The sequence below is a fragment of the Planococcus sp. YIM B11945 genome (assembly GCF_050864155.1).
Lineage (GTDB): Bacteria > Bacillota > Bacilli > Bacillales_A > Planococcaceae > Planococcus.
Map to the genome: position 1 here is coordinate 57,672 of NZ_JBOZWR010000007.1, position 56,260 is coordinate 113,931.

The following is a 56,260-nucleotide window of genomic DNA, read 5'->3' on the forward strand; positions in this document are numbered from 1 at the left end:
AAGCGCAATTTTTTCCCTTTCGGCGAAGTCCAATCGAAGCTCCGAGTCAAATGGGCCGTCTTTAAGTTTAACTGGCGTATGTAATTTTCAGTGTTCCCAATTTCTAAGCTAAACCGCTCACCGTCTACTTGGATGTCAATTCGGGTAACATCCGCTATATTGGGCAGCTCCGTCACTTCATTAATTTGAGCTTTATTAAATGTTCCATTCACAAACAAATTTCGTTGTTCTTTTATGTAAGGTTCTTCAGTAGCTGACCGCACGCCCATATACCCGTTGCCAAGAGACATTATCGCTTCGCACTTCCCTAAATGATCAGAAGAAAACGACGTTTCCGATACGATCCAATCTTTGAACTCTCCAGAACCTTGTTGATAATCCATCATTTTTGAGAGTCCCCTTTCCTGAAAAAAGCTTCAAAACTTTTTACGAAAACGTTTTTGTAAAAAGTAAAAATATATATGCTTTGTTTAAAACGGCTTTTAGAGGCGTTCAACAAAACACATAAAACAGCAGTAAGTAAAGCGCTTTCATTGGCAAGTATACGACTATCTTATTAAATAGTCAATAATTTTTCCACTAAAAGAACCAGAAGGATGCCCCACTCGCCGTTCATTTCTTTTCTAATTTCATGGAGAAAGCCACATAACCAATTATATTCACTGGTAATGGAATAAAGTCTTTAAAACCGAAAAAGAATGATTACTGCCAATAAAAAACGACCAAATGATTCTCATCATCTGACCGTTTCTATTGTGCTCCTTGCGGATAAGTTCCGCGGGGGGATACAGGAGCAATTTGTATTCCTTAGCCTGATGCTTCATTTATGGGGTAATGAAACAGCAGGATTAAAAGGGGCAAGACATTCGAGGGGATTTTGATGAAGGGCACATATAAACTATTTCCCGCTCGTTTTCATAAACCCATTTCTCTTAAGGGGTCCTCTGGAAGAATTAAATTTCATTTCTCCCATGTTTTCATTTACCATTGTTATGCTTATGCTAATTTTCTTGAGCGATTGGTTTTGTAAATTGGTGTGATGAAGTAAAGTTCTTGGTGGCAAATGCCCGATAGCCTTTCAAGCTCTTGAAAAACAGCTGCCGATACCGAATAAATTTGCACACTGTCGGGCAGGGCCTTCATTTTTTCAGTTGCCTGCTCCCATTTCACTTGTTCGATCTCGACCCAAATGCTTTTAGAGTCCCAGTCATTCTCTATTGTCAAACGTCCAAAAAAAGTAATGCGGCGCTGGCCATCTTCTTCGTGCGTGTCTTTGATTCGAGTGAAATAATAAGAAGCATTATCAAAAAATAAGGGCTGGTTTCTCTGCATATGACTCATTCCCTCCTATATTTACACCCGAAGGCAATTAATCGTTGAATAAAAAAAGCCGAAAAGAATCCAACGGATTCTTTTCGGCTTTGCTGTCAGCGCTAAAGTCTACAACATTTTACCGTGATATAAAGTTAATTGAGCAGCGATTAAAAACTTTTCTTTTAAGTAATTTTATATTATAAAAATAGCGGCATTAAGTAAAGCAATTTGCCTGCTTTATTCAGAGAAATATTTCTATACATTTATTTACTTTAAACTGAACCCTCCTTTACTTTTCAGATTATTGAAACTATAATGTATATATTAAAAAGATATATATCTTAAAGATATAGGAAGTGGTTTTTATTGCTAAAGAAAATCATACACAGTTTGCAATTCTCGGACTCTTGACTGTCGGGTGTACGACCGGCTATTCGATGAAACAAATGATTGACGGCAGCTTGAATCATTTTTGGAAAATCAGCTATGGCCAAATTTATCCGACTTTAAAACTTTTGGCCGAACAAGGTTTTGTCACTGTCGAGGATTTGGCTCAAGAAGGAAAACCAGACAAAAAAGAATACCAAATCACCCTTTCCGGAAAACAGGCGTTAAAAAACTGGCTGGAACAGCCTATTGTGGAATTGCCGGCGGAAAAAAATGAATTGCTGCTTAAAGTGTTTTTCAGCCGCCACCAAGAACCGAAAACGATTCAACGCCACTTAAAAAGCTACCAAGAAAAATTATCGGCTCGCCTGCTCACTTACCGAGGAATAAAAGAAATGATTTCTACGCAACTATTTAATGAGGAAGATGCGCCCTATTGGATCATTACATTGGATTATGGATTGTCTACGACCCAAGCTGCCATTGACTGGTGCAAAGAAACCCAAAAACTTTTACTCAAAAAGGAGGAACAGTGATGAGCGCACAAGTCTACCCAGGCCGGTATACGGCAGAAACCCCTGAGGGCTTTGTCGTTTTTCTCATCGGTACACGCATCAACAAATGGTGGGCCATCCATAAATGGTGGCCGGTCTTTATGGCCATGCCTCCCATGATTAAAGAGCTCTACAGCCATAAAGAGCTGGGCTGCCTCTCCATGGAAAACTTTTTCGGGCTGCGGACAACGCTAATGATTCAATATTGGCGCTCGGAAGAAGAATTGATGGCATATGCCAAAGGCCAAAAGCATTTAAGCGCCTGGAAGAACTTCAATAAAAAAGTTGGCAATAACGATGCAGTCGGCATTTATCACGAAACATATGTAATCAATTCCGGCCAGTCGGAATCGATTTACGGCAATATGGCAAAGTTCGGCTTATCAAAAGCATTCGGCTTAGAAGCCCTCACTCCTGCGACAAGCTCTGCACACAAAAGGCTAAGAAAAGAACGCGCTCTTTCGTAAACCATTGCTAAAAAATCCGACCTCATATGAAGGTCGGATTTTTCGTTCACTTATAGGCGTTCCTTTACATCGATATCCCCGTCTTCTCGGTCGTGAGTATAAATCGGGTATTGTTCCCGGTAGAGAACAAGATCTCCCTCTTTTAAAAACACATCTGGGAAATGTTCCATCATCCGTTTAAGCATTTCCTGATGCACGTGCACTGCTGCACCCTCTTCATATCCATCTAACGCTGAATCTACTGATTCAATATCGGCTGTCGCCAGCAACTGATCTTCATTCATATTATAGCCTCCTTTAAAACTCTGTATAGTTTTATTCTACCCTAAGCTTTTAGGTTAAAACGTTGATACTGATTTGTCGGCACGCTGAAAAAGATGGATTATAGAGTTCTATGCTATTTGAGACTTATTCCCCGGGCTTTTTCTAGATTTTGTAGAAAAAATCTTTGTATAACGTTTTTTTTAAAAAAAGGGTAATATTATCTACTATAATTTTTATTTTTTCGAGCTATGTGCTTTAATTAAATTACTATCTATTATTTTAAAATTTTATTATAGAGGAGCAAGCTAAATGACACATCCATTGCAAAATGCAGAAGAAATCAAAAAGTTTTTCCACAAATACCAAGAAGCATTCGAGGAAAAATTATTAGCAGAAGCCGTTAACGTAAAAGACAAAATTGATGAAATTCTGGCCATTGGAAATATTGACCTTGTGACTAATGCCCATACAGTAGTCGGTTATATAATCGAAGGGCAAGAAGAAGAACTTATACAATTCGCGAAAAAAGAAGGCATCGCTTGGGCGACGCACTCCATTGAACTTTCCTTTAAGTTGGAATGGGTTCAAGCCATTCGCCGCACCATTTGGACGTTCCTCCAACAATACAATGATGCGACTCTTAATAAAGTAGCGTTCGACTTTTTCAGCATGGAAAAAGACATCAACACGCGCGTTGATGCGTTTTTAAACACATTTTTCATCAGCTATTCTACATACAAAGACTCCTTGATTCTAGCGCACCGTCAAATGGTTGAAAATCTTTCAGTTCCAATCATTCCAATAAATACATCTGTTTCGATCTTACCGTTGATCGGCTCTATGGATTCTTTCCGTACATCTGTTATTGAAGAAAAAGTTTTGACCGAAGTCGGCATATCCCGCATTCATACACTAATTATGGACTTGTCGGGAATTGCCGATATGGAACCTGAAGTCATCCATCGCTTGATGAAAATCATTGATGGGACAGGCATGATGGGATGCAAGACCGTCATTACTGGATTAAGAGCAGAAGTAGTGAGAAAAATGATCCACTTAGGTTTGTCTTTCGACCCTAAAACAAAAACGCTCGGCACTTTACAGCAAGCATTAAAAGAATACTTGATTTCTTAAGAGATGAAAAACAGCGGAGCGATTCCGCTGTTTTTTTGTTGAAAAATTTTAATGATAAACAGATTGCTATTCCGGAAATAAAAAAGGAAGCTTATCACAGTTTGTAAACAAAGAAGGAGTTTATAATTCGGGCATCGAATTATTTCACTACTAATCCGTTTATCTATTTTAGAATGGAGGGAATCGCGATGACTGAACAGGACGCTTCGTTGAACAGCGATTTTCCAGCAGGCATAGGAAAACCTGCTCGCCAAGCCCTTTTTGCTGTCGGAATTTACCGGCTCGAGCAGTTGACGGAAATGAGCGAGAAAGAAGTGTTGAAAATGCATGGCGTGGGACCGAAAGCGTTTGGAATTCTGCGTGAAGCCCTTCTTGCCAAAGACATGAAGTTTAAAGGGAATTCCTGATATTCTTACGGCCTCGTTCTTTTAATGAAGTGGAAGAGGCTTCTCTCCCGCTTTTTTCTTCCTCTGTCCGCTTTTATGTTCCTTCTTTTTTTATTACACTACTTCAAAGGAGGATGAGCAGCTGTGGATCCTTTAGATATTCTTGAAAATTTACATAAAGTCCAACCGGTTTTTCAGCCCGTAATCAGCGCGGTCAAACATACGATCATCGGCTATGAGCTGCTGGGGCGATATCATTTTGAAGACGAATGGATCAGCCTCGGTGATTTTTTTCATGATACAGATGTGCCCGATGAGTATAAAATTGAAGTCGACCACTATATTTTGCAGTTAGCCATAGAAAAAATGCTGGAAGAAGAAAATAAGTGCACACTGTTTATCAACCGCAATGCCAAGCAATTGCTTGTAAATAGTGGAGAAGACTTTTTGCAAACCTTGAAAGGGTTCGAGAAAAAAGGATTTGCCATGACCCGCATCGTCTTGGAAATAACGGAGCACGATTTTGATGAAGACTTTGAAGTGCTCGAACACTTGCTCATGTATTACAAAACGTACGGCATCCAAGTAGCCGTTGACAATGTCGGCGCCAAAAGTTCCAATATTGACCGGATCCGGCAGCTTCGCCCGCATATTTTAAAAATCGATGCGGGCATTTTCCGGAAGCACAGCCCGGATGTGTTTCAAGACATCATTTCATCGCTCGCTGTATTGGCTCGAAGAATCGGCGCCAAACTGGCGTATGAAAACATTGAGGACAACCACCAATTGTATTTTGCTTGGAAGCATGGCGGGCATTATTACCAAGGATTTTATTTGGCAAAACCAGACTTTAACTTTTTGACGACGGATGCTTTGTCTGTTGATATGGGGGAAAAGGTGAAGGATTTTGTGCAGCGCGAAAAAGCGAGGATTGAGGCAAGGTTCGCCTTTATCCTTTCGTGTGAAGAAAAAGTGAAAAAATTATTGCCGCAATGGCATGGCCCGGATCAAGCAGACGCTTTTATCAAAGCTGTAAAAGATTCTTTCCATAAAGAAAGTTTCCGCTTGTATATTTGCGACAGCAATGGCCAACAAGTTTCCTCCAATTTCAGAAAACGCCATACCATCTGGGAAGTTGAAGGCAGTCAAAAAGGTTCGCATTGGGCTTTTCGCCCTTATTTCCTGGAAAATATGATGCATATGAAAACGTGGCATCAAGGCATTTTGTCGGAAACTTATTCAGATATCGAAACCGGCGAAATGGTCCGGACGTTCAGCTATCCGTTGTCCAATCAATTCTTTTTGTTTGTCGACATCAGCTACTCGTATATTTTTGAAAATGACCACTTGTTTTTCCAATAGTAAAACTCTTCAACAGGCGGAAAAATTTTTCCTGTTTGCTATTCCGCAAACCAGCTGCGCTTGCCGCGGGCTCGCGCCGAACTAACTCGGGCTGACGCCCGAGTGGATTTCGGCACTTCGCTATCCCGCAGGCGTCTCCGCTGGTTTGCTCCATAGCTTACTAGAAATAGCTTCTCGGTATCAAAAGGGCTAGCAAAAGCAGAAAACTTCACCTGTGCTAGCCTTTGTTTATTTTTTATTATTGGAAACATTTCAAGTGAGCTTTCTCTTCGAATGAAGCGGAAGGCGGCGACTCCTGCGGACAAGACGTGAGCCTGAGACCCCGCAAGACGTGAAGCGGCTGAGGAGGCTTAGGCTGCGTCCCGCGGAAAGCGTCCGCCTGAAGTGCAGTGAGAAGACTATACCAACTTTCTCGACAACCCATTCAGAGTTCTGAACGGGCTGTTTTCGCTGCGCTTATTTATCCGCAAAATTATAGACATCTTGCTCGGAATGAAACCCATCTGCAATCACCGTTTCTTTTACGTTTCGGACATCAACTGCAAATGGAGACAGCAAAACAGAAGGCACTTCAATTTTTCCGTTGTTAATTTTTTGTCCCGCTGCGATGCTTTCCCCTTTAGCCAGCTTCACTGCCAGTTCTGCCGCTTCTGCCGACAGCAGTTTGATTGGTTTGTATACAGTCATCGTTTGGGTGCCTTCGATAATCCGCTGAATTCCCGCCAGTTCTGCGTCTTGTCCCGCAACCGGAATGTCTCCAGCAAGACCGGCTGCCTCGAGCGCTTCAATAACCCCGCCTGCAGTCGCATCGTTTGCCGCAATCACCGCATCTATCTTTTGGCCGTTTGCTTGAAGCGCCCTTTCCATATTGGCTTTGGCATTGGCAGGCGACCAATCTTCAGTCCACTGGTCATATGTGACTGTAATGTCGCCTTTATCGATATAAGGCTGGAGCACACTGAATACGCCTTCTTTCAACAAACGGGCATTATTATCCGTCTCGGCACCGCCAATATAGACATAATTTCCGGAAGGCACCAATTCCAAAATGGCTTTTGCTTGCAGCTCGCCAATTTTCACATTGTCAAACGATACATACAGATCGATTTCCGCGTTATTGATCAACCGGTCATAGGCAATCACTTTAATGCCGGCTTTGTGAGCTTTTTTCACAATCGCAGCGGTTGCTTCTGCATTATGGGGCACCACAACGAGAAGGTCAACGCCTTGGCTGATTAGCGTTTCTGCCTGGGAAATTTGCAGGGCATCGTCGCCGTTCGCTGCCAATATTTCCACTTCGCCGCCGAGCGCTTCAATGGCGCCTTTAAATAAATCCCGATCCTTCAGCCACCGCTCCTCAAGAAGCGTGTCCATTGAAAATCCGATTTTAACGGGATCGTCTATTCGCAAATCTTCACTGTTTCGGATTTCTGCCATTGCCGGCTTTTGGTGCTGCTCTGCAGGAACAGCTGCTTCTTCTTGGCAAGCTGAAACGCCGGCTATCAGCAGCGCTGCCAGAAGAGCAAGTTTAACCTGGATAACGAACCTTCCCATTGGCGATCTCCTTTCCGCCACTATTCAACAACCGCCAAACTTTTCTTGCCGAGCAGCGTTTTTCGGTATTCTTTCGGCGAGACTGATGCATTTTTTTTAAATACTTTGCTGAAGTAGTTGGGCTCATGATAACCCACTTCGAACGTAATTTCTTTAATGCTTTTCGAAGGGTCTGCGAGCAGTTTTTTCGCTTTTTCAATGCGGCATTCTGTTAAAAAGTCGATGTAATTGACCCCGAGTTTTTCTTTAAACATTTTACTGATGTAAATCGGGCTCAACCCCACTTTTTGGCCAAGCGCTTCAAGTGAAATGTCTTGATGCGAATGGTCGCTAATATACTGTTTGATTTGATGCATTGCATCCGCTTCCAGCTGCCCGTAATGCAGCAAATACGACTGTTTCATTTGGTCAAGCAAATGGCCGGTTTCCGCACGCAGCTGCCGGCTGTCCTGGGCTTGGAACGTATAAAAAGGCGTCTCTGCCTCGATGCCGATTTCGCTCATGACCCGTCTGGCAATCCACAACAATTCTAATACCCGCTGCTGAATCTGCAAAAGGTCCGCACCTTCGTTTTCGTAGCTTTGAATGATGTCCATTGCATATGTCCGGACTTGCTCCCATTGCCCAAGGCGAATTTGGTCAAACAACAGCTTTTCCCCTTGTTTGATGAGTTTGCCCCCTTGCCCTTCCCCGATATCCGGCACGTCCGCATAAAAACGGTATTTAACGGGCAAGCTTGAATCCATCGTAGCGATTAAAGATTCCTGATAGGATTGGCGAATTTCTTCCAACGACCCGCAGACATTGCCGACGCCAATAAACCACTCGGTTCCTTGCTCCAGTTTTGACACCGAAAGAATGTCCTTTGCAAGTGAAATTGCTTGGGAACGGAATGATTTTTCGGGCTCCCGAAATACAATAATGGGGAGCTGCCGGCCATACAACGCACCGACCCAGCCGCTCTTTGTTTTTCGCACTTTTTCTTTAATGGCCGAATAATAGCTCCCTGAACCTTCCGGCAATAAAACACTCATGACAAATTTTTCATTGGTTGAGCGGATATCAAGCATTTCGACCAGCATGTCCAAATGCACTTCATGGACATGATCGAACAGCAATTGCGTCACCACATCCGTTTCAACGAGCGTCAAGGCTTTTTGCAGCGAGTTTTGCTGGGCTTGGCTGGCCTCTAAAAACTTCCGCTCTTCTTCGTTTTGATTTAATACTTTTCCAACAGTCGCTACAATTTCACTAGCTTTGCTCGGTTTCAGCAAATAATCTTTGACCCCGAGTTTAATGGCTTGCCGCGCATAGTCAAACGTATCAAATGCCGTAATCATGACAAATTTGATTTCCGGATGCTCTGCACTTATCCGCTCCACCGCTTCCAGCCCGCTCATTCCCGGCATTTTAATGTCCATCATAATTAAATCCGGTTTGAATTCACTGGCCATTTCGACAGCAAGTTTACCGTTTTTTGATTGCTTAATGACCAGCTCTGGATAGGCTTTTTGCAAAATCGCTTGCAAACCATCCCGCTCGAGTTGTTCATCATCCACAATTAGGAGCTTCATCATGTTATTCAGCTCTCCTTATTTTCGGTATTTTTAACACGATTTTTGTGCCCATTCCTAAGCCGCTGTCAATTTCGATCACGTCTTCACAGCCGTAAAAAAGGCGCAGCCTTCTGACAACGTTGCTGAAACCGATTCCGGACGTATGCCCTTCTGTTTCCCCTTGGCGTTCTTCCAGCACGTGCTTGATTTTCTCTTCTTCCATTCCATTGCCATTGTCTTCAATTTCAATACGGACTTGGTCGACAGCATCGATAATGCGAAACCAGATTGCGCTGCCCTCTTCATTCGGCTCAATTGCATGGATAACCGCGTTTTCTATGATAGGCTGAAGTGTCAGTCCAGGTATTTGGACATTCAAGCACGATTCATCAATCTCCATCTCCAAATGCAGCCGGTCGGTAAATCGGGCTTTTTGAATATCCATATATTGCCGCAAGACAATTACTTCCTCACGAAGCGTAACGGGCTTTTCCAGGCGTTTCAAATTATAGCGCAAGATGCCTGCAACACTGACGAGCAAATCACTTGTTTCCTCAGCGCCTTCCAAATAGGCTTTTTTTGAAAGGATATTCAAGGTATTAAACAAAAAATGCGGATTGATTTGGCTTTGCAGGCTTCGCAGCTGGCTTTCCTGCAACAACAATTTGCTGCGCTGCAACTCGTGCTTGAGCTGCGCCTTTTCTTGGATTTCCACGATCAAATTATTCGTGTTGATGCGCATGCGTTCGAAGGTTTCCGCAAGAAACGAAATTTCGTCATTCGACTCCACTTTGATGGGCAGATCAAACCGGCCCTTGGCCAATTCGTTCGCCGAATGCGTCAGCTTTTGAACAGGCTTTGTGATGCTCATCGAAAACCAGTACGTCATGACCAATAATACAAATGTAATGAGCAGCAACAGCCATATCCCCAATTGCCTTAGTTCGGCCGATTGTTCCATGATGCCCCGGTAAAAGCGTTCGTACGTTTTCAGTTCGCTATCAATCAGCGTAAGCGTCGTTTCTGAAATGTAATTCGATATCCGGGTCGCTTCGGAAAATTCCCGGGCAGAAGCTTCGGTTTCCTGCTGCGCCCGATACATTTGCGCTCTTCCAGTCGTTTCCGTTAAGCTATCGATCAAGTTCATGTAATTCGTCAACGCAAAATTATTTTCTTCATTTTTCAAATCCCCGATTTCAGCTTTCACTTGTTGAACCTTTTTTTCGCTGCGCTGCAACTGGTCATATCTCTTAAGAGACGGTTCCAACATATAGTTGTTCAAATCGGTTATGACTTGTTGGCTGGAAACGGTAACTTCGTTCAAATTCAAGTAACGCTGCAGCACCGAGTTATATTGATCAAGTGTTTTCTGATTGTAATACGTAAGCGCGATCCAGATGATCGCCATGATAAACAAAACAACCAGAGTCAGCTTCCATATTTTCTTTTGGATGGTATTCATGGGGATTCCACCGCTTTCAGCATCTGAATATCGGTCAAATAACCTTCCATTTCCAGAGGCATGGTTTCATCATCCAGCCATTTCAAAATTAGTTCCACGCTGGTGCTGCCCATTTTTTCGGGCGATTGCTCAATTATGCCGTCAAGCTTGCCTTGACCCAACAGCGCCATCGAGTCGGGCCCATCATCAAATGAATAAATAAAAAACGGCTCCACTTGAAAGCGCTTTCCAATTTCTTGGATCATCACTCCGGAAAAATCGGCATTGATGGAAACAAACGCATCGGCATCCGGCATTTCGTTCAGCACCTGCTGAGTCGCTGAAATGATTTGTTCGCGTGTGTTCCCGGTTTTCGCTGTCAAAATCTTTACTCCCGGCTGTTTTTGCAAAATGTCTTTGATGCCTTGAAGGCGCTGCATTTGATAATGCTCTTGCTGGCTATCATTAAGCAACACAACATTTCCATTCGGCCCCATATCCATCAATAGCTGCTCAGCAATCATTTTGCCTGCCAAATACTGGTCAGACCCTACATAGGTTCTTCTCAAACTTTCTTCCATCGGCACGTCATTTGCGACCGTAATGATGGGTATCCCGTAAAAAGAAGCTTTTACTTTTGTCAGTTCGTTAAACTCTGCTGTATCCATTCCTTGGACAATAATGCCATCAACTTTCGAATAAATCGCTAGTTCAATTTTCTCTAAAAATTCCTTTTCATTATTGCCATAGCTTCCCCATACTTCAAGGCTCGCCCCTTTTTTCTGTGCTTGGTCCATCGCGCCTTTTGCAACTTGGTCCCAAAAAGGCGTTTTCATGTTTTTGGAAATCAGCACGAGACGCTGTTGCGGCCCTTGTAAATCCGTCGATGCCGGCAGTTGCCAATCAGAACGAAACACTTTTTCGGCTGATGTGAAGGTGAAATAAAAAAGAAGGGCGCATAAGAAACACAATAAAACTATGCCGGTTTTTCGCAAGGGAAGTGTCTCCTTTTTCGAATTGTGAATTATTTTTATCATACCATAGGTTCAACGGGGTTCAAGGTGCTGTTTCGGAGCTTAGAGTTTTAGTAACGACGTTGTTTTGTACTTATTGATATTCCGCAAAACAGCTGTGAAGACATTGGCCAAAGGAAGTTTGGCCGATGTCTTTGCGACGAGCTTGCGCAGGAGCACAAGGTTTTATCGCCGTGGGCTCGCGCCGAAGGAAGTTCGGTCGATGTCTTTGCGACGAAGTGCGCAGCACTGCAACGGTTTTTTGTTTCGAAGCTAGCGATGCGGTGCAGAGACAGGAGTGCTACTCGCTAAAATAAGAACCAGTAGAGCCATGTCCAAAGCGTCCGAAGCAGTTTTTAAAAATCTAATTCTTTAGTTCAATATAGTTTATTCTTTTATATAGAAGAAAAAAGAGAGACTGCTAGAGCCTCTCTTTTTTCCATATAGATTAACCCCGTTTTTTGCGGGTCATAACATCGAAAATTACAGCTGCGGCCAAAACGCCGCCGCGGATGATGTATTGATAGGAAATTCCGACACCCATCAAGTTCATGCCGCTTGTCAACGAAGCCATAACGATGGCCCCGATAATGGCGCCGGTTACTTTTCCGACACCGCCGGCAGAAGATACCCCGCCGACATATGCGGCAGCGATGGCATCAAGCTCGAACAGCGTACCGGCTGTCGTTGTTGCAGACTGAAGGCGGGAAGTGAACAAGATTCCTGACAATGCAGCAAGCATTCCCATAGAACCAAAAACAATGTACGTTACTTTTTTTACGTTGATGCCGCTTAAATGGGCAGCTTCCGGATTGCTTCCCACTGCATAAATGTGGCGGCCTAGAACCGTTTTGGTCGTCAGGAAATGATAGATGATGACAACGACCAGCATAATGACTACCGTCCATGAAAAACCGTTGTAACCCGCTAGAATATACGTGATATAGGCAATGACTGCCGAAACCAAGATAAGTTTCATGGCGAAAATGCCTTTTGAAACCACTTCAAATTGGTACTTGATTTTATTGCGGCGGGTTGAGAATTCACTGTAAATATAAAGGAGAATGCCGATCAAACCGATGATCAATGACAACAAATGCAAGCCGTTCACTTCTGCAAGCGACGGGATAAATCCGTTGCCGAGCGCATTGAATTTATCGTCATTGACGATTATCGTTCCGGTCCGTTCGGTTACGAGAAGCAGCGCCCCTCTGTAAATAAGCATCGCAGCAAGTGTTGCGACAAAAGCCGGAATGCCGAGCTGAGCGATTAAAAATCCGTTGAACAAGCCGGCAATGATGCCAAATACTAAAATAGCCGGAATTGTGATATACACCGACACGCCCATTTGCGTCAGGAAAATCGCCGCAATCGCACCGAGAAATCCAGCAGCGAATCCGACCGATAAATCAATGTGGCGTATCACAATAACGAGCGTCATCCCGACTGCCAATACGGCGATATACCCTGCTGAATCCAATAAATTACTGATATTTCGGGAAGACATGAACAACCCGTCTGTCAAAATCGAGAACGTTACCAAGATGATGAACAAGGCAATATACATCCCGTAATCACGTATATTTTCTTTGATTAGAAATTTCGCTTCATTAAAAAAAGTCACCGCTATTCCCCCCTATTGCGTCGCAAGCTCCATAATTTTTTCTTGGCTGGCTTCTTCTATTGCCAGCTCGCCTTTGATTTTTCCTTCACCCATCACGTAAATGCGATCGCTCATGCCGAGCACTTCGCCGAGTTCAGAAGAAATCATGATAATGCTTAACCCTTCGCTGATGAGCTTGTTCATGATCGTGTAAATTTCAAACTTCGCCCCTACGTCGATGCCCCGCGTCGGCTCATCCAAAATGAGCAATTTGGGCCCGACAAACAGCCATTTGCCGATCGATACTTTTTGCTGATTGCCGCCGCTCAAATTGCCGACGTTCTGCTCCAGCGAAGACGCTTTAATATTGATCGATTTTCTATATTCGCCTGCTACTTTGATTTCTTCGTTGTCGTTGATGATGCCATTTGATGAAATGCCTTTTAAATTCGCGGCGGTGACATTGTTTTTAATGTCTTGCAGCAAGAAAAGGCCATTGCCTTTACGGTCTTCGGTCACGTAAGCAATCCCTGCCTTAATGGCGTCTTGCGTATGAGGAAGTTTTTTCGGTTTGCCGTTCAATAAAAGCTCACCTTGCAATTTATACGCTTTCGGATTTCCGAAAACGCTGAGTGCCAGTTCCGTGCGTCCCGATCCCATCAAACCGGCAATGCCGACAATTTCCCCTTTTTTCACATGAAGGTTGACGTCTTTTACGACCTCGCGGCCAAGTTCGGCATCATACGCCGACCAGTTAAACAACTGAAGAATTTCTTCTCCTGATGTTTTGTGGACGCGTTTCGGATAAATGTCTTCAATTTCGCGGCCGACCATGTTTTTGATAATGACGGCTTCGGAAATCGGTTCGCTTGAAGCATCCAAGGTGCAAATGGTTTGGCCGTCGCGAAGCACGGTCGCCTTGTCTGCAATGGAAATCACTTCTTTTAATTTATGCGAAATCATGATGCAGCTGATGCCTTGCTGCTGCAAATCTTTCAACAGCTTTAATAAATTTTCGCTGTCATCTTCATTAAGTGCGGCCGTTGGTTCATCCAAAATCAGCAGCTTGACGTCTTTGCTCAACGCTTTTGCAATTTCCACCAACTGCTGCTTCCCGACGCTTAAATCTTTAACCAGCGTTTCGGGATTGACATTCAATTTCACTTTTTGCAGCAATTTCTTTGCTTGAACGATTGTTTCGTTCCAATCAAGAAATGCGCCGCGCTTCACTTCATTGCCGGCAAAAATATTTTCGTACACCGTTAAATCTGGAAATAACGCCAGTTCCTGGTGAATGATGACGATTCCGTCTTTGACGCTATCGTTTATATTGTTGAACTGCTGCACCTTGCCTTCATAAACGATGTCGCCTTGATATGTACCATAAGGATAAACGCCGCTCAGCACCTTCATCAACGTAGATTTTCCAGCCCCATTTTCGCCGATCAAACAGTGAATTTCGCCTTTTTCCACTTTGAAATTGACATTGCTGAGCGCTTTGACTCCTGTAAATTCCTTGGAAATCCCTTTCATCTCTAAAATAGCTTCGCTCATCGATATCCCTCCTTTAACAAAAAACAAAAGCAATGACGAAATAGTGATAGACGGATCCATCACTATTTCGCGTTTTGCTATAGTTATTTACTCCAACCCTGTGAACTCGCTTGCTTCATAGTAGCCGGAATCAATCAATTCAGCTTTAACGTTGTCTTTATTTACTGTAATTACATCTGTTTGTTTTGCTTTTACTTCTGTTACACCGTTGTCGTATGTCCCAGTAGTTTCTGGATCGCTGCCTTCAAGAACAGTTACAGCCATATCCATCGCATCTTTTACAAGTGTGCGGACATCTTTGAATACCGTCATCGATTGTTTCTCATCAATAATGTACTGAATAGAAGCTTTTTCAGCATCTTGCCCAGTGATTGTGTAGTTTGTTACTTCGCTGTCTGATGCGAATACGTCAGCGATTGAGCGCGCTGTGCCATCGTTTGGCGCCAAAATCGCAATGTCGCCTTTCATATCTGCGCCCACGCCAGTCAAATGCGTTTGTGCTTTGTTTTTCGCTTCATTTGGATCCCAGTTTGTTGTAACTTGGCCCAAAATTTTGCCCAGCTGATCACGTGAAAGTTCAGCAGTATCTTTCAATGCTTCCGCTTCGCTTGAGTTGGCAATTTTAAAGGTGCCATCTGCAATTTTTGGCTGAAGAACGCTCCATGCTCCTTGGAAGAACAAGAACGCATTGTTGTCAGAAGAAGCGCCCGCATACAAGTACAATGGCACGCCTGATCCTTCAGCATTGTCGATCAAGTATTGCGCTTGAGCTGCACCAACAGCCAAGCTGTCGAACGTTACGTAGTAATCTACTGCTTCAGTGTCAGTGATCAAACGGTCATAAGCAATAACCGTAACATCGTCTTTTTTAGCTGATTCTACTGCCGCTGCTGCCGCTGCTCCGTCGTGCGGCGCGATGATCAAAACTTTGATTCCTTTGTTCAGCAAAATATCCACGTTTTCTTTTTCTTTCGCAGAAGATCCTTGGCTGAATAAAATCTCAGTCGAATAGTCCGTTTCAGCTAACGCATCTTTAAAGCGCTGCTCATCTTGCACCCATCTTGGTTCATCTTTAGTTGGCAATACGATGCCGACGTCAACTTGACCGCCACCGCCGCCTCCCCCTTCACTGCCGCTGCCGCTTTCTCCTCCGCCGCCGCATGCTGCTGTGATTAATGCAACAATCATAAGCATGAGCAGAAGCGAGAACTTTTTGCTCGTTTTCTTCATATCCATTCCCCTCTCAAACTGTTTTGTCATTTCCTACAAATTTAATTATATCGGGGCAGAGCCGTTATGAAAGCGCTATCACTAGCAATCTTTTAGCATTGCCTATACTTTCTTAACATTCCATGATTTCATTTAACAAATTCTTTAAACGAATTGAAAAACCCAGCAATCCTCTGGTAATGGATTGCTGGGGTGCGTTGGATAGATCTTTTGTTTTCGTATAGATGATTCATTTTTGTTTTTCATAGATAAAAGTACCATAAGTGCATGCAGACTTCTGCAACTATTAATATAGCCCCGTTCCACTTAACTGCAGCAAGGTTTTGACAATGTATCTTTTAGCAAGCTCTTCTTCATCAAAGTACTTTTTATCAAAGATATGCCCTCTTTCCCTGAAAAAGGTATACCATTTTCCATCTTCCCTATAATAGTGAAAGCCTTCAACCAGCGCATCTTTGCTTGAAAACTCGTTTTGTGGGAGTCCATGGACAACTGTGTATTCATACACTTCTTCATTACTTACCGTAAAAACTTCAGAGTATTTATGTATCATCATATTGTTCACGCCTAAGGTTTTGCATGCAAAGTCCAAGGCGCTCCCATAAAGAAGGATTCGTATCTGTGTTTCTTTATCAACCAAGTCTCTCACCTCCTTTTCATTTTTTCATACAACTTCTTTAAAATTAGGGTATTTTTTCTCAAATAAGTCAACTTCTACTCTTTCCTTCAAACAGAAAATCAAGTATAATAAACGTACTTGGAAAACAGTAGCGTTTCCATCTTCGAATTAAACCGTACAAAAAAAGAACCATTTTAACTAAGGAATTTATAGGAACTAAAATAGAATCTGATATATGGTAATCTGTTGCAGACAGTAGCGCTGCTAATAAAGCCGAAAAACATCGTTATCGATGTTTTTCGGTTTTTTTCGTCCTTAATCTTAGTTCAAGGGAAGGAGTGCACACGAATGACTTACTTTGTTGATCACTTAAAAAAACAAATTCATCGCCGGATGTTTGCAGGGGATGCCTGTGGATTTATGTCTACACCGTTCGGCAAAAGAGAATTTACAGATTCTCATACGTATATTTATCAGTTAGAAGAAAAGGATGCTTATAGTGAATGCCCCAACTGCCAATCCTTTCAAGGTTTAACAGAACAGGTTTAAGGCAAGCTCAACCTTATTTGAGATAAAAAATTAAAAATGATCCGCCCCTCTTTAGTTGAAGTTATTTAACAATGGAGGGGCAGTTCTCATTTACAGGGAAGTTTAATCGAGGCTTTTCTTATTGCTTCGCTTCAAGCCCTTTCGGTTCCAATAAAAACACGATATAACCCACATCCGCCTCGAAGTTCCAGTCAAAGAAGGTTTCACTTACGCGCCGGTTTAATACGGCCTCTATCTGAACCTCGCCAAGCATTTGATGCTCCAGCGGACGCTTGCACAATTTCAATACTTCCTCATAACCGTTTTTGATCAATTCTTTTTCAATCTGCACCAAAATCTCAGAACGGCGGACCAGCAACACCCGGTCGCTTAGCCAATACGACTCAACACGGCCAGGCACTTTTTCTGCCTTTCGGCTCGCTTCTTCCATTTCTTTCTTAAAGGCCTGCTCCACTGCATCGTCTGTCCATTTCCCTGCTTCTAGTTCTTCTTCTAGGACCCCGATAATCATGCCCGTCTCTTTTATCAGGTCCCAATCGGCATAGAGTTCTTTCACCTCAACCGCTGCCACTTCCTTAATCCCTTCGATGATTTCCTGCTTCAGATCCACCATCATCAAATCCCTTGTTTCCAATACGCGTTTCAATTCATTCTGCTTAACCAGAAGTCGTTCTGGCGGTGCGAGGAGTCCGCGGAAATGGACGGTGACAAATGAACGGTTGATGGTGACATAGACCGATGTGGGGCCTTTACCAAAATGCTTGCGAAAGACACCGGAGATATAGCCTCCGATTTCAGCTTGGACTGTTTTTTCTTTTGACATTCAATCGCCCCCTTTTCTTTGAGTAAACGCTTTTAGCCGTGGGTTTCATTGGAGGAGAAGAAAAGTGGCCTGTATCGCCTAGTTTGTTTTCGCTCCCAAGATGAAGACCATATAGGCTTTGTCCTCAATGAAATTCCAGTCGACAAACAAGTCGTCGATTTCTTGATTCATTACAGGTTCCAATTTAAAGAATTTCATTACGCGGTGTTCGAGCGGCCGCTTGGCCAACCTCAATTCTTCAATCACCCCGTTTTTGATCAATTCTTTTTCAATATCAACCATGATGCCCCTCCGCTCAACCAAGACCGTGGTGTCATTCAACCAATAGCTCTTAATCGTTTCGGGTGCTTTTTGCGTGATTTTACTGATTCTGATGACGATCTCGTGCAGGGCTTCTTGATTTACGTCTTCCGGATAAATAAAAGACGCTGGGTCTGCTTCCACATCCAGCACCGCAATCAGCAGGCCGCTTTCCTTTTCAAAGTTCCAGTCAGCGTAGATTTCCTTCACGCTAAATCCTGCAAGCTTCGCCAGCTCTTGGAACAGTTCCGGTTTGACGGCGTTAAGCAAGAGATCCCTTGTCTGTCCAACCCGTTTGGCTTCCTTTCTTTTTAAGAGAATGTTTTCACCCGGAAGTGAAAAACCGATCAGGTGGATCGCAATAAAAGGATTTCGGATGGCTGCCTTCACAGAGTTTGGAGCTTCGCCGAATTGGCTCTGCAAAAAAGAAGAGATAAAGTCTTCGATTTTCGTTTGGACCGTTTTATCATTTGTCATAACTCAAGCTCCTTTTTGGCAAATTCTTTTATTTGTAGAGTCACGAAGGACAAGAGCTAGTTGATACGCAAGTACCGCCGATTCACCTTGCCTCTACTGCTGAACGTTTAGGTGATATAGGTTTATTACCCTTGCTTTCCCTTCGTGAATCCCATTTCTTTTATACTTACAGCAGATGGCCACTTTCCTTTGGCCATGCTTCCAACTATTCCATCTGTTTGTTTAAATAGTTCAAGAGTTTTTTGATTAAATGGCAAAGAACCGGGTAAAAAACTTATAAAAAGAACTGGCATCTCTTGGAGCTGAAAACACTACGTCACAGAAAGAAAGAACGCGATTGTTATGAAGTTGGAACACATTAAAAGTCTATTGCAGCTTTCGTGCACCTTCAATTTTTCTTCCATCAGTCATTCCTTCACAATTGGCGAGAAGGAAACGCTAACCGTGAAGTGCCTAAAAGATACGTACCTGCTAGAAGTTACCTCCAATGAAAAGCAGCAGGCCGAATATTACACGTCGATTGATCAAGCGGCTCAAGCCCTTTATATAAAAATTAACGCCAATAAAACGAACTGACTTTTTCAGAAAAGAAGTCAGTTCGTTTTTTTAGGATGGGAAAACATCAGAAAACGTTCGTAAATGAGCTAAAACACTTTACGAACGTTCATCGTTTTTTACCTCCTCCAATCATAAAATTGATTATTTACTGGGTAAGCTGCTAAAGAAATTTGAATCCTTCCACTAAAGCGCCAAGCTAAAAAGCCTGCCTGAAAATCAAATGATTTTCAAGCAGGCTTTCTAACTTATTACTCATTTTCCAAAATCTTGATTGCTTTATCCAGCTCTTCTTTTTCTTCTCCAGTAATTGCCGGGTATTGCGGATTGATTTTTTGCAGCAGTTCCGCCATAACTTCCGAAACAATGTACCGGGAATACCATTCATCATCTGCCGGCAGGACGTACCACGGGGCATATTCAGTCGACGTGTGGTTGAGCATGTCCTCGAATATGTGCTGATAGCCGTCCCAATGCTGTCGTTCTTTTACATCGTTAAATGAGAACTCCCAGTTTTTATCCGGGTTCTTCATGCGTTCAAGCAGCCTCTTTTTCTGTTCTTCCTTCGACATATTGAAAAAGAACTTGACGACTGGAAAGCCATTCTCCACTAAGTATTTTTCGAAATTATTGATTTGCCGGTAACGGATGTCCCATATGTTTTCATCGATCAGTTCATCCGGAAGCGGCGTCGATTCCAGCAAATTATGGACTCTCGGTGCAATGACTTCCTCGTAATAAGAACGGTTAAACACCCCGATTTCGCCTCTTGCCGGCAATCCTTTGTGGAATCTCCACAAATAATCATGTGCCAATTCTTCTTCCGTCGGCTTTTTAAACGATGTCACTTTCAGCCCTTGGGCGGTCAAATTAGAAAAGATATAGCTGATGGTTTCGTCTTTTCCCGCAGCGTCCATTGCCTGCAAAACAACAACAATGCCCTTTTCTTCTTCCGCTTGAAGTTTCAAATGCAGTTCTTTCAGTTTTTCTATGCTTTCAGGAATCAGTTTTTCACGTAATTCTTCTTCATTCAAACCATTTTGTTCCGAACTTGCGAATGTTTTAAGATCCACTTCTTGATCTTGTTTCACCAAATATTTGCTTGTGTCCATTTAGACCCTCCTCGCACTTTTAGTGTTGTTGTTCTTGTTATTGCCGGTGTGGGGAGAATAAAACCTACCATTTAGTCGATAAAATGGCTTTATTGTGAACCAAAAAAGAGCAGCGCCTTTGCAAAGACCCCACTCTTTTATTTCCTCTTCTTATTGTAAATTCAAGTACCCGTCCAAACGGTCGAATGTTTCGTCCATGCCTTCCACTACGCCCATATCCAAAACTCTTTGAAGTTCTTCTTTGGTTTCGAACAACGATCTGCTGATGATTTTTGTTCCGTTTCCTTCTTCAAAAAATTCAGAGATGACTTTGATAATGGGCATCCCATCCACATTGTTTCCTTTATCATCACTGAAAGAATCGGTATACACGAGCCGTTCCGGTTTGACGATTTCTTCATAGACCGCCTTGCCCCAAGCTTCCGTTCCATCTTCCTCGGAACGCATGCAATAATGCCAAACTCCGCCAGGCCGGATATCCATTTGATAATTAGTTGTCGTCCAGCCATGCGGCCCCCACCAATTGACAATATGCTCAGGATTTACAAACATGTCAAAGACCAACTCTCTTGGGGCAACAAAAAACCGTTCCATAATCAGTTCAAGCCCTTCGACTCTTGAAACAGAAGCGTTGGATTCGCGGTTAGTGGACATTGAAAATCCTCCTTGTTGGTTTAATCCCAAAAGCAAGCAGCAATTATGACTCTTCTCCCTCCTTTTCTTGTTTTTGTACGTCCTCTAAGTATTGCTCCAATTGGCTGAACCGGTCTTCAAAAAGGTGGTGATAACTTTCCACCCATTTTTGAAGCTCCATAAAAGGCTCGGGATTCAATTCATACACCCGGCGATTCGCCACTGGATGGACAACAACAATGCCGGCCTCACTCAACACACGGAGATGTTTGGATGCTTGCGGCTGCCGAAGATGCAGCCGTTCTGCTATTTCTCCCACGGTTAAGGGCCCTTGCTTTAACAGTTCAACGATATTTAAACGATTGGGTTCAGCTAATGAAGTCAACAGTGTTTTCATGCCTATAATATACGCCGAATTGAATATTCCTGTCAAGGAATATTATCTGAAATTTTGCTATATAAGTTGAACTAAAGAAGGTGCTTTTTATAAGCCGCTTCGGTCGCTTTGGGAAGAGCAAAGAATAGTGCTCCTGCGCAAGCTCGTTGCAAAGATATGACCCAAACTCCATTTGGTTCATATCTTTGCAGCTGTTTTGCGGAATATCGACAAGTCGAATACTTAGTTCAACTTATATAGTTCTGTTTTCTTGAGAAACCCGTCTAGGATATTCTCCTAAACGGGTTTATTGACCTGTATTTTCTCAACGGAACGAGGCCGTATCTGGCGCTTCTGTTGGTTTGGCTTTAGCCAGTATCCGGTTTGACAACATGATTCCAGCTGCTGCGGCAATCACCATGGTCACCAGTGAACCAATAAGCGGCAGTTTGACAGCCATTAAAAACAGAATGCCAACGACGAGCATTGCCATTGTAGAAACGGAAGTCCAAAGACCCCGGTCTCTCACTTTTCTCATCAATTCAGCAGAAGGAACCGTTTCGGTTTCAAACTCGGCAGCCTCTAGTATTCCTTTCAAACGGCGAAGATTGATGACCGGCCCTAAAAAACTGAGAACGAGAAGCACGGCCAGCGATACGTTGATCCAAGCGGTTCCCCATCCCCAAGCAGCAAACACCAAATACAGTCCTGGCAGAAGAATAATTAATGTGCTGAGTGGAAAAAGCGCATCGGTTTTTACAGCAAGGCTGGACCATTGCCGAATTGCTATTGTTTCTTTTGCCTGCAGCATTGAAAGCATTGCTACAGTAAGAATGGCCATAGCCATAAACATGGTTACCGCTCCTAAAATGTGAAGGAATAACACGACGTTGTAGAGCATAGAACTCTTCTCCTTCTTAAAGCCATTTATTCGCAAGTCCAATCAAGCCATGGCCACATAAGAAACAGCCGTTAGTGTTACTTCAATATTGTTTTTCATAGCTTTGGAATAGGGGCAGAGCAAATGCGCTTTGTCCGCTAAAAGTTGAACTTCTTCTTTTTCCAACCCTTGAATAGCTAACTCAATTTTTACCGCCAATTTAAAACCATTGTCGGATGGATCTGGGTGCAATTCAATGGTCGAGGCGACAATTGGTTCCCCAGTAATTCCTTGTTCTTTTAGAATTCTGGCTAATGTAAAATTGAAACTGGTGCTGTAGCCAAGCGCCAAAAATTGTCCTGGATTGTTGCCGTCTCCTTCGCCGCCCATTTCAATCGGGTGTGCCACACGCGCCGAAAAAGAACCATCTGCCAAAAAACTGACGCCACCTGGTCCGCCAACATTTTTAGCGGTTGTCTGAAAGATAAAACCGGAGCCAGCCATCTGTTCCATCTCCTTAATGTTTTTTAATATGCCTAATGCGCCAAGTTTCCAAAGGACTCAAAATTATTTCCCTAGTAATCGTCCCGTTTCTTCAATCACTCGTACGAGATCACTTAAAAACTGGGCAGCCGGTGCCCCGTCGATTGCCCGATGGTCAAATGTTAAACTTAATGGCAACCGCATCCTTTCTGCCATTATTCCATCACGCAGTTCAAGATGTGGCTCGATTTGCCCAATCCCCAGTATCGCTGCTTCCGGAGGATTGATAATGGGTGTAAAGAATTGGATGTGGTATTGCCCCAGGCTTGTAATTGTAAACGTACTGCCTGAGCTTTCATTGACCGATAGCTTTCCATTCCTTGTTTTTTCAGCAAGTTCCATCAAGGTTTTGTGCAAGTCAGCCGGCGTTTGTTTATTGGCATCTCGGACAACGGCCACTTGCAAGCCTTGGATCGTATCAATCGCAAATCCGAGATGAATGTATGATTTTGGCTGAACAGATGCCTCAAAAACATGTGCATTCAGCGCCATATGAGCGGGAAGTGTCTGGGCGACTGCCGCTCCAATCAATGCGGTCCACCCGATCACTTCATCAATTGCTGCTTTTTTTTCCTCAAGATCGGTTACATCTGCCCACGATGTAATCGTCAATTGTGCGCTGTCTTTTAGGCTTTCTGTCATCCTTCTAGCAATTACAGCACGTATGCCTTCAAATGGAATTCCTTCATTTAGATTGTTCGTCTGTATTTCGCTTTGTTCCAAGGAATTCCCAGCCGCCGCCCGGCGAATGTCTTCTTCTGTAATCTTTCCGTTTCTGCCTGTGCCGCCGACCATTGGCAATTGAACGGCCAGTTCTTTGGCGAGCCGCCGCAGTCCCGGAGCCACGCGCATATTGCTCTCTTCAACCGTCGGCGTTTCTTCTATGGCTGCCTGCGATTTTACTTGAGTTACGTTCTCTTTTTTATAGTCATCCTCTTCCTTTACACCGCCTGCAGGATCAATCGTTGCCAATACTTCACCTGCTTTAACAGATTCGCCTCTTTCGACGAGAATATCCCGGATGGTTCCGCTAATTTCCGCTTCGATTTCGGTAATGGCTTTTTCGGTCTGCACCTCCACAAGCCGGTCGCCTTCTTTCACTTTATCCCCTTCGGAAACGAACCAGATCACAATCAAGCTTTCATCGATGTCTTCCCTATATTGCGGCAGCCGGACTTCAAACATTCCCCCACCTCCAGTATTCCTCGCTATTCCTCATGCACCAGTTTTTTTACGTGTTCAAAGATTTTATTCGGTCCCGGAATGACGAAATCTTCGAGCGGCGCGCTGTAAGGAATTGGCACGTCGGGCACCGCAAGCCGGCCAATCGGCGCTTCTAAATCATAAAATGCTTCTTCGGCCACAATCGCGGCGATTTCAGCCGTCATGCCATAAGAGCGGTAATCTTCGTCAACGACAAACAATCGCCGCGTTTTCCGAACGGATTGAAGGATCGTTTCTTTGTCAATCGGCGCAACAGATCGCAAATCAATGACTTCCGCTTCGATGCCTTCTTCTTTTGCTAGGCGCTCCGCTGCTTGGACCGCATAATGCGTCATCATTTGAATTCCGACGATGGTTACGTCTTTGCCTTCCCGCACTACTTTCGCTTTATCGAGCGGCACCGTATAGGCTTCTTCTGGCACATGAGCCACTGATGCATCCAGCTGTTCCATCCAACCAAGCCCCTGAAGCGATTTGTGAAACATGAATAAAACCGGATTGTCGTCGCGGATCGCCGAAATCATCATGCCTTTTAAATCATAGGGATTCGATGGTGCGACCACTTTCAGGCCGGGCATATGGCCGAATGTGGCGTAAAGCGTTTGGGAATGCTGCGCCGCATCGTTATAGCCGCCTCCGACAGCGGTCATCAATACCATCGGCAAGCGGACATTTCCTCCTGACATATACGGGATCTTCGCCATGTGGTTGTAAATTTGATCCATGCAGACGCCGAAAAAGTCAACGAACATCAATTCTGCAATCGGCCGCATTCCTTCTGCCGCTGCTCCAATTGCAGCGCCGATAAAGGCGGTTTCTGAAATCGGTGTATCAAGTACCCGCTCTTTCCCAAAGCGATCAATCAATCCTTGAGTCGAACCGAAGATCCCCCCGTATTTCCCGACATCCTCTCCGAGTACGAACACATTCGGATCCCGTTCCATTTCAAGCGCTATTGCTTCAGCCATTGCTTTATTCCCTGTCAGTATTCTTTTTTTCGCTGTCTCCATTCCGGATTTGCCCCTTTCGTTTTTTAAGATGTGAACACATCGCGAAGTGCATCTTCAGGTTTCGGGAACTGGCTGTCCCGCGCAAATTGGTAAGCTTCATCGACTTCTTTTTTTGCACGCGTTTCAATTTCTTCGAGTTCCGCTTCGTTTATGCCTTCTGCTTCCATTAACTGCTTCCGCAATTTGAGAATCGGGTCCAACTGGCGAAGCCCCGGCACTTCCGCTTTGTCGCGGTACAATTCCGGATCTCCTTGGAAATGGCCTAAGAACCGGTATGTCTGAATTTCAATGATGGTGGGCCCTTGCCCGGTCCGTGCTCTGGCCACCGCTTCTTCTGCCGCTTTATACATTGCAATCGGATCGTTGTCTTTTACGTAAGCACCCGCAATGCCATATGCCGCTGCACGCAAATCATTTGAAGCAATCGCTGTCGAATCGGTTTTCGCTACGGAAATTCCGTAAGAATTGTCTTCCACCACAACGATCAACGGCAAATTCCACAGTGCTGCCAAGTTCAGCGATTCGTGGAAAGCACCAGCATTTGCAGCCCCTTCACCGATAAAGGCCACAGCCACCCAGTCATGCCCTTTCATTTTACTGGCCATAGCTGCACCGACAGCATGTGGAATACCAGCCGCGACAATGCCTCCGCACGAAAACTTGACGTTTGGGTCAAACAAATGCATATGGCCGCCTTTTCCTTTGCCAAGCCCGGTTTCTTTCCCAAAAATTTCAGCGGTCATTTTTTTCAGATCCACGCCTTTTGCAATGGCGTGATGATGCGGACGATGAGGTGCTGTGACCGTATCATCTTTAGTCAAATGCACACAAACGCCAACCGCTGCGGGTTCTTGGCCAGTCGCTAAATGCATCTCACCCGGCACAGTTCCGGCACCAATATTAAATACCGGCGTCTTCCCTTCACTGTAAGCATCCACCATCTGGTCTTCGTAATACCGAATCTTCACCATGTGTTCATACATCCATTTCAGCTTTTCCAGCGACACAGCAGGCTGTTTTTCCTCGAAAATCGTCAAGGCTTTTTCCTCCTTTTGGTTTGATATGCTTCATGAAGTTTCACATAAGCTTGCTACCTCCTATGATAATAATTTTCTTTAAATTGTCAATATTCTGTCTTTTAAGCATAAATCTTTAGTAATTTTTCAACAGCTAGAATGAAGGCTAAAATACCTAAAACAAAAAGCAATTTTAACTATATCTCTTCAAAAATAAGTAGTTTATTCATCGCTTTTAGATTAATCTAGTAGTAAGTTACGAGAAAAAAATTGTATTTTTGTACTTTTTTTATTTTATCTCATTATTTTTAGCACTGTTACTTTCTCACTGATTTTTCACGATAGGAGTGAAGCAATTGAAATTCACACAATTATCATATTTTCTTCTTCTGCTGATAAGCGGATCATTGCTGGCAGGGTGCGGTTCTCAAAACGCCACATTGGCTGAGGAAAAAGCAGAAGACCGCTTTGAATCAAGGCAAGCGCCAGTGAGTCTCCCTACCAAAAAATTTGTAAAAACCAGTACCGCTTCTCTCTCAGCTATCGGCGATGTCCTGATTCACACGCCTCTTTACAAAGACGCCGAAACCAAAAGCGGCTATGACTTTAATCCGATGTTTGCAAACGTGAAGCCTTATCTGGAAAAATCCGATATCACGGTCGCCAACTCCGAAAGCATTATCGGCGGCAGTGAAATCGGCTTGTCCTCTTACCCGTCTTTTAACAGTCCTTTTGAAGTAGGCGATGCCATGAAAGACGCCGGCATTGACGTTGTGTCCATGGCGAACAACCATACGCTCGACCGAGGAGAAAAAGCCATCGAAAACGCCATTCATCATTGGGATGAAATCGGCATCGTTCATACGGGTTCTGCCCTTTCCAAAGAAGACAGCGCGCGCATTGCAACGATGACCAAAAATGGCATTACGTTTTCGTTCTTATCCTATACATATGGCACCAATGGCATTGCGGCGCCTGCTGGAAAAGAGTTTCTCGTCAATCGAATCGATAAAGAAAAAATCAAACAAGATGTAGCAAAAGCAAAAAGCAAATCGGATGTCGTCGTGGTCAGCCTGCATTTTGGAAATGAATATGAACCATTGCCGACCGCTGAACAAAAAGACTTGGCCCATTTTACAGCTGAACAAGGAGCCGATATTATTTTGGGGCACCATCCCCATGTCTTGCAGCCTGCCGAATGGATCGAAACGGCAGACGGCAGAAAAAGTTTTGTGGTCTACTCGTTAGGAAATTTCCTGTCTGGACAAAACGAACTGGACCGGCAAATCGGAGCGATTCTTCACTTAACCGTCGAGAAAACCACCACCGCCGATTCAACGATGATTGCTATACAAGATCCTTCATTTACAACCACTTTCGTTAAACATTCCGGTTATCGAAATTTTGAAATCGAGTTATTAAAGAATGTAAATCCGCCCAAAAACACCTTAGTCAAAGCGCATATGTCTACATGGATAAACAACTTAACTTTTGACGAATAGGAATAGAAGAAAAAGATGAAGAATTCGGAGGGTACAGGATGAAATTACAACAAACGATTCTCGCTTCATTTCTGGTCATTATGGTTTTGCTTGTTGCCGGCTGCGCATCCCATCAGGGCAGTCCGGCAACTGACAGCCAAAACCGCAAGACGCCGGTCGCCACTGTCCCTGAAGAGCTTGTCAAAACGAGCACCGCTTCCCTTTCTGCGATTGGTGATGTCTTGATCCACGACTCGGTTTACTTGGACGCCGAAACGGAAAGCGGGTATGATTTTAATCCCATGTTTGAAAAAGTAAAACCCTACTTGGAACGATCGGATATCACCGTTGCCAATTCCGAAAGCATTATTGGCGGAAGCGATATCGGCGTGTCCACTTACCCTTCTTTCAATAGCCCATATGAAGTCGGGGACGCGTTGAAAAATGCGGGTATTGACGTAGTTTCGATGGCAAACAACCACACACTTGACCGGGGAGAAAAGGCGGTTAAAAACGCCATCAACTATTGGGACAAAATCGGAATCGCCCATTCCGGCGCTTCCCTTTCCGAGGAAGATCAATCTCAAATTACAACTCTTACTCGAAATGACATTACGTTCTCTTTTTTATCGTACACCTATGGAACAAATGGCATTGAATCGCCTGCCGGAAAAAGCTATTTAGTGAACCGGCTTGATAAAGAAAATCTTCAAAAAGAGATTGCCAAAGCAAAAGAACAGTCAGACGTTGTCGTGCTCAGCCTTCATTTTGGGACAGAATACGAAAGAATGCCAAATGCGGAACAAAAAGAAATGGCGCATTTTGCTGCTGAACAAGGAGCCGATATCATCTTGGGCCATCACCCTCATGTTCTTCAGCCTGCTGAATGGATCGAAACCGCAGATGGACGAAAAAGTTTCGTGGTTTATTCGCTCGGCAATTTCTTGTCCCACCAAGATGAATTGTACCGAAAAATTGGCGGCATTCTTCATCTCACCGTCGAAAAAACCACAGACACCGATTCGACCGTCATTTCCATTAAAGAACCGGCCTTCACAGCCACTTACGTAAAGAACACAAACTTAAGAGAATTTGAAATCGATTTGCTGGAAACGGTCGATCCTGAAAAAAACAAAGAAATTCAAGCGCATATGTCCACATGGATGGACGACTTGCAATTTGATGAATAACTGCAAAACTTCTTCTTCCATCGCGAAGAGGAAGTTTTTTATTTTCTCTCCATTATACCTTGACACTCGATATATCGACACCTATACTATGAGTAACGATATATCGGATAACGATATAAAAAGGGGTGATGGCATGCAGCCGCTTTCTGAGTCCACGTATTTGGTTTTATTGGCGCTGGCAAAAGGACCTTTGCACGGTTATGGCGTCATAAAAGAAATCGAACAGTACAGCGATGGCGAGATTGTGTTGGCTCCCGGAACGTTATACGGCGTGCTGACCAATTTGCAAAAGCAAAAACTCATTGAATTGGTCACCGTTGAAAAAGACAACCGCCAAAAGAAAATTTATCGCTTGACCAATGAAGGACAAAAAACGTTCGAAACGGAGTACAACCGCTTTAAAAAGATGATTGCCATCAGTGACGATCTATTGAAAGGAGTGGAAGAAAGTTGAAGACGTTAAAAAAGTTTAAACTCTTTCTTAGTGCCGATTTAGAAAAAGAAGCCGAGTGGCTGACCCAAATGTCGGAGAAGGGCTTTCATTTTGTGAAGCACAAAGGCGTTTTTTATTATTTTGAGGAAGACTCCACTAAATCTTATATTTATCAAACCGATTTCCAAGAACCGAATGACGAATACTTTCAATTATACGAACTGGCCGGATGGGAACATGTCCACACGGCTATCAGCCAATTCCATTATTTCCGCGCCGAAAAAGACAAAATTGGCGATCAACGAATTTATTCAGACGCATCTTCTATTAAAAACATGTACCAGCGGATGTTGTCGTTTTACTTGGTTCTCTTCCTTTGCGTCATTGTCGCTCAAACCGGTGTTTTTCTAACTTGGGAAGGCCATCTGTACCAAAAAATTGCCTTAGCGTTAGTTTTGATGGTTGTTGTGCTTTATGTCTTTTTGTTTGCAGAATTGCTGAGAAAAATGAAGAAACACAAAAACAGCAAGGGATGAAATCCAAAGATTTCATCCCTTGCTGTTTTCTTTTTACGGACCAACTTTATAGCGATAAGAGCGTTTCGCTTTGAATCGTGACGACTTTTTCTGTTTCGGCCGCCTCAATAATTCCCAGGATGACTTTTAATGATGCCAGTGCATCTTCCCCGGTGACAGATGGCGGCTGGTCCAAGCGAACGCTTTCGACAAATGCGTCAATAACGCCGCTTGGAGTTTGGTTGTCATTTGTTTGAATGGCTTCAAGTTCATAATGCACTTTTTCCCCATTTTTCGTCAGCACTTCTATCTGGTATTGTTCGCTTTGGTAAATTTTCAAAATTCCTTTTTCACAGTAGATAACGGTGCTATTGTCTTCTTCTCCGTAATAGGTCCACGAAAAAGAGGCGGTCCCGATCTTTCCTTTTTTTGTTTTCAAAGTGGCGACAATATTGTCGCACACTTCTATCGGATTGCCGTTTTCATCTTTTTTATGGAGAGCTCCTTGAAAGGCACTGACTTGCTCTATTTCGTCATCCAATAAATAATGCAGCAAATCCACTTTATGAATCCCCAAATCTCCTGCTACACCGTGCCCTGAACGTTCTTTCTTGAAGAACCACGTCGAATTGGTTTTATTGAATCCCCAGTCTTCCGGACCGGAATGTCCGAACGTCGTTTGAAAGGTTAATATGTTTCCCAATTCACCGCTTTGGAGAATTTCTTTTGCTTTTTGGTGCGCGCGCGTAAAGCGCTGATTGTGGTCCACCATTAATTTCTTGCCCGATATCTTTTGTGCCTCGATGATCTCTCGGGCATGTTCGACCGTCAGCGCGATCGGCTTTTCGCAAAGCACATGCTTGCCGCTCAACAACGCTTTTGTGGAAAACAAATGGTGGTGCTCATTGGACGAACAGTCGCTGATGATGTGGATATTTGGGTCATTGAAAAGGTCATCGGCCGTCTCTGCAACTCGGCCGCCAAATATGGCTGCCAGCGCTTCTGAACGATCCAAGTTTCGATCGTAAAACACGATTTCGTCCACATATGGACTTGCTTTGTATTCAGGCGCATGCCGAAATTTCGTAATCGACCCACAACCGATAATGCCAACGTTTATCCCCATACACAACCCCTACTCTCTTTTTTGGAATACAACAGCAATAATGATAATAAGCCCTTTTACAAAGCCTTGCAGATGGGGCGATACGTTCATTAAATTCATCATGTTGTTTAAGATGCCCAAAATCAAAACGCCGAACAGTGTGCCAATAATTTTCCCTCTGCCGCCTGTCATACGGGTTCCACCGATGATGACCGCAGCGATGGCATCCAATTCATACTGAACGCCTGAGCTCGAGGAGGAAATGGAATTTAAACGCGACGTTTCAATAATCGCCGCTACGCCTACTAAGGCCCCAATTAGCGTATAAACACCAATTTTGATGCGATCGACCCGGATGGCTGAGAGAAGCGCAGCTTTTTCATTGCTTCCGAGCGCATACACATAGCGCCCAAAGCGGGTTTTGTGCATCAACACATATACCAATGCCGTCATAACAAGGAAAATGATGACCGGAACATCGAATATCCATAAATCGCTATTGGCAATTGCGGTAAATCCAGTCACTTCCCCCGACACACTGCCCCCGTCCGCTATATACAAAGCGAGCGAACGTGCGCCGGCCATCATCCCGAGCGTGGCGATAAACGAAGCGATCCTTCCTTTGGCCACCATCAGCCCATTCAAGAATCCGGCAAACGAACCGACGAGCAGCGCTGTGAAAATTCCAACGAGAATGCTGCCTGAAGCATTTAGTGCCAACACGGAAATAACACCAGCCAATGCAAGCACGGAACCGACCGATAAATCGATGCCTCCTGACAGCATCACCACAGTCATCCCCATGGCCACAATCCCGATAATCGATACTTGCATTAAAATATTCAATTGGTTGTTGAGGTCTAAAAATCTTGGATTCATAAGCGACGATGCAATGAAAATAATGATAAAAGCAATAATGACGCTATACTCTGCCCACAACCAGGAAAGACGGCTTTTCGTCGTCGCTTTTTCTTGGTTGTATTCTTTAATATTTGTACTAGCCAATTTTTTCGACCTCCCTTTTCGAGCCAGTGGCGTATTGCATGATTTCTTCTTCCGTTGCCTCATCAGCAGTAAAGCGCGCCGTAACTTCGCCTTGGAACATAACGTTGATCGCATGGCAAATGCGCATCACTTCAGGTGCTTCAGAAGACAAGATAATCACTGCTTTTCCAAGCCTAGCCAAGTCCACAATTTGATGGTAGATTTCCTGTTTAGCGCCGACGTCAATTCCTTGCGTTGGATTGTCGAAAATCAAAATTTCCGTTTCGGCTTCCAGCCATTTCGCAATGATTACTTTTTGCTGATTCCCGCCGCTCAATTTATCAATGGTGATGCTCGGATTATGCACTTTAATGTTCAACGCTTCTTTATATACCTGGAATTTCAACCGTTCTTCTTTGTCGCTAATAAAACCGGATTTCTCAAAATTTCCCATTGAAGACAAGCTCATATTGTGAATGACACTCAAATCTTTGATGATGGCATTTTCTTTGCGGTCCCTTGGCACAAATCCAATTCCAGCTTTTAAAGCTTTGCGTGGATGATCTATTTTTACCACTTGGCCATTGATCAAGACATCGCCCGTGTATTTTTTTCGGTAGCCAAATAAACTTTCAAAAAGCTCGGTTCTGCCATCTCCAGCGAGTCCTGTAAACCCGACAATCTCGCCTTTTCTAACAGTAAAATCAATCCCCGCAAACAATCCTGGGCTCGTTAAGTTTTTCACTTCCAATACCACCGGGCCAAATTCATGTTCATGCATAAAACGGTCTTGCGAAATCGATTTTCCCACCATATGCCGAGTAATCGTTTCAATGTCTTCCGTTTCCAGGCTGCCTGTTTTCACAAGCTCGCCATCGCGCAAAATTGTAAAACGGTCGCATACTGCTTTGATTTCCTTTAACTTATGGGAAATGTAAATGATGGAAACACCGGATTTCTTTAAGTTTTTCATAAGTTCAAAGAGCCGGTTCACTTCGTGTTCAGCAAGCGATGTGGTCGGTTCATCCATAATAATGAGGCGGGATTTATGAAGCAGCGCTTTTGAAATTTCGATCAATTGTTTATAGGACGTTGCAAGATTGCGTACATATTCTTTTGGGTTGAGGTCAACTCCAAGTTCTGCGAGAATGGCATGGGTTTGCCGGCACATTTCTTCAACATCCAAAAACCCGATTTTGTTGCGCAGCTCTGAACCCAAAAACATGTTTTCGTAGACCCGAAGATCCGACACCATATTCAACTCTTGGTGAATAAAACTGATTCCACGCTCTTGTGAAATCCGAGGATTAACCATTTTCACTTCTTCGCCTTGCATAAAAATCTCGCCGTTATCCGGTTGGTGGACACCGCCTAAAATGTTCATTAACGTGGATTTTCCCGCTCCGTTTTCACCAAGCAACGCATGGATCTCCCCTTGTTCAACTTGCAGCGTTACGCCTTTCAGCACTTTGACGCCATTGAACGATTTCTCGATATTTTTCATTAAGACAAAAGGATTTGAAGTCATGGCACGATCCTCCTTATATAGGAAAAGAGGAAATACAATGGCTGGCATCGTATTTCCCGGCATTTAGTTGGAATTCAACTTTGTTAATAGTGGTTTTGATATTCCGGAAACGCGGACTTACGCCGAACTTAGAATTTAGATTCTGGATTGTAGAATTCATCTACGTTTTCTTTTGTTACTTGAGTAGCTTCTTTGACGACCATTGATTCTGCCGGCTCTTCGCCTTTCGCGATATCAGCTGCAATTTTCACTGCATCTTCCACCATCGTTGGTGAGTAGAGGAATGTTGCCTTCATCAAGCCGTCGTTTTTGATGTCTTCAAATACTTGTTTTGCACCGCCTGCACCTGTTACGAATTGAATATCGGTGCGTCCTGCTTCTTCAATGGCTTGCAAAACACCTAATGCCATTCCATCATCTTGTGTAAATACCGCGTCGATTTGTGGATTGGCCTGCAAAATGTTCTGCATGACTTCCAGCGATTTTTCAGTTGAGAAGTCGCCGCTTTGGGAGGCGATGATTTCCATGCCTTCTGAAGCTTCAACCGCTTCTTTAAAACCGGATCCCCGCTGTTCTGTAACCGAGCTTGGCGGACCTGAAATTTCAACAATTTTTCCTTTTCCGCCTAACTGTTCAGCAAAAAACTTGCCAGCATTAACGCCAATTCCTTCGTTATCGCCTTTGACGACAACTGTCGCTGCATCGTTTTCAAGTTCGCGGTCAACAATAACCAATGGAATGTTTGCATCTTTTATTTTTTGGCCCACTGGAGTCAATGCTGCTGACTCGATCGGCAGCATGACAATAACGTCTACTTCCTGGGCAATTAAATCATCTACGTCGTTTGCTTGTTTGTTGGGATCTGCTGCATTTGTCATGACGTATTCAATGCCATCGCTTTCTTGGAGTGCTTTTGCTTGTTTCTCGGCACTGTCAATCAAAGCGCCCATCCATCCGTGAGTTGCAGATGGCAGGGATATGCCGATTTTCAATGTGTCATCCGCTTCTCCATCGCTTGAACCAGAACCAGACCCTGAGTCAGAACCTGAACTTCCCCCGCCGCAAGCCGCTAATCCAAATACCGTTACGATCGCTAAAAATAAAATCAATAATTTCTTCACTCTGTTCACACCCCTTTGTTTTTTTAAAAAGCTCTCCCTTTTTGTAAACGATTTCATTTACAGCTAAGGCCAGCGCTCTATTATCAATTCCTCTTAATAACAGAGCGCTGTTCTTAGCTGATTTATCCTGAAGTCGACTCTCGTATAACTAGTTCATGCTCTAAAATGACGCTGTCCACTTGCTCCCCTTTAATCAAGTCAATTAGCATTTTTGCAGCAATGGTCCCCATTTTGTACATCGGCTGGGCAATCGTTGTCAATGTCGGGTTGGTCATATTGGAAAAATCAATTTTGTCAAACCCAACAACGGCCATGTCGCTCGGCACATTCAAACCGGCAGCGTTTATTTCTTTTAATGCGCCGATTGCCAATAAATCAGAAACTGCAAATACCGCAGTCGGGCGGTCTTTCAGCGCCAAAACCTTTTTCATCGCTTGTTGTCCGTACTCGAATCCCAAGTGCTGGGTGTACAGCATATAATCCTCAATCACCGGAATGCCGTGTTCTTCCAATGCGCGCAAATAACCCATTTTCCGCTCCCGGGCATACAGGTATTTTTCATCTGTATTCATCAACGCAACTTTTCTATGGCCGATTTGAATCAAATGTTTTACGGCCCGGTATGACGCCTCCTCGCTGTCAATGGTCACGTATGGAATTCCGATCCCTCCTCCATATTCACTGCATTGAATGATCGCGTATTTTTCGGACAGCTGTTTTAAAGTTTCTACGTTGATGGCCGGATCCATTGAAATAATGCCATCCGCCATTTTTTTTCGGACAAGATCAAAGTAAATATCCTCTTTTTCCGGTTTGGAGTCCGTTTCACATAACAGGATGCTGTAATTTTGGCTCAATGCCATATTTTCGATTCCTTTTATGATTTCAAAGTAGAATGGATTGGAAATGGCCGGGATCAAAATCAGGACAATCCGGCTTTCGGAATTTCGCAAGTTGCGCCCAAGCATGCTTGGTTCGTAATGAAGTTGCTTGATCGCCTCCTCGACTTTCTGTTTGGTTTTTACTGCTACTTTCGCTTGTCCATTCAGCACTCGTGAGACGGTAGCTACAGAGACTCCTGCTTGCTTTGCGACTTGTTGGATATTTGCCATGTTCTTTTCCTTCTTTCTGAGATTCCATTAAAACTTAAAATGAAATCGATTACATTTTTATAGTAATTTGTTCAGAATTATCTGTCAACATAATTTTTTCCGTTTAAAAACTATTGATTTACTTGAATAGTTTCTATATGTTAAGAATGTAATGGATTACATGACAGTATATTCTGAAATTTTATTATGGAGGGATTTGGATGAAACTAGGTGTCTTTACTGTATTATTTTCCGATAAGAGTTTTGATGACATGTTGGATTTTGTCGCATCCAAAGGGGTTGAAGCAATAGAACTCGGAACGGGCGGTTATCCGGGAGACGCTCACTGCAAAGTGAACGAACTCTTAGAAAACGAGGGCAAGCTGCAAAGCTTTAAACAGAAAATTGCAGATGCCGGCTTGATCATCAGCGCGCTCAGCTGCCACTGCAACCCGCTTCATCCGCAAAAACAAATCGCTGTTCCTGCCGACGAGCTGATTGTCAATACGATGCAGCTTGCCTCTAAACTTGGTGTTCCGGTTGTCAATACGTTTTCCGGCTGCCCGGGCGACCACGAAAATGCGCTCTATCCCAATTGGCCGGTTGCCGCATGGCCGCACGACTTCCAGGAAGTGCTGAAATGGCAATGGGAAGAAAAAGTGATTCCTTATTGGAAAGAAAAAAACGATTTGGCCGAATCACTCAACGTTAAAATCGGCTTGGAGCTTCACGGCGGCTTTTCCGTACATACACCCGCTACGATGCTGCGTTTGCGCGAGGCGTGCGGTCCTGCGATTGGCGCCAACTTAGACCCGAGCCATATGTGGTGGCAAGGCATCGATCCGGTGGAAGCCATCAAAATCTTGGGGCGTGAAAACGCCATCCATCATTTTCATGCAAAAGACACCATCATCGATCAACAAAACACGAACCGCAACGGCTTGACCGATATGACCGACTATGCAGAGATGCGCGACCGCGCCTGGTATTTCCGCACCGTCGGCTTTGGCCATGACCAAAAAGCTTGGACAGACATGTTGAGCACATTGCGGCTTTACGGCTATGATTACGTCGTCAGTATTGAACACGAAGATGGCTTAATGTCGATTGAAGAAGGCTTTACAAAAGCCGTAGAAAATTTAAAACCGCTTCTCGTAAAAGAATCCGTCGGCCAAATGTGGTGGGCGTAGAAATCAAAACAGCCACGCTTTTATTGAAAAGCGTGGCTGTTTCTTATTGGCAAATCTGATTAATCCTCTGTAACGTCAATCAATTCCGTATGGACATCTACGAAAAATGCTTCCATCCGTTCCTGTATGACACCATCCAGTTGCTGGTATTCGCTGTCTGCTTTTTCTACAATCGCATAAAATTCCGCTTCTTCAATTTGTTCGTTCTCTAACGCTTTGAATTTGCTCCACAACACAAGCCCGTAAGTTTTCTCGATGACTGCATAGTCATGTGCACCTATTGTCTCCAATACGCGCGCCAGTTCATCTATGTAATTAATGATGCCTACTTCTTCAACATGTTCAGAGAACCACGTCAACAAACTCTCGTGACCCCCGCTTTCGAGTTCGGAATAATATTGAAACGCCAAATAAGCATCATCCGCAATTTGGTTGCCTGTTGGATAATCATAATCGCTAATCGTGTCGATGACCGCGTTCCAAATATCGGCGGTATGGATCAAATCTCTTCTGCTCATTCTTGGCTTCATGCGATTTCCTCCCTGTAAACAGTGATGGCTTCTAGCATTTATTATACCAATTTCTCCTTGTTTGAGGATGCCTTATTAAAGGGTAATGGACTTTATCAACTAAGAAGGTGTGATAAGTATGCGGATCGGTTGTGCGGGAAGCCTTATTGTTTCAATTATTCTTTCAATTATTTTAACGATTCTATTGAATTTGCTTTTATAGACGGATAAGGAGTGTCAAATAAATGAATCAGTCAATTCGGGTATTAACGCTAGACGACTTTCCTTTTTTAGAAGCGATGGAAACGGGGATTGAAGATGACTACGTCAAACGTATTTTTGAACGGCTCGTTTCCACGGAGGAAAACCGCTTATACGGATTGTTTGTGGATGGCCAGCTGGCGAGTGTCTGCGGGTACACCATTTTTGCCGAGCGCTATGCAATGCTCGGCCGAATCCGAAGCGATGTGCGATTTCGGGGTAATGACCTTGCTTCTAAGCTGACCGTCTTTGTCCGGGACGAAGCATTCAAACGGCCTTCCATCCACTGGGTTGGAGCGAATACACAAGAAGAGAACGGCCCGGCTCGGCGCGTTCTCGAAAAAACCGGTTTCCGAGAGTTTTCGACATTGTACGGCGCAACAGCCAAAGACGTGTCGATGTTTGAAAATGGCGGCAATACTTGGAATAAAATCTCCAGCCTTGAACGGAAAAAAGAATGGATCAGCCAGTTGTATAGCGGGCCGGATGCCGTCTTTCCGTATGAATGCTATTACCCGTTTCCTGCTTCTCCTGAATTATTTGCCGATGAAAAACTAATGGACTGGTCTTTTTATGAAAACGAGTCCGGCACACGCGTGTTGATTACAAAAAAAGACTTCAAAAAATACACGTACCTTCAAGCCATTTATCCATTTGATGATTTGATGGAACAAAGCGGCTTCTGGGAAACCGTTTCCGTGGATTACTTGAAGCTGGCGGCTGAAACCGAAGGCGAAACGTATGTTTGGATGGACTTGACGCAAGAACAAGTGCTGTCGCTGCCAAGTGGACACCCCTTCAAGCTGCCTTCTCCGTGGGTGTTGTACGGAAGCGAGCGGCCATAAAAGGAAGAACCTCTTTTCTCAGGATGCAAATGAGAAAAGAGGTTCTTTTTGATTTGGAAAGTAAATGAGCTGAAACGGAAAGTATTTCATCCATAATAGAAAGTATTTTTCACAAAACAGAAAGTATTTATGCCAAAACAGAAAGTATATCCAATTGACTGGAATTACCGCATGACGCTGCCCCCGGAAATCTTCAGCGATTCGCCGACGATGTTTCGCGCAGCGTCGGTCAATAAAAACGCAATCGTGTTGGCGACTTCCTCCGCTGTCGACAAACGGCCGGATGGAATGCTTTGTTCCGCGTCCTGATATGCTTCTTCAAAGGAAATGTTTTGGGCATCCGCTCTTTTTCGGATGCTGTTCCAGGCCATTTCGGTATCGACATATCCTGGGCACACTGCATTGACGCGGATGCCGTGCTCGATCGCTTCGAGCGCCATCGATTGCGTCCAGCCAATAACTGCAAATTTGCTCGCGGCGTACGCACTGTTGCCATGCGTCCCTCTTAATCCGGACAGCGAAGCCAAGTTGACGATATCGCCTTCTTTTTTCTCAAGCATTTTGCCGTAAACCGCTTGAGTCAAGAAAAACGTCGACGTGAAGTTTAAATCCATCACCTGTGCAAGCGTCTCTTCGTCCAAATCCTCCACAACACCGCCGCCTCCCATTCCCGCGGAATTGACCAGTCCGTTAATGAAGCCGAATTTTTCTTCCGCATGTGCCACCAAATGGTCCCTGTCTTCTTTTTTTGTCAGCTCAGCTTCTTGCACACAAACTTGCCCTTTTTCTGCTACTTTGGACAATTCCTTTTCAAGCTGCTCGAGCTTTTCAATGTTGCGCCCTGTACACGTTACTTTCGCGCCCATTTCTACCAATAGCTTGGCTGTCGCCAACCCGATGCCGCCTGTTGCTCCAGTGATCAATACGTGTTTATGCGCCAATGCGTCCTTCGCAAAAATTGTCATGCAAATCTCCCCTTTTTCAATATCTCGTGTTCTTCTTTTCCCTCACATGGAAGACGGCCAAACATGGCACTTACACAGAAACTTGGACAACAATGGTTTTCAATCAAAAAAATTGTCCGAAAGTCAGTTTGAAAGACTTTCGCACAACCTTTTTATTTTCTCAACGCCGCATAATGCTTCGCTAAAAATTCTTTGATGATAACTCGGTGGCTGCCCACCATATAGTCCGGCAGCTGACCTGGTTCAAAAAATTCAACGCTCGCCGATTCGGTTCGGTCAATTGTCAGTTCGCCCGTATAGCAGTCGGTGTAATAGGCAACCGTCACTACGTAAAATTCGTCGCCGTTTTCGGCAATGGCAAAATGCTCAGGCCCGGAATAAACATTGATCAGCCGCAGCTCCTCAACTGCCAGCCCGGTTTCTTCCAGCACTTCCCGCTTGGCCACATCTTCCGTTGATTCTCCTAATTCCATCAGCCCGCCGGCCAAGCCCCATTTGCCTTTTGGATAGGTACGCTCCTGCAAGAGCAGCTTCCCCGTTTCATCGACAATCACCACGACGGCCCCGACAAACAATAAAGGCCGATGTCCGACCAGCGCTCTCAATTCTTCGATATAGCCCATCAAATACCCCATTTCGCATCTAGACTTCTTTGCTGATTTTACCATTTCTCTTACGTAATTGAGGCGGAATAAGTGCTGTTTGTAAAATTCTTTGAAAACCATAAGAATCTTTAGTATTCTTATAATATTATTTCGATATATAATTAGGAGGACCAAAAGATGACAACGGATTTTTATTCAGCAATAGAAGCACGGCGTTCGGTTTACCAAATCAGCAACGAACCAGTGATTTCGGATGAACGGCTTCAAGAAGTGATCCACCACGCCGTAAAAAATGCTCCTTCTGCTTTCAATTCCCAAAGCAGCCGAGTGGTTGTTTTATTAGGGGAAAACCACCAAAAATTGTGGAACTTAACGAAAGAAACATTGCGAAAAATTACTGCTGCTGAAAAATTTCCTGCTACCGAAGCAAAGATGGAGTCTTTCAGCAATGGCTATGGCACCATCTTAATTTTCGAAGACGAGTCGGTAATTGAATCGCTTCAAGAAAATTTCCCTTCTTACAAAGACCATTTCCCGCTCTTTTCTTACCAGTCGTCGGGCATGCTCCAACATATCGTTTGGACAGCGCTAACTCATGAAGGATTCGGAGCTACTTTGCAGCATTACAATCCGCTGATCGACGATGAAGTGAAACAAACGTGGAACTTGCCGAGCAGCTGGAAACTGCTCGCGCAATTGCCATTTGGCAAGCCCGGTTCTCTTCCACAAGAAAAACCGTTTCAGCCATTGGACGATCGGGTTATGTTCGTAAAATAACAAAAAAGCAGCATGCTTTCTTTAAGCGCGCTGCTTTTTTGCATTATTCACCCAGCTGTTTAATTTGATCCACAATCGTGCCGATTTCTTGCAGCGATTGCAGCGATTCGTTGTTTTCCAACACTGCAGGATCAAGCGTTCCGTCCTTAATATTATTCAAATACAGGTCAATGCCTTTTAGTGCACGTTCGTTTTGACTGATCACTTGCTGATGAAGATCGGCTGCCAGCTCCGGCGCTTCCAATTTGTTAAACTCTTCTATATTCGTTTTCATCACTTGCAGATTCGCTTCTAATTCTTTGGCCGCTTCTTTGTCAGTCACGGCTTGTTTGGCCAATGCTGGAGTATCTTTTGCAAAAGCAGTTGCTTCATTCGCGTATTCTGTCGCTTCGCTTGCGTAAGTGAGCGTATTATTCGCATCCTCAAGGTAAGAACAGGCGCTTAACACCGAAACAATCAGGACGAAAAAAACAAAATGAATTTTTTTCATGTTTAAACCTCCATACTTTATTCGCTTATGCAATAAGTATACCACGGATAGATTCATTCCCCTGCCTTTGGTTCTTCGGATATACTATAGAAGTGCTCCGCACTATTCCAAAATGAGTCTGTCTGTTATTAGCAGCAGGACGTAAGGAGAATAAAATGGCTTCTAATCAAAAAACCTACGGCGTCATCGGGCTCGTGCCCGGTTTAATCGCTTGCCTGATTGTCATGTTTGCCGGAATATACGGCGCAAAAGAAATTGGCCAATTGCTGCTGGCTATGGGCATTTTGCCGAAAGGCGGCGCCAGCCCCATTTCTGGCATATTCGTTGCCATCTTGCTCGGCATCTTGATCCGCAACTTTCTTGGCTTGCCGGATTTTTTCAAAACTGGCATCGGCTTTTCCGTAAAGTACGCACTGCGTGCCGGCATCATTTTGCTTGGGCTTCGCCTCAGTTTGACAGAAGCCTTAAAACTGGGTGCCTGGGGATTACCATTAATTGTTGCGTGCATTTCCGCCGGGTTATTTGTCACTTTGTTTTTCACAAAAAAACTCCATCAATCAAATAGGCTCGGTACATTGATTGCTACCGGAACCGGTATTTGCGGAGTGACAGCGATCATGGCCACAGCTCCGGTCATCAAAGCAAAAGAAAACGAAATTTCCTATGCTGTTGCCAACATCACCATTTTCGGCTTGATCGGCATGCTGTTTTATCCATATTTGGCGCATTTCTTTTTTGCCGGGGAGCCTGTCAAAGCCGGTTTGTTTCTTGGAACGGCTATCCATGACACAGCTCAAGTGACGGGAGCGGCACTGATTTATGACCAATTGTACGACTCGGACGTGGTGGTGGATGTGGCGGCGATCACCAAACTGACGCGAAATGTATTTATCATTGCGGTCGTGCCGTTTGTGTCGTATTTGTTTTTCCGCAGCGGCTCAAAAAACGGCGAAGCGGGCAAACTGCCGAAATGGTACAAGCTGTTCCCGTTGTTCATCCTTGGATTTTTGTTTTTGTCGCTCGTGCGGACCATTGGCGACGCCACCGTATCTTCTTCTGGAGAAGCATTCGCCTTGTTTTCGCCGGCAACTTGGGAAAGCTTCTACAGCTTCTGGAGTTCATTCGGTTCGACATACATGCTTGGCCTTGCCATGGCAGGAGTGGGTTTATCCACGAATTTCAAAATATTCAAAGGCCTTGGCCTGAAGCCTTTTTACATTGGCATGATTGCCGCCTTGTCAGTCGGAGCAGTCAGTCTACTGCTAATTGCGGTGTTCGGAGATTTAATAAAGCTGTAAATAAGACAGATAGCTCTCACATAAGAGAGCTATCTGTTTGTGTATATTTTTTACATTTAACCACTCACAAAAGAATAGTTTATTTTTTCGAAAATTAGTAAATAATTCTATATATTCGAATGAAATTTAGGTATAATATCCCTACGAAGAAAATAATAAGATGATAAAAATCTTTCTTTTTGTAAAAATCGAAAGAAATTCCAGGGAATCCCCAACCGTTTGATGTGGGTTTTTTCCATTTCAGAAATCACCCGGTGTATACAGGAGGAAAACAACTATGCTAAGAACAGGGCGCTTCCCCATCTTTTTAGTAGCCATAACCATTGGATTGTTCGCAGCATGGAACATAGCTTTTAAAGAAAATGAATGGATGGCTTTTATCGGCATCGATGTGTTTCGTATCTTGGTCGGCCTCTTGAGTTTTGTTTGGCTTTCTCAAGCTTTTCAAAAACGGCAGGCTAAGCAAGGGCCATTTTGGCTTCTCCTAAGCCTGGGCGTCTTATTTTTTATCGGGACAAGTGCCTGGAGAATTTATTTGCAGCTTACGCAAGATCTTTTAGACCCTTCCGAAGCGGTTTATGCGATATGGCTGTTATCGAATGGCTCTTTCTTATCCGCTTTGTTATATAAAGTAAAAGAGCTGCGCGCTACTGCTGTAAAAAAATCTTATTTTTTCAATATGTGGATGTTCATGATTGCCGCTATTTCAATCAGCTTCCATTTTATTATCCAACCGGTTTTAGTAGATCCGGACTCATCCTTAATAATTTCGCTGGTAACTTCCATTTATCCTCTTGTGGATTTGGGCATCATGTATGCCATTACTGTGCTGTATTATCAAAGCCAGCAAAGCAAACAAAAAAATCTCATGCTTTATGTTATATTGAGCCAGTTTATGTTGATTGTCAGTGATTGGGCTTACTCTTATCTTTTCTTGCAAGATTCTGCAGGCAGAGGAGTTGTTTTAGAGCTTTTTTGGATGATATCCGTGCTGCTTATTGGTTTAGCAGGATTTTATAGCCACAAAAACATGAATGAAGATCCGCCTTCAATTAAAAATCTTTTCGAGGAAAAAAGCTTTATTTTTCCGTATGCGGCAATTTTGGTATTGCTGGCAATCGTCATTTCCGATTATCAGCTTCGCTTAAACGCACTAAGTCTTGGATTGCTTGTTTCGTTTATTATGATTCTGGGTCGGCAATTGCTCATTATCCGCACAAACGAAAAGCTCATGGATGAATTTAAATACTTGGCTTATCACGATTCGTTGACGGGGTTAAACAACCGGATTTCCTTCCAAAAAGAAATTGAAAAAGCCATTGCTGGCGCCAAGGATCAGAACATGGCGTTGGTGCTCATTGATTTGGACCGTTTTAAAGTGATCAATGATACACTCGGCCATTATGTCGGCGACCAAGTGTTGATAAAAGCAGCAGCGCGGCTGAAAAAAGCATCCCCTCCCTCTTCTGCCTTATTCCGGTTGGGCGGCGATGAATTTGTCATTATTCTTCCGGATTCCAAAGAAGAGGATTGCCTTCAATTGGCAGATGCTATTGTCCGGAGCTTTCAGGAGTCTTTGGCGATCAATGGCTATGACATCAACGTAACGCCAAGCATCGGGATCAGCATTTATCCGGAAAACGGAAAAACAAGCGAAAACTTGTTCAAAAATGCGGATGCGGCTATGTATTTGTCAAAAGAAAACGGCAAAAACCGCTATAGTTTCTATAATACTGAACTCCATAAATCGATGACCCGCAAAATGATTATCGAGACTGAGCTGAGAAAAGCCATCGCTAAAGACGAATTTTCGCTTTTCTACCAGCCGAAAGTCGATATGCAAACCCAAGAAATGATTGGCATGGAAGCTTTGCTGCGCTGGCACCACCCGGAACTGGGTTCAGTCTCTCCAGCGGAATTTATTCCCATCGCCGAAGAAACAGGGCAAATCGTTCCCATCGGGTCTTGGGTATTAAGAACAGCGTGTCTGCAAAATAAAACATGGCAAGACAAAGGCTTAGCGCCATTATGTGTTTCCGTAAACGTCTCTGCTCTTCAATTTCAGCAAGAAGATTTTCTAAAAACGGTAAGCCTTGCTTTAGAAGAATCGCAGCTCGATGCGAGTTTTCTCGAGTTGGAAATTACCGAAAGCATCATGAAAAATATTAAAGAAAGCATTGAAATCACGGAATGCTTGCGGGCAATGCGGGTGAAGATTTCCATTGATGATTTCGGAACGGGCTATTCTTCTTTGCATATCCTTCCCAAATTGCCGATCCATACGATCAAAATCGATAAGTCGTTTATTGATGACATCGAACAAAAAGATCATCAATTGATGATGAAAGCCATCATCGACCTCGGCTTGACCTTGAAATTAAACGTCATCGCCGAAGGGATTGAAAATGAAGGGCAAATGAACATTCTGCTGGAAAATAAATGCCGCTTCGGGCAAGGCTATTTGTTCTCAAAACCCGTGCCGGCAGAAGCATTCGAATACCTTCTTCCGCTGAAAAAAGCGCCCATTTCCAATTAATCAAAAGAGCTGTTCCAAAGTCAGAATATCCGGCTTTGGGCAGCTCTTTTTTCACTAAACCAATTGCCCTTCCGCTTGCCGGACTTTTTGCAGCGCTTGTTTGATATCTTCCAGTAAATCATCTGAATGCTCCAAGCCGACCGACAATCTCAACAAGCCGTCTGTTATGCCCCGCTTCTCACGCTCATCTTTCGGCATTGCAGCGTGGGACATGGTCGCAGGATATGACAAAATCGATTCGACCGCGCCTAAGCTCACTGCAAAAATGGGAATACGCAAATTGTCTTTGAAGATTCGCGCCGCTTCTTTTGATGGCAGCCGGAAGGATAAAACCGCGCCAAATCCTTTTGCCTGACGAATGTGAATGGGATGTCCCGGATGAAACGTAAATCCCGGGTAGTACACTTCTTCAATCACTGGCTGCTGATGCAAAAATTCCGCTATTGCTTGTGCCGATTCGGATGATTGCTTTAAACGTGTTCCCAAGGTCTTTATACCTTGAATCAATGTATAACAATCTTGTGCTCCTAACACAGCACCGAACGAGTTCTGGATAAACGCCAGCCGCTTGCCCAGTTCTTCGTCTTTGGTGACGGCGAGCCCCGCGGTAATGTCGCTATGGCCGGACAAGAATTTCGTGGCACTGTGAAGCACAAGATCTGCGCCAAGCGCCAGCGGGTTTTGATAAAGCGGCGTCATGAAGGTATTGTCGACAAACGTCAAGCAATCGTTCGCTTTTGCCAGTTTCGCTGCAATTTCAATATCGGTGATGTTCATCGTCGGATTGGACGGAGTTTCAATGTACACCACTTTTGTGTTCGGCTGGATTGCTTCGGCCATTTCGCCGAGATCGGTCATGTTGACAAACGTGTATGCGATGCCGAATTTATTCAAAACTTCCGTGACAAAGCGGTACGTCCCGCCGTAAACATCTTCTGAAATGAGCACGTGATCGCCTTTTGACAGCAGCATGAAAGCGGAAGAAATCGCCGCCATGCCGGAAGCGAATGCAAAACCGCGCGTGCCCCCTTCAAGTTTCGCTATGGTTTCTTCCAGCGCCAGCCGCGTCGGGTTGCCCGAACGGCTGTAGTCGAACGGGCCGAATTCGTCAAAACTTTCCTGATGGAACGTGGATGATAAGTAAATCGGAACGTTCACCGCCCCAGTTTGTTTGTCCACTCCAGCTGCATGGATAAATGCCGTCTCCAAATGATCTCCCATATTAAAAACCTCCTTCAAAATAAAAACAGGGCTTTTCTCCAAAAAAGAAGAAAGGCCCTGTTTAAGAAACACCATCTTCTCATCTTTTAGGCAATTGCCTATTGGAATTAGCACCGTGCCCAAAGGCTGGTTGCTGAGACTTCACAGGGCCAAATCCCTCCGTCTCTCTTGATAAGAAATAATTGTATGAAGTTGATATTGCTGAATGTTTTATATACTAACGCATTTTTCTGAAAATGGCAAGGTGCATTTTTTACGTTCCGCAATATGTTCGGTAAGGGCCGTCTGGTGAATCCGGAAGATCGGCGTATTCTTCTTGCTCAATTGAATGGGCATAAGGATCCTTTAACACGGCCAACAGGTTTTCCATCACGCTGTAATCATTCTGGAATTCCGCAGCAGCAAGAGCTGCTTCGACCCGGTGGTTGCGCGGAATGACGGCCGGGTTGCTGGCCCGCATTAATTGCATAGATGCCTCGCTCGATTCCGTTTGTCTTTCGCGCCGCGTCTCCCAAATTCCCCGCCATTCAATGAATTCGGCCGCTTCGAATAGTTTGGCATCCCGCACGCGCCCGGTCGTCAACGCAAGGAACGTGTTCGTATAATCCGCTTTGTGCTGTTCCATTAAAATCAACAGTTTGTCGATCAATGTTTCGTCTTCTTGTTCTTCATTGAACAAACCGAGCTTTTTCCGCATCCCGGACAGCCAAAGCGACTGCTGCAGCTCAATGTATGCAGACAGTTCTTGCTGGGCCATTTCAATCGCCTCTTCTTGCTGGTTGTGAAGAAGCGGCAGCAAGGATTCGGCGAAGCGCGCCAAATTCCAGCCTGCAATCATCGGCTGGTTGCCATAGGCATAGCGTCCGCCGTGGTCAATCGAACTGAATACCGCTTTCGGGCTGTAAACGTCCATAAACGCACACGGGCCGTAATCGATCGTCTCTCCGCTGATCGCCATGTTGTCAGTATTCATCACACCGTGGATAAAGCCTGCTAACTGCCATTTAGCAATCAAAGAGGCTTGGCGTTTGGCGACTTCTTGGAATAAAGCAAGGTAACGGTTGTCAGCTTCTTTCGCTTCAGGAAAATAGCGTTCTATCGCATAATCAGCCAACGCTTTGAGTTCTTCTACTGTGCCGAAATTCCGAATGTATTGAAACGTGCCAACGCGCAGGTGGCTTGCAGCGATACGCGTCATGACAGCACCCGGCAGGCGGGTTTCACGTAGTATGGCTTCGCCTGTTTCAATGACGGCCAAACTGCGGGTCGTTGGAATGCCAAGGCCGTGCATCGCTTCACTGATGATATATTCGCGCAGCATTGGCCGAAGCGCAGCACGGCCGTCTCCTCCGCGTGAATACGGCGTCCGTCCCGACCCTTTCAGCTGGATGTCGAAACGTTCGCCGCTTGGCGTGATTTGTTCGCCATACAACAAGGCTCGGCCATCGCCTAGCATTGTAAACGAGCCGAATTGATGTCCGGCATACGCTTGGGCAAGCGGCTGGCCGCCTTCTGGCACTTCGTTGCCTGCCAGCACGGACACCCCGTATTCGCTTGCCAATGCTTCGCTGTTCAATCCAAGTGATTCGGCTAATGGACGGTTGAGGACGGCAAGCTTCGGTGAAGGCACGGGGTTTACGTCGATGCGGCTATATAAGGTTTCCGGCAGACTGGAGTAGCTATGTTCCAAGTTCCAGCCGATTTCGGTTTTTTCCGTTTTCTTCGTCATGGGATCGCCTCTTTTTCTGTTTTTTTCTATAGCAGCACAAGGCAAATTAGTAAGGGTCTAGTACCCCTTTTCCCCGTTTCGGTTAAATTAACGCCTTTTACAAGAAACAAGCATCAAGTTCCGAAACGGTTATTCCGGTACTTGATGCTTCGGCTTTATTTGTCTTTTTTCATGATGAAACTCAAATGCCTGCCGCTTTTCCGGTCTTGGCGGTACGAAAAGCCCTCTGGACTCGTAAACGTGCACACCCGTTCAACCGTAATGCGGTCTTCAGGGATGCCAGCCAGTTCACATTGTTTTTTCACCGTGAGCTGGTTGTCGATATGGTATTTTCCGGTCTTTTCATTCAAATAAATAAAGTCATCCGCATAGCTTAAGTTTTTGAATTTCACGTACACATCTTCATCCACTTCGAACTTCTCCTGACTCAACGACGCACCAATGTGGACGCGGAAGTCTTTCGGTTCGCACTGCTCTTCTTCTTTCAAGTGAGCAAACAGCTTCGGTGTGATTTCTTTTACCGTTCCTTGCCAGCCCGAATGCACGACACCCGCCAATTCTTTCGTGTCGTGGTAAAAAATCACCGGGACGCAATCGGCTGAAAAACTGGTCAACACCAAGTTCGGTTCATACGTGTAAAGGGCATCCGTATCCTTAATCGCCGTATCGGCATTTGCGGCGCCCAGCCCTTTGTCAGCAGACGTCACTTTATGAAAATTGGCGCTATGCGTTTGATTGGCACAGACAAAATCAGCAGGTCCGCATGACAAAAAAACCGCTAATTTTTTGCGGTTATCCAAAATGGCCTCCGGATTTTCGCAAACATGCAGCGCCATATTGTTTTGTTCCGGTTCCATTTGATCTTTTATGGTCATTCCTGAAATAAATTTTTCATTATCTGAATAAATAGTCGTTTTCATTTCATCACCTTGTATTACTATATAATAGAGCGCTGCTGCTGTACAGGCAGCGGACCTAACAAAGCCTCGTGCAGAAAGGAGCCACCTAATTGAATTTCCAACTGAATGAAGTTATTGAAGTGCTGGAACAAACACCGAAAACAGTGGAGTCGCTATTGTCCGGTTTATCGGATGGCTGGCTGCACCATAATGAAGGCGAAGGAACGTGGAACGCGGCACAAGTCGTCAGCCATTTGATCGAAGCCGAAAAAACCAATTGGATGCCCCGTATCGCATCCATTCTCCAAGAAGGCGAAAACAATCCCTTCCCGCCATTTGACCGCTTTGCCCATTTGCAAGAATCGCCTGGCCGGCCCATCGATGAAAAACTGCAGGAATTCCGAATGATCCGAAGCAAAAATATCCTAATGTTAAAGCAGTGGATCCAACCTGAAACTGATTTTGAACAAACTGGGCTGCACCCGGAATTCGGCCTCGTGAAACTGCGGGAGTTGCTGTCGACGTGGGCCGTCCACGACCTTACCCACATCACTCAAATCGTGCGGGTAATGGCCGAACGCTACCGCACAGATGTCGGACCTTGGGAAGCTTATTTAGGCGTGTTGAAAAAGAAATAAAAACAGGACAGCTCCCGCAACAAAGGAGCTGTCCTGTTTAGTTCATACACTCAAGCCGGTTCATTGCTGTGAAGTTCGCGCAATTGGTATTTAAGTATCTTTCCAGATGCATTGCGCGGCAGCGCGTCCGTGTAGAGGAACTTCCGCGGAATTTTATAGCCCGCCAAATGCTTCCTGCAATAAGCCATCATTTCCTCTTCGTCAATCGTTTCGCCTGCCTTTGGCACAATCACCGCTCCAACAACTTCTCCCCATTTTTCATCCGGGAACCCAATCGTAGCCGCTTCCATCACTTGAGGGTGGCTGTTGATCACTTGCTCGACTTCCACTGAATAGACGTTTTCACCGCCGGAAATGATCATGTCTTTTTTCCGGTCGACGATGGTGATAAACCCGTCCTCATCGATTGTCGCCAAATCCCCGGTCAGCAGCCAGCCGTCTGAAAAAGTTTTCACCGTTTCTTCCGGCTTCCGGTAATATTCCTTCATCACCGTTTCGCCTTTCATGATCATTTCGCCGATTTCCCCAGGCTTCACGTCTTCCAGTTCATCGTTCACGACCCGCACATGCGTGAAATACATCGATTTTCCGCCTGCGCCAAGCTTGTCCTTATGTTCATGCGGCAATAAATACACGCCTCCCGGACCGCCTTCGGTCAATCCACATAAACTGTAGAACTGGTCTGTGCCAAACAGCCCCATGGCCCGCTTCACAAGCGCCGGTGCCATTGGAGCCGCTCCGTACATGCATTTTCGGATGGAAGACAAATCGTATTTTCCGTCGTTCGGCACTTGCAGCAAGGCATTGTACATGACCGGAACGCCGAAGAAAATCGTGATTTTGTGTTCGTCGATCGCTTCCATTAATTTAACCGGATGGAAATCCCGGATGATCACATTGGAAGTGCCCAGCATAATCCCGGTCAATAAATACAAATTCAATTGAGCGGAATGGAAAAGCGGCGCCAAATGAATCAGCCGGTCGTTCGTGCTTAGTTCAATTCCAAGCACAAACGACGTGTTGACGTTGAAAATGCGCTGGTGGTCGAACAATGCGCCTTTAGGCTTTCCGGTGGTCCCTGACGTATAAAGGATTTCTGCATCATCGGTTCCCTGCACTTCTACTTTTGGTTCCGAAACATCCTCGCTTTTGATGTCATCCCAACCTACATGTTGATCGTCTTGGGCAGCCGGATGGACAATCACTTGCTGAACCGAACCTGCCATAGCTTTCGCTTCCGCTATTACAGGTTCAAATTCCGCATCACAGATGATCAGCACACTTTCCGACTGGCCGAATATGTAACCGCTTTCATTTGAAGTTAATCGAAAATTGACCGGCACTGCCACTCCGCCCGCTTTTAAAATGGCGTAAAAAGCGATTACGTAATGATCGGAGTTTTTCATGAAAAGCGAGACTTTATTGCCTTTTTGCAAACCGGCCCTCAACAGCCCATTTGCCAAACGGTTTACTTCTTCGTTTAATTCTTTGTACGAATAGGTTCTTCCTTCGCACGTCACAGCCATTTTTTCCGGATGCCTTTTCGAATTTAAAAGCAGCGATGTCGTAATGTTCATTTCTCATCCCCCTGTAAGTGGTAGTCAGCCGATTTCCTTTCTCTTTCTCCAGAAAATTGCCAGCCTTAAATCCCAATTTATAATATTCTAAAAAATAAGTCAATCTTATTTTATTCTGCATCTTCCAACCAGCTAATTGAATAATATAGATCCGTTAAGGCTTCAGGATACCCGCCTTTAAGCGGAGCAGCTTCTTGAAGAATCCTTTGCAGCCGTTTATCCACTTGATGAAACAGTGCTTCGTCTTTTTCACATTCTTCCGCGGTTTTTGCAAACAAGCGGATCAGCCGAGAAGTTACTTCTTCATCGGCATCTCCCGCCGCTTTGGCATAGCGGGTTCCCTTTTCGACACAGAAAATCATCAAGTCCACTGCCAGTGCCCGTTCGTCTGTTGCTTTTGAGAACTTTTCAATTTCTTTTTTTACTTTTGAAAGATGCGGCTTTGTTTCGCCTTTGCCAGGGGCAAATTCATCTTCCACCATTTCCTTCACTTTTTCATAATTCACCTTCTTGCCCTCACTTAAAGGTACACTGTTTTTCTGCTTATGGAATGCTAAACGCTCTTTTAGCTTGCTTGCATTCAGCTTTGCCATTTCCACTGCCTCCTTTTGTTTATTAACAATAAAATTCGAGGTTTTTTCAGTAATTCCTTTCTAGCGGACAATAAACCAATAAACGAACATGATGCCTAGGTCTGCCAATGAGTGCCCGATAATCGAAGAAACAATCGAGCCTGTTTTTTCACGGACAAAAGCCCAAAACAAGCCGGCGACCAAGACCGGCAAAACCGCTATAGCAACGTATCCCGATTGAAACAAGTAAAGGACTGTGATGACGTGGTACAGCGTGTAGAAAACAGAAGTTATCGCAATGGTATAGGCGGCAGTCCCGTTTCTTCTCAATTTTTCATACATATATCCGCGCCAGTAGACTTCTTCCAATACCGGATTAACAAAGATGAACATCAAAACGAAAACAAGTTCCAGCGGCCCTGAAAATCCCCAATCCAGCAATAAAACCCGGAGCTTATTGATATCCAACAAGTAGACATGGAGCCAACTGACGCCTCCGTATATAAATGCGAGAAACAACAGTCCGCTCGCTACGCCTAATCCTACTGCTTTCTTGGTCACTTTCAACCGCTCCCGCGGGAATGCTTTATCAATGAGCGGCACAAGTAAAAGCCAGCCGAAAAACAACAGAAACGTCACGATAATGTTTTCGAGAAGCAGCAGCCCAATCCCAATCATAAGAGATGGCCCAATTAACCGGATAGTGTTTTTCATTGCTTTCCTCCTAGCTCCCATCTTTTGTTTATGGGCTGTAAAAAGCGGTCCACCGCTCGGTTGAATTGCGAGAAAAATTGAGGTGGAACTTGGTGCGTGCCCCCTTTGATATAAACCACTTGGGTTTGCGGAGCAGCTTGGCGAAACGGGTCTTGGTAATGGTGCATCGGCGTCTCAAGTTCGCCGTAAACAAGCATAATCGGCATCTTCAGCCGGTAGAGCGAATACGTGGATTTATAGTCGAGCCCGGTTTTGCAAAATTCATAAGAGCGTCGGGCATCTGATTTTTTTCCGTAGCGGTAAATCTTTTCTTCATCTTCCGGATAATGTTTGTTCAGTTTCGCTTGCAGTTTCGCCGCAATCGGCACTTGCCGGATTTTCGCCAAGTACATCACCGATTTAATGAAAAAGACCGGCGAGAAATTATTCAATTCGGAATAGCCACCTGCTAAAATGACCGCAATGGTCCGTTCTGGATATTGCAGCGCAAATTCCTGCGCAATCAATCCGCCATGCGAATAGCCGCAAACGACCGCTTTTTCGATTCCCAAGTGATCGAGCAGTTTTTTCAAGTGATTGGCAAGAAGGTCAATCGTCAGCGGCAAGTCGCCGGGTGAGCTTTGGCCATGCCCCGCGATATCGTAAAATATGGTTTGGTATTGTTCAGAAAGTATTTCTTGGTGCATGAAGACGTTGTGGCCCATGACAAACGGATGGATAAAGACGATGGGCAGGCCTTGTCCTTTTACATGATAGTAAAGCGAAAGCGAATCATCAATGGCTGCATACGGCATAAAAATTTCACTCCTAAAGTTTTAATGATTTCTCTTCGCATACCCTCTTAACGAAGAAGTCAAAACGCCCATAAGTCGTGGCAAACCCAATTTTGTTGGATTAACGCTATATAAGTGGAATTAAGTATTCGACTTGTCGATATTCCGCAAAACAGCTGCGAAGTGCGCAGCACTGCAACGGTTTTTTGTCTCGAAGCTAGCGAAGCGGTGCAGAGACAGGAGTACTACTCGCTACATAAATCGCATAGAGCCATGCCCAAAGCGACTGAAGCGGCTTATAAAAAAGCACTTTCTTAAGTTCAACTTATATACATAAAAAACCAGTTTCTCTTCCCGGATTAAATCCCGAAAAAGAAACTGGTTTCGCTTTTTCATTCTGCTTTCTTGCCTGACAAGTCTTCAAATTCTTTTGCAATACGGTCTAGTGCTTCTTGGATGAGCGGCCGCGGAGACGGGATGCAGATGCGTTGATACAGCGACCCTTCTTCTCCGAACATGCCGCCGTCTTCCAAAATCACATTGGCTTTGTTGTAAATGCGGTCATGGATTTCCTCGGCGGATATTCCGTAGCCGCTGAAATCGAGCCACATGACGTATGTGCCTTCCGGGATGATGACTTTCACTTCCGGCATGTGGTCGGCGAGGTAGTTTTTCACCAGTTCCATCGTGCCGTCAATATAGTCTTTTAGTTGTTCGAGCCACTCTTCCCCGTCGTTGTAAACCGAAATCAACGCCGAAATCGCAAAAGGCGATCCGAGCTGCATGCCCATTTCCGTCGCATACGTAGCACGAAGATCTGGATCGGTTACGATGACATTCGTGCAATGAAGCCCTGCGACGTTAAAGGTTTTATTGATCGCGGTGCACGTGATGATGTGATCGGTTTGGTCTGCCGCTTTCACCAGCGGCACAAATTGCTGGCCTTTGCGAACCAAATCGCCATGAATCTCATCAGCAACAATCACTATGTTGTGGCGATGGCAGATTTCCGCCAGTTTTTGTAATTCCAAGGCGGTGAATACCCGGCCGGTCGGATTGTGCGGGTTGCAAAGAATGAACATATTCGTTTTTTCATCTTTCGCTTTTGCTTCGAAATCCTCAAAATCAATCGAATAAGTTCCATCTTCGCTTCGAATCAACGCATTATTCACAACTACTCGGTTATTGCCTTCGATCGCTCCAGTAAACGGCGGGTAAACCGGGCGCTGAATAATAATGCCGTCTCCCGGCTGCGTGAACGCTTTGACCGCTACATTTAGCGCATGGACCGTTCCTGGGCTGTAGACAATCTGCTCTTTGTCAATTTTCCAATCATGCCGTTTCAAAAACCACGATTGAATCGCTTGGTAATACTCTTCCGGAAAAACCGAATACCCGAAAATCCGATGGTCCACGGTTTTATGTAAAGCATCCACCAAAGGCTGGGGCACCGGCAAATCCATATCCGCTGTGAACAACGGAATCGTTTCTTCGTCGTAGCGTTCGGTGATGCCAAACTCTTTAATGAGATCAGCACCATCCCACTTTAAGGAATAAGTGCCTCTGCGATTGACGATATCATCAAAATTATACTTCATGTGAAAACTCCCCTTCTGCTCAAATGCACTTAATTTTTATACCCATTTTCTATCCGGCTATACAAGTTCAGTTTGGGATTCCATTATAAGCATACCCCAAGAACTATCCGCAGAAAAGAATTCCGCAAAATAGCGATGCTTTCCTGCAAAAAATAAACCTTACTGGATATTTCAAATCATTTTGCTTATACAGGGTCCATTCCAAGCTCCTATCATTTCTTTTCCCAGGCATCCGCTATATGATGAAGGTGAATAGAAAGCGCTTACGCTTTTGCAATAAAAGTCTATTTAATCTGGCTTATAGGAAGGGTGATTTAATATGAAGAAAACCATATTGGTTCTGTTTCTTCTGATTGTTGCGGTCGGGTTAAGTGCCTGTTCAGCTCCTAATTCCGGAGCGTCCGCCAATGCAGAAAAAGGCAATGACGGCAAAATCGCCCCAGATTTTGAATTAATGGATTTAGAAGGCAATAGCCACCAACTTTCTGAATACGCCGGACAAAAAGTCTACGTGAAGTTTTGGGCATCTTGGTGCTCGATCTGCCTTGCCGGCATGGAGGAATTGAACACCTTGGCCGGTGAAGAAAACGATTTTACGGTGTTGACGATTGTTTCCCCAAGTTCCAACGCTGAAAAAGATACCGAGTCGTTCACAAAATGGTTTAAAGGCGTCGACAATACATCGAATATCCAAGTGCTGCTTGATGAAGGCGGTGAAATGTTTGAAGCGTACGGTGTTTTAGCGTACCCCACTTCGGTCTACATCGGTTCAGATGGCGTCCTCGTTAAAAGTTCACCGGGACATTTCAGCAATGAACAAATTAAGGAATCTTTTGAAAGCATTCAGTAAAGAGAGGAACGATTTCCCATGAAGGTTAAAGCATCTCTTGGCTTGTTGGTGCTCATGTTGGTGTTGTTGGCTGGCTGCTCCTCTTTGAATTCTTTAACGACGGGCGGCGCAAGCGGCGATACGGCTGCTGCCGGCGAGTCGCGCTTTCCCGAAAACCCAAATGCCAATTTGGATTTTGATACCGGCAACTTAAACGAAATCTGGCTTGCAGGAGGCTGCTTCTGGGGAGTGGAAGCGTACATGGCCCGGGTATACGGGGTGTATGACGTGACTTCCGGCTACGCCAACGGCAAGACTGAAAATCCATCCTACGAAGACGTCACCCGGAAAAATACAGGACACGCTGAAACGGTCCATGTCCGTTATGATCCGGAGCGCATCGATTTGGAAAAATTGCTGTCCCATTATTTTATGATTATCGATCCAACACTGTTGAATCAGCAAGGAAATGACCGCGGCGAACAATACCGCACCGGCGTTTATTACAAAAACGAAGCAGACCGCGCAGTCATCGAAAAAGTCATCGCAAACGAAGCGCCAAAATACGATGACCCCATTGTAACGGAAGTCGAACCGCTCAAGCAGTATTACTTGGCTGAAGAATACCACCAAGATTATTTGGAGAAAAATCCGAACGGCTACTGCCACGTGGAATTTGATTCGCTTGAAGACCAGGACGTTCCGGCATTGATTGATCCCGCTCGTTACCCAAAACCGAGCGATGAGGTATTAAAAGAAAAACTGACAACCGCCCAATATCAAGTTACCCAGAAAAATGATACCGAGACCGCTTATTCCAACGAATACTGGGACAATTACGAACCGGGCA

At 44.5% G+C, this 56,260-nt stretch carries 57 protein-coding genes and 1 riboswitch (2 of these 58 only partly in view); of the genes, 19 read left to right on the forward strand and 38 right to left on the reverse strand.

All coding sequences use genetic code 11. From position 1 onward, the window contains the following. On the reverse strand, positions 1-386 hold the 5' portion of the coding sequence (locus ACRRQV_RS13775) for a glycoside hydrolase family 65 protein (protein WP_432531825.1). 1,978 nt of this gene lie to the left of the window's left edge; 386 of the gene's 2,364 nt are visible here — the first part of the coding sequence; the start codon lies at positions 384-386; the stop codon falls past the left edge of the window. A gap of 610 nt (positions 387-996) precedes the next feature. Further along, entirely contained in the window at positions 997-1,332 is a 336-nt protein-coding gene (locus ACRRQV_RS13780; RefSeq protein WP_432531827.1) for a hypothetical protein, read from the reverse strand. 389 nt (positions 1,333-1,721) lie between these two features. Between ACRRQV_RS13780 and ACRRQV_RS13785 the strand changes: the two genes are divergently transcribed. Both ACRRQV_RS13785 and ACRRQV_RS13790 read left to right on the forward strand, forming a co-directional pair. Beyond that, the gene (locus ACRRQV_RS13785) at positions 1,722-2,237 is read left to right on the forward strand and encodes a PadR family transcriptional regulator (RefSeq protein WP_432531829.1); all 516 of its coding nucleotides are present in this window, start codon (positions 1,722-1,724) and stop codon (positions 2,235-2,237) included. Further along, positions 2,237-2,722 carry a DUF4188 domain-containing protein gene (locus ACRRQV_RS13790; protein WP_432531831.1) on the forward strand — a complete coding sequence of 162 codons (486 nt, stop codon included), beginning with the start codon at positions 2,237-2,239 and terminating at the stop codon, positions 2,720-2,722. The genes ACRRQV_RS13785 and ACRRQV_RS13790 overlap by 1 nt, the downstream gene beginning before the upstream one ends. 50 nt (positions 2,723-2,772) lie before the next feature. Here the strand turns inward: ACRRQV_RS13790 and ACRRQV_RS13795 are convergent, their stop codons facing one another. Beyond that, positions 2,773-3,006 carry a hypothetical protein gene (locus ACRRQV_RS13795; RefSeq protein ID WP_432531833.1) on the reverse strand — a complete coding sequence of 78 codons (234 nt, stop codon included), beginning with the start codon at positions 3,004-3,006 and terminating at the stop codon, positions 2,773-2,775. A gap of 289 nt (positions 3,007-3,295) precedes the next feature. On the opposite strand from ACRRQV_RS13795, the gene ACRRQV_RS13800 reads away from it, so the two are divergent. From ACRRQV_RS13800 to ACRRQV_RS13810, 3 genes are all read left to right on the forward strand, one after another. Then, on the forward strand, positions 3,296-4,120 hold the full coding sequence (locus ACRRQV_RS13800; protein ID WP_432531835.1) for an STAS domain-containing protein: 825 nt from the start codon (positions 3,296-3,298) through the stop codon (positions 4,118-4,120). 188 nt (positions 4,121-4,308) lie between these two features. Next, on the forward strand, positions 4,309-4,527 hold the full coding sequence (locus tag ACRRQV_RS13805; protein ID WP_432531837.1) for a DNA-binding protein: 219 nt from the start codon (positions 4,309-4,311) through the stop codon (positions 4,525-4,527). 123 nt (positions 4,528-4,650) lie between these two features. Beyond that, positions 4,651-5,868, forward strand: coding sequence for an EAL-associated domain-containing protein (locus ACRRQV_RS13810; protein WP_432531839.1), 1,218 nt, complete (start codon positions 4,651-4,653; stop codon positions 5,866-5,868). A 456-nt stretch (positions 5,869-6,324) separates the two neighbouring features. On the opposite strand, the gene xylF is transcribed toward ACRRQV_RS13810, so the two are convergent. The 8 genes from xylF to ACRRQV_RS13850 all read right to left on the reverse strand — a co-directional run bounded on the left by xylF (position 6,325) and on the right by ACRRQV_RS13850 (position 16,459). Beyond that, positions 6,325-7,422 (reverse strand): D-xylose ABC transporter substrate-binding protein, encoded by a 1,098-nt coding sequence (gene xylF, locus ACRRQV_RS13815; protein ID WP_432531841.1) that lies wholly within the window; start codon positions 7,420-7,422, stop codon positions 6,325-6,327. 20 nt (positions 7,423-7,442) lie between these two features. Beyond that, positions 7,443-8,999: a response regulator gene (locus ACRRQV_RS13820; protein WP_432531843.1), complete on the reverse strand. Its 1,557-nt coding sequence runs from the start codon at positions 8,997-8,999 to the stop codon at positions 7,443-7,445. Position 9,000: 1 nt separating this feature from the next. Beyond that, positions 9,001-10,440 carry a histidine kinase gene (locus ACRRQV_RS13825; RefSeq protein ID WP_432531845.1) on the reverse strand — a complete coding sequence of 480 codons (1,440 nt, stop codon included), beginning with the start codon at positions 10,438-10,440 and terminating at the stop codon, positions 9,001-9,003. Then, the gene (locus ACRRQV_RS13830; protein ID WP_432531847.1) at positions 10,437-11,414 is read right to left on the reverse strand and encodes a sugar ABC transporter substrate-binding protein; all 978 of its coding nucleotides are present in this window, start codon (positions 11,412-11,414) and stop codon (positions 10,437-10,439) included. The genes ACRRQV_RS13825 and ACRRQV_RS13830 overlap by 4 nt, the downstream gene beginning before the upstream one ends. Before the next feature lie 466 nt (positions 11,415-11,880). Next, entirely contained in the window at positions 11,881-13,056 is a 1,176-nt protein-coding gene (locus tag ACRRQV_RS13835) for a sugar ABC transporter permease (protein ID WP_432531849.1), read from the reverse strand. 12 nt (positions 13,057-13,068) lie between these two features. Next, positions 13,069-14,589 (reverse strand): ATP-binding cassette domain-containing protein, encoded by a 1,521-nt coding sequence (locus ACRRQV_RS13840; protein WP_432531851.1) that lies wholly within the window; start codon positions 14,587-14,589, stop codon positions 13,069-13,071. A gap of 87 nt (positions 14,590-14,676) precedes the next feature. After that, positions 14,677-15,819 carry a sugar ABC transporter substrate-binding protein gene (locus ACRRQV_RS13845; RefSeq protein ID WP_432531853.1) on the reverse strand — a complete coding sequence of 381 codons (1,143 nt, stop codon included), beginning with the start codon at positions 15,817-15,819 and terminating at the stop codon, positions 14,677-14,679. A gap of 286 nt (positions 15,820-16,105) precedes the next feature. After that, positions 16,106-16,459, reverse strand: coding sequence for a hypothetical protein (locus tag ACRRQV_RS13850; protein ID WP_432531855.1), 354 nt, complete (start codon positions 16,457-16,459; stop codon positions 16,106-16,108). A gap of 327 nt (positions 16,460-16,786) precedes the next feature. Between ACRRQV_RS13850 and ACRRQV_RS13855 the strand changes: the two genes are divergently transcribed. Then, positions 16,787-16,987 carry a hypothetical protein gene (locus ACRRQV_RS13855; RefSeq protein ID WP_432531857.1) on the forward strand — a complete coding sequence of 67 codons (201 nt, stop codon included), beginning with the start codon at positions 16,787-16,789 and terminating at the stop codon, positions 16,985-16,987. Between the two features lie 118 nt (positions 16,988-17,105). On the opposite strand, the gene ACRRQV_RS13860 is transcribed toward ACRRQV_RS13855, so the two are convergent. Then, the gene (locus ACRRQV_RS13860; protein ID WP_432531859.1) at positions 17,106-17,810 is read right to left on the reverse strand and encodes a DUF2294 domain-containing protein; all 705 of its coding nucleotides are present in this window, start codon (positions 17,808-17,810) and stop codon (positions 17,106-17,108) included. 78 nt (positions 17,811-17,888) lie between these two features. Then, entirely contained in the window at positions 17,889-18,587 is a 699-nt protein-coding gene (locus ACRRQV_RS13865; protein ID WP_432531861.1) for a Na-translocating system protein MpsC family protein, read from the reverse strand. A gap of 342 nt (positions 18,588-18,929) precedes the next feature. Between ACRRQV_RS13865 and ACRRQV_RS13870 the strand changes: the two genes are divergently transcribed. Further along, positions 18,930-19,163 carry a hypothetical protein gene (locus ACRRQV_RS13870; protein WP_432531863.1) on the forward strand — a complete coding sequence of 78 codons (234 nt, stop codon included), beginning with the start codon at positions 18,930-18,932 and terminating at the stop codon, positions 19,161-19,163. 230 nt (positions 19,164-19,393) lie between these two features. Here the strand turns inward: ACRRQV_RS13870 and ACRRQV_RS13875 are convergent, their stop codons facing one another. From ACRRQV_RS13875 to ACRRQV_RS13910, 8 genes are all read right to left on the reverse strand, one after another. Continuing rightward, entirely contained in the window at positions 19,394-20,254 is an 861-nt protein-coding gene (locus ACRRQV_RS13875; RefSeq protein WP_432531865.1) for a PPK2 family polyphosphate kinase, read from the reverse strand. Between the two features lie 150 nt (positions 20,255-20,404). After that, on the reverse strand, positions 20,405-20,908 hold the full coding sequence (locus ACRRQV_RS13880; protein ID WP_432531867.1) for an SRPBCC domain-containing protein: 504 nt from the start codon (positions 20,906-20,908) through the stop codon (positions 20,405-20,407). Between the two features lie 43 nt (positions 20,909-20,951). Continuing rightward, positions 20,952-21,284 (reverse strand): ArsR/SmtB family transcription factor, encoded by a 333-nt coding sequence (locus tag ACRRQV_RS13885; protein ID WP_432531869.1) that lies wholly within the window; start codon positions 21,282-21,284, stop codon positions 20,952-20,954. Between the two features lie 304 nt (positions 21,285-21,588). Next, complete coding sequence (locus ACRRQV_RS13890) at positions 21,589-22,164, reverse strand: DUF2269 family protein (RefSeq protein WP_432531871.1); 576 nt, start codon at positions 22,162-22,164, stop codon at positions 21,589-21,591. A 42-nt stretch (positions 22,165-22,206) separates the two neighbouring features. Further along, positions 22,207-22,647, reverse strand: a complete 441-nt coding sequence (locus ACRRQV_RS13895) for an Ohr family peroxiredoxin (RefSeq protein WP_432531873.1) — start codon at positions 22,645-22,647, stop codon at positions 22,207-22,209. Positions 22,648-22,710: 63 nt separating this feature from the next. Then, positions 22,711-23,871, reverse strand: coding sequence for a dihydrolipoamide acetyltransferase family protein (locus ACRRQV_RS13900; protein ID WP_432531875.1), 1,161 nt, complete (start codon positions 23,869-23,871; stop codon positions 22,711-22,713). Between the two features lie 23 nt (positions 23,872-23,894). Continuing rightward, a complete protein-coding gene (locus ACRRQV_RS13905; RefSeq protein WP_432531877.1) occupies positions 23,895-24,920 on the reverse strand; it encodes an alpha-ketoacid dehydrogenase subunit beta in 1,026 nt (341 codons plus the stop codon). A gap of 23 nt (positions 24,921-24,943) precedes the next feature. Further along, entirely contained in the window at positions 24,944-25,903 is a 960-nt protein-coding gene (locus ACRRQV_RS13910) for a thiamine pyrophosphate-dependent dehydrogenase E1 component subunit alpha (RefSeq protein WP_432532411.1), read from the reverse strand. A 380-nt stretch (positions 25,904-26,283) separates the two neighbouring features. Between ACRRQV_RS13910 and ACRRQV_RS13915 the strand changes: the two genes are divergently transcribed. The 4 genes from ACRRQV_RS13915 (at position 26,284) to ACRRQV_RS13930 (ending at position 29,576) form a co-directional block, all read left to right on the forward strand. After that, positions 26,284-27,438, forward strand: coding sequence for a CapA family protein (locus tag ACRRQV_RS13915; RefSeq protein WP_432531879.1), 1,155 nt, complete (start codon positions 26,284-26,286; stop codon positions 27,436-27,438). A 38-nt stretch (positions 27,439-27,476) separates the two neighbouring features. Then, a complete protein-coding gene (locus tag ACRRQV_RS13920; protein WP_432531881.1) occupies positions 27,477-28,607 on the forward strand; it encodes a CapA family protein in 1,131 nt (376 codons plus the stop codon). 133 nt (positions 28,608-28,740) lie between these two features. Next, positions 28,741-29,061 carry a PadR family transcriptional regulator gene (locus ACRRQV_RS13925; RefSeq protein WP_432531883.1) on the forward strand — a complete coding sequence of 107 codons (321 nt, stop codon included), beginning with the start codon at positions 28,741-28,743 and terminating at the stop codon, positions 29,059-29,061. Next, on the forward strand, positions 29,058-29,576 hold the full coding sequence (locus ACRRQV_RS13930; protein ID WP_432531885.1) for a DUF2812 domain-containing protein: 519 nt from the start codon (positions 29,058-29,060) through the stop codon (positions 29,574-29,576). The genes ACRRQV_RS13925 and ACRRQV_RS13930 overlap by 4 nt, the downstream gene beginning before the upstream one ends. Positions 29,577-29,622: 46 nt before the next feature. On the opposite strand, the gene ACRRQV_RS13935 is transcribed toward ACRRQV_RS13930, so the two are convergent. From ACRRQV_RS13935 to ACRRQV_RS13955, 5 genes are all read right to left on the reverse strand, one after another. Further along, entirely contained in the window at positions 29,623-30,681 is a 1,059-nt protein-coding gene (locus ACRRQV_RS13935) for a Gfo/Idh/MocA family protein (RefSeq protein WP_432531887.1), read from the reverse strand. A 9-nt stretch (positions 30,682-30,690) separates the two neighbouring features. Then, positions 30,691-31,665 carry an ABC transporter permease gene (locus ACRRQV_RS13940; protein WP_432531889.1) on the reverse strand — a complete coding sequence of 325 codons (975 nt, stop codon included), beginning with the start codon at positions 31,663-31,665 and terminating at the stop codon, positions 30,691-30,693. After that, positions 31,658-33,172, reverse strand: coding sequence for a sugar ABC transporter ATP-binding protein (locus tag ACRRQV_RS13945; protein ID WP_432531891.1), 1,515 nt, complete (start codon positions 33,170-33,172; stop codon positions 31,658-31,660). Before ACRRQV_RS13945 ends, ACRRQV_RS13940 begins: the two co-directional genes overlap by 8 nt. A 128-nt stretch (positions 33,173-33,300) precedes the next feature. Then, entirely contained in the window at positions 33,301-34,293 is a 993-nt protein-coding gene (locus ACRRQV_RS13950) for a substrate-binding domain-containing protein (protein WP_432531893.1), read from the reverse strand. Positions 34,294-34,415: 122 nt separating this feature from the next. After that, positions 34,416-35,405, reverse strand: a complete 990-nt coding sequence (locus ACRRQV_RS13955; protein ID WP_432531895.1) for a LacI family DNA-binding transcriptional regulator — start codon at positions 35,403-35,405, stop codon at positions 34,416-34,418. A 200-nt stretch (positions 35,406-35,605) separates the two neighbouring features. On the opposite strand from ACRRQV_RS13955, the gene ACRRQV_RS13960 reads away from it, so the two are divergent. Continuing rightward, positions 35,606-36,574, forward strand: a complete 969-nt coding sequence (locus ACRRQV_RS13960) for a sugar phosphate isomerase/epimerase family protein (protein ID WP_432531897.1) — start codon at positions 35,606-35,608, stop codon at positions 36,572-36,574. A 59-nt stretch (positions 36,575-36,633) separates the two neighbouring features. Here the strand turns inward: ACRRQV_RS13960 and ACRRQV_RS13965 are convergent, their stop codons facing one another. Continuing rightward, positions 36,634-37,104 (reverse strand): DMP19 family protein, encoded by a 471-nt coding sequence (locus ACRRQV_RS13965; protein ID WP_432531899.1) that lies wholly within the window; start codon positions 37,102-37,104, stop codon positions 36,634-36,636. Positions 37,105-37,328: 224 nt separating this feature from the next. On the opposite strand from ACRRQV_RS13965, the gene ACRRQV_RS13970 reads away from it, so the two are divergent. Further along, positions 37,329-38,189, forward strand: coding sequence for a GNAT family N-acetyltransferase (locus tag ACRRQV_RS13970; RefSeq protein WP_432531901.1), 861 nt, complete (start codon positions 37,329-37,331; stop codon positions 38,187-38,189). 164 nt (positions 38,190-38,353) lie between these two features. Here ACRRQV_RS13970 and ACRRQV_RS13975 read toward each other — a convergent pair whose 3' ends face one another. Further along, positions 38,354-39,154 (reverse strand): SDR family NAD(P)-dependent oxidoreductase, encoded by an 801-nt coding sequence (locus ACRRQV_RS13975; RefSeq protein WP_432531903.1) that lies wholly within the window; start codon positions 39,152-39,154, stop codon positions 38,354-38,356. Positions 39,155-39,306: 152 nt separating this feature from the next. Beyond that, entirely contained in the window at positions 39,307-39,777 is a 471-nt protein-coding gene (locus tag ACRRQV_RS13980; RefSeq protein ID WP_432532413.1) for an NUDIX hydrolase, read from the reverse strand. Positions 39,778-39,936: 159 nt separating this feature from the next. Between ACRRQV_RS13980 and ACRRQV_RS13985 the strand changes: the two genes are divergently transcribed. Next, entirely contained in the window at positions 39,937-40,536 is a 600-nt protein-coding gene (locus ACRRQV_RS13985; protein ID WP_432531905.1) for a nitroreductase family protein, read from the forward strand. A gap of 43 nt (positions 40,537-40,579) precedes the next feature. On the opposite strand, the gene ACRRQV_RS13990 is transcribed toward ACRRQV_RS13985, so the two are convergent. Next, positions 40,580-41,026, reverse strand: coding sequence for a DUF6376 family protein (locus ACRRQV_RS13990; protein ID WP_432531907.1), 447 nt, complete (start codon positions 41,024-41,026; stop codon positions 40,580-40,582). A 155-nt stretch (positions 41,027-41,181) separates the two neighbouring features. On the opposite strand from ACRRQV_RS13990, the gene ACRRQV_RS13995 reads away from it, so the two are divergent. Together ACRRQV_RS13995 and ACRRQV_RS14000 are read left to right on the forward strand one after the other, a co-directional pair. After that, positions 41,182-42,324, forward strand: a complete 1,143-nt coding sequence (locus ACRRQV_RS13995; protein ID WP_432531909.1) for a YeiH family protein — start codon at positions 41,182-41,184, stop codon at positions 42,322-42,324. Between the two features lie 277 nt (positions 42,325-42,601). Continuing rightward, positions 42,602-44,860: a putative bifunctional diguanylate cyclase/phosphodiesterase gene (locus ACRRQV_RS14000; RefSeq protein ID WP_432531911.1), complete on the forward strand. Its 2,259-nt coding sequence runs from the start codon at positions 42,602-42,604 to the stop codon at positions 44,858-44,860. A 54-nt stretch (positions 44,861-44,914) separates the two neighbouring features. On the opposite strand, the gene metC is transcribed toward ACRRQV_RS14000, so the two are convergent. From metC to pgeF, 3 genes are all read right to left on the reverse strand, one after another. After that, on the reverse strand, positions 44,915-46,081 hold the full coding sequence (gene metC, locus ACRRQV_RS14005) for a cystathionine beta-lyase (protein WP_432531913.1): 1,167 nt from the start codon (positions 46,079-46,081) through the stop codon (positions 44,915-44,917). Between the two features lie 76 nt (positions 46,082-46,157). Continuing rightward, positions 46,158-46,259, reverse strand: a riboswitch (SAM riboswitch). Positions 46,260-46,334: 75 nt separating this feature from the next. Further along, a complete protein-coding gene (locus ACRRQV_RS14010; RefSeq protein WP_432531915.1) occupies positions 46,335-47,810 on the reverse strand; it encodes a protein adenylyltransferase SelO in 1,476 nt (491 codons plus the stop codon). 155 nt (positions 47,811-47,965) lie between these two features. Then, the gene (pgeF, locus tag ACRRQV_RS14015; protein ID WP_432531917.1) at positions 47,966-48,730 is read right to left on the reverse strand and encodes a peptidoglycan editing factor PgeF; all 765 of its coding nucleotides are present in this window, start codon (positions 48,728-48,730) and stop codon (positions 47,966-47,968) included. Between the two features lie 89 nt (positions 48,731-48,819). Between pgeF and ACRRQV_RS14020 the strand changes: the two genes are divergently transcribed. Further along, positions 48,820-49,347, forward strand: coding sequence for a DinB family protein (locus ACRRQV_RS14020; protein ID WP_432531919.1), 528 nt, complete (start codon positions 48,820-48,822; stop codon positions 49,345-49,347). Between the two features lie 50 nt (positions 49,348-49,397). Here ACRRQV_RS14020 and ACRRQV_RS14025 read toward each other — a convergent pair whose 3' ends face one another. The 5 genes from ACRRQV_RS14025 to ACRRQV_RS14045 all read right to left on the reverse strand — a co-directional run bounded on the left by ACRRQV_RS14025 (position 49,398) and on the right by ACRRQV_RS14045 (position 54,581). Next, complete coding sequence (locus ACRRQV_RS14025; protein WP_432531921.1) at positions 49,398-50,924, reverse strand: class I adenylate-forming enzyme family protein; 1,527 nt, start codon at positions 50,922-50,924, stop codon at positions 49,398-49,400. Between the two features lie 110 nt (positions 50,925-51,034). Beyond that, positions 51,035-51,517 (reverse strand): hypothetical protein, encoded by a 483-nt coding sequence (locus ACRRQV_RS14030; RefSeq protein ID WP_432531923.1) that lies wholly within the window; start codon positions 51,515-51,517, stop codon positions 51,035-51,037. 60 nt (positions 51,518-51,577) lie between these two features. After that, the gene (locus ACRRQV_RS14035; protein ID WP_432531925.1) at positions 51,578-52,210 is read right to left on the reverse strand and encodes a CPBP family intramembrane glutamic endopeptidase; all 633 of its coding nucleotides are present in this window, start codon (positions 52,208-52,210) and stop codon (positions 51,578-51,580) included. Continuing rightward, positions 52,207-53,004 (reverse strand): alpha/beta fold hydrolase, encoded by a 798-nt coding sequence (locus ACRRQV_RS14040; protein ID WP_432531927.1) that lies wholly within the window; start codon positions 53,002-53,004, stop codon positions 52,207-52,209. Before ACRRQV_RS14040 ends, ACRRQV_RS14035 begins: the two co-directional genes overlap by 4 nt. Positions 53,005-53,375: 371 nt before the next feature. Then, positions 53,376-54,581 (reverse strand): MalY/PatB family protein, encoded by a 1,206-nt coding sequence (locus ACRRQV_RS14045; RefSeq protein WP_432531929.1) that lies wholly within the window; start codon positions 54,579-54,581, stop codon positions 53,376-53,378. A 319-nt stretch (positions 54,582-54,900) separates the two neighbouring features. Here ACRRQV_RS14045 and ACRRQV_RS14050 point away from each other — a divergent pair, with 319 nt between their 5' ends. Then, a complete protein-coding gene (locus ACRRQV_RS14050; protein WP_432531931.1) occupies positions 54,901-55,431 on the forward strand; it encodes a redoxin family protein in 531 nt (176 codons plus the stop codon). Positions 55,432-55,449: 18 nt separating this feature from the next. Further along, positions 55,450-56,260: the 5' portion of a peptide-methionine (R)-S-oxide reductase MsrB gene (gene msrB / locus ACRRQV_RS14055; RefSeq protein WP_432531933.1), read on the forward strand. It continues 311 nt past the right edge of the window; only the first 811 of its 1,122 coding nucleotides appear in the window; the start codon lies at positions 55,450-55,452; the stop codon falls past the right edge of the window.

What these genes read in the sequence shown, in the direction of transcription:
- ACRRQV_RS13780 (WP_432531827.1), bottom strand. Translation starts at nt 1,332, where the DNA reads ATGCAGAGAAACCAGCCCTTATTTTTTGATAATGCTTCTTATTATTTC.
- ACRRQV_RS13790 (WP_432531831.1), top strand. Translation starts at nt 2,237, where the DNA reads ATGAGCGCACAAGTCTACCCAGGCCGGTATACGGCAGAAACCCCTGAG.
- ACRRQV_RS13795 (WP_432531833.1), bottom strand. Translation starts at nt 3,006, where the DNA reads ATGAATGAAGATCAGTTGCTGGCGACAGCCGATATTGAATCAGTAGAT.
- ACRRQV_RS13800 (WP_432531835.1), top strand. Translation starts at nt 3,296, where the DNA reads ATGACACATCCATTGCAAAATGCAGAAGAAATCAAAAAGTTTTTCCAC.
- ACRRQV_RS13805 (WP_432531837.1), top strand. Translation starts at nt 4,309, where the DNA reads ATGACTGAACAGGACGCTTCGTTGAACAGCGATTTTCCAGCAGGCATA.
- xylF (WP_432531841.1), bottom strand. Translation starts at nt 7,422, where the DNA reads ATGGGAAGGTTCGTTATCCAGGTTAAACTTGCTCTTCTGGCAGCGCTG.
- ACRRQV_RS13820 (WP_432531843.1), bottom strand. Translation starts at nt 8,999, where the DNA reads ATGATGAAGCTCCTAATTGTGGATGATGAACAACTCGAGCGGGATGGT.
- ACRRQV_RS13825 (WP_432531845.1), bottom strand. Translation starts at nt 10,440, where the DNA reads ATGAATACCATCCAAAAGAAAATATGGAAGCTGACTCTGGTTGTTTTG.
- ACRRQV_RS13840 (WP_432531851.1), bottom strand. Translation starts at nt 14,589, where the DNA reads ATGAGCGAAGCTATTTTAGAGATGAAAGGGATTTCCAAGGAATTTACA.
- ACRRQV_RS13845 (WP_432531853.1), bottom strand. Translation starts at nt 15,819, where the DNA reads ATGAAGAAAACGAGCAAAAAGTTCTCGCTTCTGCTCATGCTTATGATT.
- ACRRQV_RS13855 (WP_432531857.1), top strand. Translation starts at nt 16,787, where the DNA reads ATGACTTACTTTGTTGATCACTTAAAAAAACAAATTCATCGCCGGATG.
- ACRRQV_RS13860 (WP_432531859.1), bottom strand. Translation starts at nt 17,810, where the DNA reads ATGTCAAAAGAAAAAACAGTCCAAGCTGAAATCGGAGGCTATATCTCC.
- ACRRQV_RS13865 (WP_432531861.1), bottom strand. Translation starts at nt 18,587, where the DNA reads ATGACAAATGATAAAACGGTCCAAACGAAAATCGAAGACTTTATCTCT.
- ACRRQV_RS13870 (WP_432531863.1), top strand. Translation starts at nt 18,930, where the DNA reads ATGAAGTTGGAACACATTAAAAGTCTATTGCAGCTTTCGTGCACCTTC.
- ACRRQV_RS13875 (WP_432531865.1), bottom strand. Translation starts at nt 20,254, where the DNA reads ATGGACACAAGCAAATATTTGGTGAAACAAGATCAAGAAGTGGATCTT.
- ACRRQV_RS13880 (WP_432531867.1), bottom strand. Translation starts at nt 20,908, where the DNA reads ATGTCCACTAACCGCGAATCCAACGCTTCTGTTTCAAGAGTCGAAGGG.
- ACRRQV_RS13885 (WP_432531869.1), bottom strand. Translation starts at nt 21,284, where the DNA reads ATGAAAACACTGTTGACTTCATTAGCTGAACCCAATCGTTTAAATATC.
- ACRRQV_RS13890 (WP_432531871.1), bottom strand. Translation starts at nt 22,164, where the DNA reads ATGCTCTACAACGTCGTGTTATTCCTTCACATTTTAGGAGCGGTAACC.
- ACRRQV_RS13895 (WP_432531873.1), bottom strand. Translation starts at nt 22,647, where the DNA reads ATGGCTGGCTCCGGTTTTATCTTTCAGACAACCGCTAAAAATGTTGGC.
- ACRRQV_RS13900 (WP_432531875.1), bottom strand. Translation starts at nt 23,871, where the DNA reads ATGTTTGAAGTCCGGCTGCCGCAATATAGGGAAGACATCGATGAAAGC.
- ACRRQV_RS13905 (WP_432531877.1), bottom strand. Translation starts at nt 24,920, where the DNA reads ATGGAGACAGCGAAAAAAAGAATACTGACAGGGAATAAAGCAATGGCT.
- ACRRQV_RS13910 (WP_432532411.1), bottom strand. Translation starts at nt 25,903, where the DNA reads ATGTATGAACACATGGTGAAGATTCGGTATTACGAAGACCAGATGGTG.
- ACRRQV_RS13920 (WP_432531881.1), top strand. Translation starts at nt 27,477, where the DNA reads ATGAAATTACAACAAACGATTCTCGCTTCATTTCTGGTCATTATGGTT.
- ACRRQV_RS13925 (WP_432531883.1), top strand. Translation starts at nt 28,741, where the DNA reads ATGCAGCCGCTTTCTGAGTCCACGTATTTGGTTTTATTGGCGCTGGCA.
- ACRRQV_RS13935 (WP_432531887.1), bottom strand. Translation starts at nt 30,681, where the DNA reads ATGGGGATAAACGTTGGCATTATCGGTTGTGGGTCGATTACGAAATTT.
- ACRRQV_RS13945 (WP_432531891.1), bottom strand. Translation starts at nt 33,172, where the DNA reads ATGACTTCAAATCCTTTTGTCTTAATGAAAAATATCGAGAAATCGTTC.
- ACRRQV_RS13955 (WP_432531895.1), bottom strand. Translation starts at nt 35,405, where the DNA reads ATGGCAAATATCCAACAAGTCGCAAAGCAAGCAGGAGTCTCTGTAGCT.
- ACRRQV_RS13960 (WP_432531897.1), top strand. Translation starts at nt 35,606, where the DNA reads ATGAAACTAGGTGTCTTTACTGTATTATTTTCCGATAAGAGTTTTGAT.
- ACRRQV_RS13965 (WP_432531899.1), bottom strand. Translation starts at nt 37,104, where the DNA reads ATGAAGCCAAGAATGAGCAGAAGAGATTTGATCCATACCGCCGATATT.
- ACRRQV_RS13970 (WP_432531901.1), top strand. Translation starts at nt 37,329, where the DNA reads ATGAATCAGTCAATTCGGGTATTAACGCTAGACGACTTTCCTTTTTTA.
- ACRRQV_RS13975 (WP_432531903.1), bottom strand. Translation starts at nt 39,154, where the DNA reads ATGACAATTTTTGCGAAGGACGCATTGGCGCATAAACACGTATTGATC.
- ACRRQV_RS13980 (WP_432532413.1), bottom strand. Translation starts at nt 39,777, where the DNA reads ATGGGCTATATCGAAGAATTGAGAGCGCTGGTCGGACATCGGCCTTTA.
- ACRRQV_RS13985 (WP_432531905.1), top strand. Translation starts at nt 39,937, where the DNA reads ATGACAACGGATTTTTATTCAGCAATAGAAGCACGGCGTTCGGTTTAC.
- ACRRQV_RS13990 (WP_432531907.1), bottom strand. Translation starts at nt 41,026, where the DNA reads ATGAAAAAAATTCATTTTGTTTTTTTCGTCCTGATTGTTTCGGTGTTA.
- ACRRQV_RS13995 (WP_432531909.1), top strand. Translation starts at nt 41,182, where the DNA reads ATGGCTTCTAATCAAAAAACCTACGGCGTCATCGGGCTCGTGCCCGGT.
- ACRRQV_RS14000 (WP_432531911.1), top strand. Translation starts at nt 42,602, where the DNA reads ATGCTAAGAACAGGGCGCTTCCCCATCTTTTTAGTAGCCATAACCATT.
- metC (WP_432531913.1), bottom strand. Translation starts at nt 46,081, where the DNA reads ATGGGAGATCATTTGGAGACGGCATTTATCCATGCAGCTGGAGTGGAC.
- ACRRQV_RS14010 (WP_432531915.1), bottom strand. Translation starts at nt 47,810, where the DNA reads ATGACGAAGAAAACGGAAAAAACCGAAATCGGCTGGAACTTGGAACAT.
- pgeF (WP_432531917.1), bottom strand. Translation starts at nt 48,730, where the DNA reads ATGAAAACGACTATTTATTCAGATAATGAAAAATTTATTTCAGGAATG.
- ACRRQV_RS14025 (WP_432531921.1), bottom strand. Translation starts at nt 50,924, where the DNA reads ATGAACATTACGACATCGCTGCTTTTAAATTCGAAAAGGCATCCGGAA.
- ACRRQV_RS14030 (WP_432531923.1), bottom strand. Translation starts at nt 51,517, where the DNA reads ATGGCAAAGCTGAATGCAAGCAAGCTAAAAGAGCGTTTAGCATTCCAT.
- ACRRQV_RS14035 (WP_432531925.1), bottom strand. Translation starts at nt 52,210, where the DNA reads ATGAAAAACACTATCCGGTTAATTGGGCCATCTCTTATGATTGGGATT.
- ACRRQV_RS14040 (WP_432531927.1), bottom strand. Translation starts at nt 53,004, where the DNA reads ATGCCGTATGCAGCCATTGATGATTCGCTTTCGCTTTACTATCATGTA.
- ACRRQV_RS14045 (WP_432531929.1), bottom strand. Translation starts at nt 54,581, where the DNA reads ATGAAGTATAATTTTGATGATATCGTCAATCGCAGAGGCACTTATTCC.
- ACRRQV_RS14050 (WP_432531931.1), top strand. Translation starts at nt 54,901, where the DNA reads ATGAAGAAAACCATATTGGTTCTGTTTCTTCTGATTGTTGCGGTCGGG.